This is a genomic window from Polynucleobacter sphagniphilus (assembly GCF_001953355.1).
GTDB classification, from domain to species: domain Bacteria; phylum Pseudomonadota; class Gammaproteobacteria; order Burkholderiales; family Burkholderiaceae; genus Polynucleobacter; species Polynucleobacter sphagniphilus.
The window spans coordinates 115344-170354 of sequence record NZ_MPIY01000007.1 but is presented as its reverse complement, the minus strand read 5'-3'; the positions used below and the strand labels follow the sequence as shown (position 1 = coordinate 170354).

General features: G+C 46.5%; 58 protein-coding genes and 2 tRNA genes (2 of these 60 running past the window's edge). 39 read left to right on the top strand and 21 right to left on the bottom strand.

What is annotated here, in order from left to right:
• Positions 1-1066: the 3' portion of a sialidase family protein gene (locus tag BOQ04_RS08040; RefSeq protein WP_076024231.1), read on the top strand. The gene continues 152 nt to the left of window position 1, outside the view; 1066 of the gene's 1218 nt are visible here — the last part of the coding sequence; its start codon lies beyond the left edge, outside the window; it ends in the stop codon at positions 1064-1066.
• On the top strand, positions 1063-1680 hold the full coding sequence (locus BOQ04_RS08035; RefSeq protein ID WP_076024230.1) for a hypothetical protein: 618 nt from the start codon (positions 1063-1065) through the stop codon (positions 1678-1680). The genes BOQ04_RS08040 and BOQ04_RS08035 overlap by 4 nt, the downstream gene beginning before the upstream one ends.
• A 3-nt stretch (positions 1681-1683) precedes the next feature.
• Here the strand turns inward: BOQ04_RS08035 and BOQ04_RS08030 are convergent, their stop codons facing one another.
• The 4 genes from BOQ04_RS08030 to fabI form a co-directional block, all read right to left on the bottom strand.
• Entirely contained in the window at positions 1684-2700 is a 1017-nt protein-coding gene (locus BOQ04_RS08030; protein WP_233126728.1) for a tripartite tricarboxylate transporter substrate-binding protein, read from the bottom strand.
• 63 nt (positions 2701-2763) lie between these two features.
• Positions 2764-3609 carry an HpcH/HpaI aldolase/citrate lyase family protein gene (locus BOQ04_RS08025; RefSeq protein ID WP_076024229.1) on the bottom strand — a complete coding sequence of 282 codons (846 nt, stop codon included), beginning with the start codon at positions 3607-3609 and terminating at the stop codon, positions 2764-2766.
• Positions 3610-3637: 28 nt separating this feature from the next.
• Complete coding sequence (gene chrA, locus BOQ04_RS08020; protein WP_076024228.1) at positions 3638-4969, bottom strand: chromate efflux transporter; 1332 nt, start codon at positions 4967-4969, stop codon at positions 3638-3640.
• Positions 4966-5751 carry an enoyl-ACP reductase FabI gene (gene fabI / locus BOQ04_RS08015; protein ID WP_076024227.1) on the bottom strand — a complete coding sequence of 262 codons (786 nt, stop codon included), beginning with the start codon at positions 5749-5751 and terminating at the stop codon, positions 4966-4968. Before fabI ends, chrA begins: the two co-directional genes overlap by 4 nt.
• 50 nt (positions 5752-5801) lie before the next feature.
• Between fabI and BOQ04_RS08010 the strand changes: the two genes are divergently transcribed.
• The 5 genes from BOQ04_RS08010 (at position 5802) to BOQ04_RS07990 (ending at position 12216) form a co-directional block, all read left to right on the top strand.
• The gene (locus BOQ04_RS08010; protein WP_076024226.1) at positions 5802-7670 is read left to right on the top strand and encodes an extracellular solute-binding protein; all 1869 of its coding nucleotides are present in this window, start codon (positions 5802-5804) and stop codon (positions 7668-7670) included.
• An 11-nt stretch (positions 7671-7681) separates the two neighbouring features.
• On the top strand, positions 7682-8746 hold the full coding sequence (locus BOQ04_RS08005; RefSeq protein WP_198929312.1) for a microcin C ABC transporter permease YejB: 1065 nt from the start codon (positions 7682-7684) through the stop codon (positions 8744-8746).
• Positions 8743-9768 carry an ABC transporter permease gene (locus BOQ04_RS08000; RefSeq protein ID WP_076024224.1) on the top strand — a complete coding sequence of 342 codons (1026 nt, stop codon included), beginning with the start codon at positions 8743-8745 and terminating at the stop codon, positions 9766-9768. Before BOQ04_RS08005 ends, BOQ04_RS08000 begins: the two co-directional genes overlap by 4 nt.
• A complete protein-coding gene (locus BOQ04_RS07995; RefSeq protein WP_076024223.1) occupies positions 9765-11420 on the top strand; it encodes an ABC transporter ATP-binding protein in 1656 nt (551 codons plus the stop codon). Before BOQ04_RS08000 ends, BOQ04_RS07995 begins: the two co-directional genes overlap by 4 nt.
• A 127-nt stretch (positions 11421-11547) precedes the next feature.
• Positions 11548-12216 (top strand): C40 family peptidase, encoded by a 669-nt coding sequence (locus tag BOQ04_RS07990; RefSeq protein ID WP_076024222.1) that lies wholly within the window; start codon positions 11548-11550, stop codon positions 12214-12216.
• Here BOQ04_RS07990 and BOQ04_RS07985 read toward each other — a convergent pair.
• On the bottom strand, positions 12213-13118 hold the full coding sequence (locus BOQ04_RS07985; protein WP_076024221.1) for a patatin-like phospholipase family protein: 906 nt from the start codon (positions 13116-13118) through the stop codon (positions 12213-12215). The genes BOQ04_RS07990 and BOQ04_RS07985 overlap by 4 nt on opposite strands.
• A 48-nt stretch (positions 13119-13166) precedes the next feature.
• Between BOQ04_RS07985 and BOQ04_RS11010 the strand changes: the two genes are divergently transcribed.
• The 9 genes from BOQ04_RS11010 (at position 13167) to typA (ending at position 23943) form a co-directional block, all read left to right on the top strand.
• Positions 13167-13292, top strand: a complete 126-nt coding sequence (locus tag BOQ04_RS11010; RefSeq protein ID WP_269844392.1) for a hypothetical protein — start codon at positions 13167-13169, stop codon at positions 13290-13292.
• Between the two features lie 12 nt (positions 13293-13304).
• Positions 13305-14051, top strand: coding sequence for an SMC-Scp complex subunit ScpB (gene scpB / locus BOQ04_RS07980; protein WP_076024220.1), 747 nt, complete (start codon positions 13305-13307; stop codon positions 14049-14051).
• A 16-nt stretch (positions 14052-14067) separates the two neighbouring features.
• Entirely contained in the window at positions 14068-15822 is a 1755-nt protein-coding gene (rluB, locus tag BOQ04_RS07975) for a 23S rRNA pseudouridine(2605) synthase RluB (RefSeq protein WP_076024219.1), read from the top strand.
• Positions 15823-15994: 172 nt separating this feature from the next.
• On the top strand, positions 15995-16486 hold the full coding sequence (gene rimP, locus BOQ04_RS07970; protein ID WP_076024218.1) for a ribosome maturation factor RimP: 492 nt from the start codon (positions 15995-15997) through the stop codon (positions 16484-16486).
• Positions 16483-17964 (top strand): transcription termination factor NusA, encoded by a 1482-nt coding sequence (gene nusA, locus BOQ04_RS07965; RefSeq protein WP_076024217.1) that lies wholly within the window; start codon positions 16483-16485, stop codon positions 17962-17964. The genes rimP and nusA overlap by 4 nt, the downstream gene beginning before the upstream one ends.
• Before the next feature lie 13 nt (positions 17965-17977).
• On the top strand, positions 17978-20761 hold the full coding sequence (infB, locus tag BOQ04_RS07960) for a translation initiation factor IF-2 (RefSeq protein WP_076024216.1): 2784 nt from the start codon (positions 17978-17980) through the stop codon (positions 20759-20761).
• Positions 20762-20775: 14 nt separating this feature from the next.
• The gene (rbfA, locus tag BOQ04_RS07955) at positions 20776-21144 is read left to right on the top strand and encodes a 30S ribosome-binding factor RbfA (protein ID WP_076024215.1); all 369 of its coding nucleotides are present in this window, start codon (positions 20776-20778) and stop codon (positions 21142-21144) included.
• A gap of 5 nt (positions 21145-21149) precedes the next feature.
• Complete coding sequence (truB, locus tag BOQ04_RS07950; protein WP_076024214.1) at positions 21150-22061, top strand: tRNA pseudouridine(55) synthase TruB; 912 nt, start codon at positions 21150-21152, stop codon at positions 22059-22061.
• A gap of 64 nt (positions 22062-22125) precedes the next feature.
• Positions 22126-23943 (top strand): translational GTPase TypA, encoded by a 1818-nt coding sequence (gene typA / locus BOQ04_RS07945; RefSeq protein WP_076024213.1) that lies wholly within the window; start codon positions 22126-22128, stop codon positions 23941-23943.
• A gap of 49 nt (positions 23944-23992) precedes the next feature.
• Here the strand turns inward: typA and BOQ04_RS07940 are convergent, their stop codons facing one another.
• The gene (locus BOQ04_RS07940) at positions 23993-25174 is read right to left on the bottom strand and encodes an MFS transporter (RefSeq protein WP_076024212.1); all 1182 of its coding nucleotides are present in this window, start codon (positions 25172-25174) and stop codon (positions 23993-23995) included.
• A 57-nt stretch (positions 25175-25231) separates the two neighbouring features.
• On the opposite strand from BOQ04_RS07940, the gene BOQ04_RS07935 reads away from it, so the two are divergent.
• A complete protein-coding gene (locus BOQ04_RS07935; RefSeq protein WP_076024211.1) occupies positions 25232-27592 on the top strand; it encodes a Tex family protein in 2361 nt (786 codons plus the stop codon).
• A gap of 5 nt (positions 27593-27597) precedes the next feature.
• Here BOQ04_RS07935 and BOQ04_RS07930 read toward each other — a convergent pair whose 3' ends face one another.
• Positions 27598-27828, bottom strand: coding sequence for a hypothetical protein (locus BOQ04_RS07930; protein WP_076024210.1), 231 nt, complete (start codon positions 27826-27828; stop codon positions 27598-27600).
• 3 nt (positions 27829-27831) lie between these two features.
• Complete coding sequence (locus BOQ04_RS07925; RefSeq protein WP_076024209.1) at positions 27832-28605, bottom strand: sulfite exporter TauE/SafE family protein; 774 nt, start codon at positions 28603-28605, stop codon at positions 27832-27834.
• A gap of 171 nt (positions 28606-28776) precedes the next feature.
• Here BOQ04_RS07925 and BOQ04_RS07920 point away from each other — a divergent pair, with 171 nt between their 5' ends.
• The 4 genes from BOQ04_RS07920 to BOQ04_RS07905 all read left to right on the top strand — a co-directional run bounded on the left by BOQ04_RS07920 (position 28777) and on the right by BOQ04_RS07905 (position 30077).
• Entirely contained in the window at positions 28777-29034 is a 258-nt protein-coding gene (locus BOQ04_RS07920) for a hypothetical protein (protein ID WP_076024208.1), read from the top strand.
• 102 nt (positions 29035-29136) lie between these two features.
• Complete coding sequence (locus BOQ04_RS07915) at positions 29137-29520, top strand: translational machinery protein (protein WP_076024207.1); 384 nt, start codon at positions 29137-29139, stop codon at positions 29518-29520.
• Positions 29517-29783, top strand: a complete 267-nt coding sequence (locus BOQ04_RS07910) for a DUF1488 family protein (RefSeq protein ID WP_076024206.1) — start codon at positions 29517-29519, stop codon at positions 29781-29783. The genes BOQ04_RS07915 and BOQ04_RS07910 overlap by 4 nt, the downstream gene beginning before the upstream one ends.
• Before the next feature lie 39 nt (positions 29784-29822).
• Positions 29823-30077, top strand: a complete 255-nt coding sequence (locus BOQ04_RS07905) for a hypothetical protein (RefSeq protein WP_076024205.1) — start codon at positions 29823-29825, stop codon at positions 30075-30077.
• 49 nt (positions 30078-30126) lie between these two features.
• Here BOQ04_RS07905 and BOQ04_RS07900 read toward each other — a convergent pair whose 3' ends face one another.
• Positions 30127-30312, bottom strand: coding sequence for a hypothetical protein (locus BOQ04_RS07900; RefSeq protein ID WP_076024204.1), 186 nt, complete (start codon positions 30310-30312; stop codon positions 30127-30129).
• A 162-nt stretch (positions 30313-30474) separates the two neighbouring features.
• On the opposite strand from BOQ04_RS07900, the gene BOQ04_RS07895 reads away from it, so the two are divergent.
• From BOQ04_RS07895 to BOQ04_RS07885, 3 genes are all read left to right on the top strand, one after another.
• Positions 30475-31968: an RNB domain-containing ribonuclease gene (locus BOQ04_RS07895; protein WP_233126726.1), complete on the top strand. Its 1494-nt coding sequence runs from the start codon at positions 30475-30477 to the stop codon at positions 31966-31968.
• Positions 31969-32095: 127 nt separating this feature from the next.
• On the top strand, positions 32096-32677 hold the full coding sequence (locus BOQ04_RS07890) for a chemotaxis protein CheB (RefSeq protein ID WP_083657559.1): 582 nt from the start codon (positions 32096-32098) through the stop codon (positions 32675-32677).
• Positions 32678-32738: 61 nt separating this feature from the next.
• Positions 32739-33632, top strand: coding sequence for a pseudouridine synthase (locus BOQ04_RS07885; protein WP_076024202.1), 894 nt, complete (start codon positions 32739-32741; stop codon positions 33630-33632).
• Between the two features lie 123 nt (positions 33633-33755).
• Here BOQ04_RS07885 and BOQ04_RS07880 read toward each other — a convergent pair whose 3' ends face one another.
• Positions 33756-34190 carry a hypothetical protein gene (locus BOQ04_RS07880; RefSeq protein WP_076024201.1) on the bottom strand — a complete coding sequence of 145 codons (435 nt, stop codon included), beginning with the start codon at positions 34188-34190 and terminating at the stop codon, positions 33756-33758.
• Positions 34191-34314: 124 nt separating this feature from the next.
• Between BOQ04_RS07880 and dusA the strand changes: the two genes are divergently transcribed.
• The 4 genes from dusA (at position 34315) to BOQ04_RS07860 (ending at position 37173) form a co-directional block, all read left to right on the top strand.
• A complete protein-coding gene (gene dusA / locus BOQ04_RS07875; RefSeq protein WP_076024200.1) occupies positions 34315-35385 on the top strand; it encodes a tRNA dihydrouridine(20/20a) synthase DusA in 1071 nt (356 codons plus the stop codon).
• Positions 35386-35440: 55 nt separating this feature from the next.
• A tRNA-His gene (locus BOQ04_RS07870) sits at positions 35441-35516 on the top strand.
• Between the two features lie 333 nt (positions 35517-35849).
• A complete protein-coding gene (locus tag BOQ04_RS07865; protein WP_076024199.1) occupies positions 35850-36062 on the top strand; it encodes a hypothetical protein in 213 nt (70 codons plus the stop codon).
• Positions 36049-37173 (top strand): hypothetical protein, encoded by a 1125-nt coding sequence (locus BOQ04_RS07860; RefSeq protein ID WP_076024198.1) that lies wholly within the window; start codon positions 36049-36051, stop codon positions 37171-37173. The genes BOQ04_RS07865 and BOQ04_RS07860 overlap by 14 nt, the downstream gene beginning before the upstream one ends.
• Here BOQ04_RS07860 and BOQ04_RS07855 read toward each other — a convergent pair.
• Complete coding sequence (locus BOQ04_RS07855) at positions 37089-37526, bottom strand: TadE/TadG family type IV pilus assembly protein (RefSeq protein ID WP_158025487.1); 438 nt, start codon at positions 37524-37526, stop codon at positions 37089-37091. The genes BOQ04_RS07860 and BOQ04_RS07855 overlap by 85 nt on opposite strands.
• Before the next feature lie 85 nt (positions 37527-37611).
• On the opposite strand from BOQ04_RS07855, the gene BOQ04_RS07850 reads away from it, so the two are divergent.
• From BOQ04_RS07850 to BOQ04_RS07840, 3 genes are all read left to right on the top strand, one after another.
• Positions 37612-38451, top strand: a complete 840-nt coding sequence (locus BOQ04_RS07850; protein ID WP_076024196.1) for an RMD1 family protein — start codon at positions 37612-37614, stop codon at positions 38449-38451.
• 44 nt (positions 38452-38495) lie between these two features.
• On the top strand, positions 38496-39842 hold the full coding sequence (locus tag BOQ04_RS07845; protein WP_076024195.1) for an ATP-dependent DNA helicase: 1347 nt from the start codon (positions 38496-38498) through the stop codon (positions 39840-39842).
• A gap of 93 nt (positions 39843-39935) precedes the next feature.
• Positions 39936-40760: a hypothetical protein gene (locus BOQ04_RS07840; RefSeq protein WP_076024194.1), complete on the top strand. Its 825-nt coding sequence runs from the start codon at positions 39936-39938 to the stop codon at positions 40758-40760.
• A gap of 58 nt (positions 40761-40818) precedes the next feature.
• On the opposite strand, the gene BOQ04_RS07835 is transcribed toward BOQ04_RS07840, so the two are convergent.
• Genes BOQ04_RS07835 through BOQ04_RS07820 form a run of 4 tightly spaced genes read right to left on the bottom strand, consistent with a single transcriptional unit; the run spans position 40819 to position 44481 of the window.
• Positions 40819-42408: a gamma-glutamyltransferase family protein gene (locus BOQ04_RS07835; RefSeq protein ID WP_076024193.1), complete on the bottom strand. Its 1590-nt coding sequence runs from the start codon at positions 42406-42408 to the stop codon at positions 40819-40821.
• An 18-nt stretch (positions 42409-42426) separates the two neighbouring features.
• Positions 42427-43404, bottom strand: a complete 978-nt coding sequence (locus BOQ04_RS07830; RefSeq protein ID WP_076024192.1) for a Bug family tripartite tricarboxylate transporter substrate binding protein — start codon at positions 43402-43404, stop codon at positions 42427-42429.
• Positions 43405-43409: 5 nt separating this feature from the next.
• Complete coding sequence (locus BOQ04_RS07825) at positions 43410-44156, bottom strand: LrgB family protein (protein ID WP_233126724.1); 747 nt, start codon at positions 44154-44156, stop codon at positions 43410-43412.
• Positions 44131-44481 carry a CidA/LrgA family protein gene (locus BOQ04_RS07820; protein ID WP_076024190.1) on the bottom strand — a complete coding sequence of 117 codons (351 nt, stop codon included), beginning with the start codon at positions 44479-44481 and terminating at the stop codon, positions 44131-44133. The genes BOQ04_RS07825 and BOQ04_RS07820 overlap by 26 nt, the downstream gene beginning before the upstream one ends.
• 136 nt (positions 44482-44617) lie before the next feature.
• On the opposite strand from BOQ04_RS07820, the gene BOQ04_RS07815 reads away from it, so the two are divergent.
• Genes BOQ04_RS07815 through soxA form a run of 6 tightly spaced genes read left to right on the top strand, consistent with a single transcriptional unit; the run spans position 44618 to position 49393 of the window.
• A complete protein-coding gene (locus tag BOQ04_RS07815) occupies positions 44618-45067 on the top strand; it encodes a (2Fe-2S)-binding protein (protein WP_076024189.1) in 450 nt (149 codons plus the stop codon).
• Positions 45068-45076: 9 nt separating this feature from the next.
• The gene (locus tag BOQ04_RS07810) at positions 45077-47317 is read left to right on the top strand and encodes a xanthine dehydrogenase family protein molybdopterin-binding subunit (protein WP_233126722.1); all 2241 of its coding nucleotides are present in this window, start codon (positions 45077-45079) and stop codon (positions 47315-47317) included.
• Positions 47318-47350: 33 nt separating this feature from the next.
• The gene (gene soxX, locus BOQ04_RS07805; protein ID WP_143742169.1) at positions 47351-47809 is read left to right on the top strand and encodes a sulfur oxidation c-type cytochrome SoxX; all 459 of its coding nucleotides are present in this window, start codon (positions 47351-47353) and stop codon (positions 47807-47809) included.
• Between the two features lie 19 nt (positions 47810-47828).
• On the top strand, positions 47829-48284 hold the full coding sequence (locus tag BOQ04_RS07800; RefSeq protein ID WP_076024187.1) for a SoxY-related AACIE arm protein: 456 nt from the start codon (positions 47829-47831) through the stop codon (positions 48282-48284).
• Positions 48281-48610, top strand: a complete 330-nt coding sequence (gene soxZ, locus BOQ04_RS07795; protein ID WP_076024186.1) for a thiosulfate oxidation carrier complex protein SoxZ — start codon at positions 48281-48283, stop codon at positions 48608-48610. Before BOQ04_RS07800 ends, soxZ begins: the two co-directional genes overlap by 4 nt.
• Positions 48611-49393, top strand: coding sequence for a sulfur oxidation c-type cytochrome SoxA (gene soxA, locus BOQ04_RS07790; protein ID WP_076024185.1), 783 nt, complete (start codon positions 48611-48613; stop codon positions 49391-49393).
• On the opposite strand, the gene purU is transcribed toward soxA, so the two are convergent.
• From purU to BOQ04_RS07770, 4 genes are all read right to left on the bottom strand, one after another.
• Complete coding sequence (purU, locus tag BOQ04_RS07785) at positions 49390-50244, bottom strand: formyltetrahydrofolate deformylase (protein ID WP_076024184.1); 855 nt, start codon at positions 50242-50244, stop codon at positions 49390-49392. The genes soxA and purU overlap by 4 nt on opposite strands.
• A 63-nt stretch (positions 50245-50307) precedes the next feature.
• Positions 50308-50754, bottom strand: a complete 447-nt coding sequence (locus BOQ04_RS07780; RefSeq protein ID WP_143742168.1) for a hypothetical protein — start codon at positions 50752-50754, stop codon at positions 50308-50310.
• Positions 50690-51100, bottom strand: a complete 411-nt coding sequence (locus BOQ04_RS07775; protein WP_076024182.1) for a surface-adhesin E family protein — start codon at positions 51098-51100, stop codon at positions 50690-50692. Before BOQ04_RS07775 ends, BOQ04_RS07780 begins: the two co-directional genes overlap by 65 nt.
• Positions 51101-51194: 94 nt before the next feature.
• Complete coding sequence (locus tag BOQ04_RS07770) at positions 51195-53657, bottom strand: penicillin acylase family protein (protein ID WP_076024255.1); 2463 nt, start codon at positions 53655-53657, stop codon at positions 51195-51197.
• Between the two features lie 107 nt (positions 53658-53764).
• Between BOQ04_RS07770 and BOQ04_RS07765 the strand changes: the two genes are divergently transcribed.
• Together BOQ04_RS07765 and BOQ04_RS07760 are read left to right on the top strand one after the other, a co-directional pair.
• Positions 53765-53853: transfer RNA gene (locus tag BOQ04_RS07765), tRNA-Leu, on the top strand.
• Between the two features lie 26 nt (positions 53854-53879).
• The gene (locus BOQ04_RS07760; RefSeq protein ID WP_198929311.1) at positions 53880-54266 is read left to right on the top strand and encodes a hypothetical protein; all 387 of its coding nucleotides are present in this window, start codon (positions 53880-53882) and stop codon (positions 54264-54266) included.
• A gap of 75 nt (positions 54267-54341) precedes the next feature.
• Here the strand turns inward: BOQ04_RS07760 and BOQ04_RS07755 are convergent, their stop codons facing one another.
• Both BOQ04_RS07755 and BOQ04_RS07750 read right to left on the bottom strand, forming a co-directional pair.
• Positions 54342-54755 (bottom strand): ExbD/TolR family protein, encoded by a 414-nt coding sequence (locus tag BOQ04_RS07755; protein WP_076024181.1) that lies wholly within the window; start codon positions 54753-54755, stop codon positions 54342-54344.
• A gap of 2 nt (positions 54756-54757) precedes the next feature.
• On the bottom strand, positions 54758-55011 hold the 3' portion of the coding sequence (locus BOQ04_RS07750; protein ID WP_076024180.1) for a MotA/TolQ/ExbB proton channel family protein. Its footprint extends 439 nt past the window's final position; the window shows 254 of its 693 coding nt (coding positions 440-693); the start codon falls outside the window, past its right edge; its stop codon occupies positions 54758-54760.

The window sequence follows — 55011 nt, the reverse complement described above, 5'->3', positions numbered from 1 at the left end:
TATTTCTGCCCCTGAAGCTGACTGGTTGCCTGATACTGGCGCTCCATCGGTGCATGCAGCCTCATTAATTGCATTAAATGATGGAACCATACGTGCATTTTGGTTTGCAGGCAGTCGAGAGGGGGCTCCCGATGTAGTGATTGCCAGCTCGGTCTTTGACTCAAAAGAGAGTGCATGGAGTGCACCTACTGTAGTGATGGATCGAGTGCGCGCTGAACGTGGGCTATCTCGTTATATTGCTAAATTGGGCAATCCTGTACCTGCTCGTATGGCTGATGGGCGATTGCAGTTATTTTTCGTCACCGTCTCTATTGGAGGCTGGGCAGGTAGCTCTATTTCTAGTGTGATATCCAATGATGAGGGCATCACTTGGAGCAAGCCTGAGCGATTAATCACCTCGCCTTTGGTGAACTTAAGCACCTTAGTGAAGTCGCCAGCTATTGCATTTGAGGATGGCCGCATTGGATTGCCGGCTTACCATGAATGGATTGGGCGATTTGGTGAATTACTGCGCATTGAAGATAACAGGGTGATTGATCTAAGACGAATGAGCTCAGGTAGGGGCGCTATTCAACCAGCTATTTTGATTGATGGTCAAGAGCAGGCAAGTGCTTATTTCCGTCAAACGCGCAGCAGTGACCAAGCAAAGGAGGTTCCGGTTAGCGTGACTAAAGACGCTGGGCGTCATTGGCAGATCGGCTCTGATCTTCCAATCGCAAATCCCAATTCAGCATTGGCTGTCATCAGCTTAGCCAATGGAACTCGCCTGATGGCCTTGAATAATTTAGAAACAGGACGCTACCGCTTAGTGTTGCTGATGAATAATGGCAGAGATAGTGATTGGTCAATCATTCAAACTGTTGAGGATGATGAAGCCTTGCCTGATTTGCAGCGTCGCGAATTTTCATATCCTTATTTGCTGACGGCAAATGGTCGAGATGCGCATTTGGTCTATACCTGGGATCGAAAAAGAATCCGACATATTTATTTTAGTGGCGCTTGGCTTGAGCATGCGCAGCATCAAACGGCTCTGCTTGAGGACAAAACCGAAGGGCTGAAGCAATGACAAATCATCTACAAACGATTGCGCTTCTAGAGATGTCCCTTACATGTGGAATCCTCATCTTGCTGCTTGCTCAAAAGGTTTTTCAAACTGAATTTCCTGTCTTTGTGCGCATCCTCCTGACTTTCTTGATTGGAAATGTATTTTTCTGGCCCTTAGGTTTATCGATGGAGTTGCCCTTAGCTGGATATGTGCGTGGTATGACGGGAGATCTGAGTGTTGTGACGATGTTGTTGCTATGGTCTAGCGTTCTACCATCCAAGCCAATTCCGCTCGGATTTAAAATCACTGCTCTCATCGCAGCATGCGCTTTCTATCCATTTGCCTTGGGGTTTGGTATGACTGACCCCTATGTATGGGGTTATAGCTCAATCGCCTTATTGGCAGGAGTACTCATTTTTGCTATTTTTTGTGGCCTTGCTGGCTGGGTAAAGGGCACATGGATCTTCGCACTAGCGCTCCTTGCTTGGTCAGTGCATTGGCATGAGTCAATGAATCTATGGGACTACGTGCTTGATCCATTTTTAGCGCTTTGGTCGATGATTTCTATATTGCTTGCCTGGAATCAGAGGCGTCGCGAAAAAGCCAGATCAGGTTTTCTGTTTAGGGCGGGGTAGAGCTTACTCAGCGTAAGCGCCGGCATTACGAATAATCGGACCCCACCTATTAATCTCGGATTCAAGGTGTTGTTTTAAGCTTGCCGGCGTGACCTTACTCATCGGAGCAATTTCAATATTGGATTCTGCTAAACGCGTTTTGACAGCGGGATTATTTAGCGCTGACCTAAGTGCCTTATTGAGTTTGGCAATCACTGCAGTAGGCGTACCCTTGGGTGCGTATAACCCAATCCATGCTTCTATTTCAAACCCCTTTAGACCTTGTTCTTGTAGGGTTGGGATGTTTGGTAGGGAGCTTAAGCGCGCTGGCGTTGTTACGCCGTAAGCCTTGACTAAATTCTTTTGAATATAGGGACCAACCTGCGTGGTTTGATCACATAGCAAGTCCACTTGGCCGCCCAATAGATCCGTCAATGCTGGGGCAGTTCCATGATAGGGGATGCTAGTTAACTCAACTCCTTCGCGAGACATAAACAAAAGCCCGCACAACTGCGAAACGGCTCCTTGACCAGCATTGGCGATAGTCACATGCGTTTTGTTGGACTTGATGTAGGACTCTAATTCTTTAAGATTATTCGGTGGTAAGTTTTTACGTCCCAGCAAGACCATCGGCACATCGACCGCTTGTCCAATGTATTCAAAGTCCTTCAGTGGATCGTAAGGGAGTTTTTTGTAAAGAGCAGGTGCAGTTGCCATGCCAATGTGGTTGATCAGAATGACATAACCGTCTGGTGCAGCGCGTGCTACCCGTAATGTGCCAATGGTGCCGCCATCTCCCGCTATATTTTCAATATGAATTTCTTGGCCCAAGTCTTTGCCCATAGGGCCTGCAATGAGGTGGGCAACAGTATCCGTTGGACCGCTTGCAGAAAAAGGAACCACTAAGGTAATGGGTTTAATGGGGTATGTTTGAGCGAATGCATTCTCCCCGAGCGGGCAGATTGTCAGCACAAGCGCTCCGAGGACCGCAAAAAAATTGCGCAATAATCCCATTCCCATCAAAAAGCCTTCATTCTTCATTAGACAGCCCAAGATATTGCTTGAGCTAAGCCTTAATTTTGCCAGCTTTAAGGATGAAAAAGATCAGTATTTACCAGCAATAGCGAGCGTTCTTTGTGCAAGCAGTACAACGGGTCGATCAATCATGCGGCCATCCAACTTCACTGCACCACCCTGAGAGACTTGATCCGCTGCGATTACTTTACGAGCCCACTCAATTTCCTCGCTAGTGGGCATAAAAGCCGCCTTTACTGCGGGAATTTGTTTGGGATGAATGCACAGTTTGCCGCCAAAGCCCATGCGCTTAGCCCGCTGCGAATCTCCCTCAATCTGTGCAAGATCATCCGTGGAAGGCGTGACTCCATCAATTGGAGGGGTAATACGCGCAAGCCGGGAAGCTAAGACCATTTGATAGCGGGCGGTTTGTAATTCTGTTTCTTGCGCATCACACACCATGCCTAAGTCAGCCTGTAAATCTAGATTTCCAAGCGCTAGGCGCAGTACTTGATTGGAGCTCGCAATCTCTTTTAGGCGATCTAATCCAAGCGCTGTTTCAATCATTGGAATCAGTGCTGTATTGGGCAGGATTTGAGCGGCTCCATTGATTTGATCCAGTGATTCGGTTTTTGGAATGAGTAGACAAACTACTGAAAGTTCTTGCGCCAGAATGAGGTCGGCAGAATAAAACCGGGTGCCAGGAGCATTGGTGCGAATAATGAGACGTTTTTTTTCATCACCGGTAAATGTTGGCCAGGCGGTGCGAATGGCGTTGCGGGCGCTATCTTTATCTTGTGCAGCTACTGCATCTTCTAGATCAATAATGACGGCGTCAGCCCCGCTATTGAGTGCTTTAGTAAAACGCTCTGGGCGTGTGCCAGGCACAAAGAGAAAGTTGGTGCAAATACTGATGCTGGTATCAAGTGGATTCATAAAGATTGATATTTTTTTGAAGGTTTGATTAAACAGCCATTAGGCTTGATGCAAAATAACTCAGTAAACCCGCGAATGCACAAGCCAATAAAACACTCATGACATCTCTTTTGAATTTAAAGAGGGCTAATCCAGCCAAGATACAAATCGCAAGCGAGAGCCAGGAGATTGACCCCGAAATACCGTGGGGCAAAAAGACATGATAGGCAAAAAATAAACCTAGATTGAGGATGACGCCAACCACTGCAGCACTGATTGCAGTCAATGGTGCAGTAAAGCTGAGTTTGCCGTGGGTTGACTCGATGAGCGGGCCGCCAACCAGAATAAAAAAGAAGGAGGGTAAAAAGGTAAACCAAGTTGCAATGGTTGCGCCGAGCACTCCGTACCAAAATGGATTGCTGTATCCAAGCAAATGCCCAATATGTCCAGCTAAGTAGCCAACATAAGTGACCACCATGATGAGTGGCCCAGGTGTAGTTTCTCCAAGAGCTAATCCATCCATCATCTGCCCTGCACTCAACCAATGAAAGTGATCTACTGCACCTTGATAGACATAAGGCAAAACTGCATAAGCTCCACCAAAAGTGAGGAGGGCGGCTTTGGTAAAGAACCAGGCCAGTTCTGGGTAAAGGGTTTTCCAGCCAAATACTATAGTTAACCCAATGATTGGGATGAGGAAAAAGCCGGCGGCAAGCGCAGATTGAACAGCCATTTTTCTTGGGCTAAAGCGGGCATGGTCGGGAATCGGGGTGTCATCATCAATCAGCGCATCAGCAGAATCTCTAGCGTGATCTTGAGAGGGGGTGTTATTTTGAGAAAAATATTCAGGGCGATATTTACTACCCCAAATACCGGTTGCAGCGGCAATCAGCACAATCAGCGGAAAGGCCAAATTGAGGATAAAAATAGCTAAGAAGGAGGCTAGTGCAATCCACTTCAAAGCTTGGTTATAGATTGTGCGTTTGCCAATGCGTACGCCCGCATGAAGGACGATTGCAGTGACTGCCGGTTTAATTCCAAAAAAGATCGCAGCGATCCAGGGTATCTGACCAAAACTCAGGTAAATCCACGAGAGTGCAATGAGGATAAAAAAGGACGGCAGTATAAAAAGCGATCCAGCTAATACGCCGCCGATACCGCGATGCATTAACCAGCCCATATAGGTTACTAGTTGCTGTGCTTCTGGTCCTGGCAACAGCATGCAATAGTTGAGCGCATGTAAAAAGCGCCGCTCAGAAATCCAGCGACGCTTTTCGACTAGCTCTTGGTGAAGGACGGCGATTTGTCCGGCAGGCCCACCAAAGCTAATAAAACCTAGTTTAGCCCAAAATTTAAGGGCCTCACCCAATGGAACGCTCAAGCTTCTTCCATTCCGCCAACCACCTGACTAAAGCCGTTATCCACATAAATGATTTCAGCGGTAATGCCATTGGCCAGGTCTGATAACAAGAAAGAGGCGGTATTGCCAACATCATCAATGGTGACATTGCGACGTAGTGGTGCTGTTGTAGCTACTGCGTCTAAGATCTTGCCAAAACCCTTGATACCCGAAGCTGCCAGAGTTTTGATCGGACCAGCAGAGATGCCATTGACGCGAATGCCCTTTGGTCCGACTGAACCTGCTAAGTAGCGTACAGATGCCTCTAGGGATGCTTTAGCCAAGCCCATGGTGTTGTAGTTCGGGACATTACGTAGGGAACCCAAGTAAGAAAGGGTTAGCAAGGAGGATTTATCACGCAACATCGGTAGGGCTTCTTTAGCCATTGCTGGAAAGCTGTACGCTGAAATATCGTGGGCAATGCGGAAGGCTTCGCGGCTCAGGCCTTCTAAAAAGTCACCAGCTATTGCCTCCCGGGGGGCAAAGCCAATGGCATGAACAAAACCATCAAATTGTGGCCAGGTTTTGGCAAGATCTTTAAAAAGGGCGCTGATTTGCTCGTCGCTGCCCACATCGCAGTCAAAAATCAGCTCGGAATTGAATTCTTTAGCGAAATCGACAATTCTGTCTTTAAAACGCTCGCCCACGTAGGTAAAGGCCAATTCAGCGCCTTCACGGTGACATGCTTTAGCGATGCCATAGGCAATCGAGCGGTTGGAGAGGAGGCCGGTAATCAGAATTTTTTTGCCAGCGAGAAAGCCCATGATGTGTCCTTTGCTTCAAATTAGGTTTGCTATCTACAATTGTTGCATATATGTTGATATTGACCCCCATTCGCCGCGCTACCCAGATCGTACTTTTAGGCCTATTGCTTGGGCTAGGAGTACTGTCGGCTCAGGCCTCCCAAGGAATTTCCCAGTACGGTAAGCCCAAATACCCTGATGGTTTTAGTCATTTTGACTATGTCAATCCCAATGCCCCACGTGGTGGAACCCTCACCTTGCCTAATCCTGGGTCGAGAAGTAGCTTTGATAAATTCAACCCCTTTACTTTGCGTGGAGTCACCGCTCCTGGTATCGAGTTAATGTTTGAGTCCTTGGCGGAGGGCAGTGCAGACGAGGTTTCTAGTATTTATGGTTTATTGGCTGATGATATTCAAGTCGCAGCAGATCATAAGTCAGTCATTTTTCATATTCGACCTGAGGCTAAGTTCTCGGATGGTTCTCCTGTACTCGCTGCGGATGTCAAATATAGTTTTGATACCTTGATGAGCGGGCTTGCGCATCCTCGCTATAAGACTACTTTTGCTGATGTGAAGTCAGCGGTAGTGCTCTCTCCGAGAGAGGTGCGATTTGATTTTAAAAATAATAATTCTGAATTACCAATTATGGTGGGCACACTCCCCATTTTTTCACGCAACTGGGGAAAGCGTCCTGATGGTTCAATGATTCCATTTGATCAGTTGGCCTTTGAAATGCCGATTGGTAGTGGACCTTATTTAATTGAATCTTTTAAGGCCGGTAAATCGATTCTCTTCAAGCGTAATCCGAATTATTGGGTAGATCAATTGAGTAAACCCCTCAATGTGAGGGTGGGGTTTTATAACTTTGATCGAGTGCTCTATAAGTTATACAGTGATGATGCTGTGCGCCTAGAGGCTTTTAAAGCCGGGGAGTTTGATGCTTTAGTCGAGTATCGCGCCAAGATTTGGGCAAAAGGCTATGTTGGTTCCAAGTTTAATGATGGCTCATTATTAAAGAAGGCCTTCACCAATCACAATGGTGCTGGCATGCAGGGTTTTGCAATGAACCAACGCCGTCCAATTTTTCAAGACCCACGGGTGCGCGAAGCTTTGGGTTATGCCTTAGATTTTGAGTGGCTCAATCGCCAACTCTTTTTTGATCAGTACAGTCGCATCAATAGCTACTTTACGAACAGCGATTTGAGTGCGAACTTCAATGGCCCTAGTAAGCCGACTGAAGCCGAACTGAAGATATTGAAGCCGCTTAAAGAAAAGTATCCCAAGTGGGTACCTGATGCAGTGTTTGGTCCAATGCCTGCTGCGCCCTCAACCGCGCCTCCTTCTAGTCTGCGAAATAATTTACGCAAAGCAAGAGAATTATTGGCCCAGGCAGGCTGGCAATATCGTGATGGGGCCTTGCGCAATATGCAGGGCGAACCATTTCGGTTTGAAATGGTTGAGGATGGACCTTTCTTTCTGAGGGTGATTTCAGCTTATACCCGCAATCTGGAGAAGTTAGGTATCCAGGTTGATGTACGCACGAGTGACTTTGCCTTGCATCAGAAGCGGATGGATGAATATGATTTTGATATGACCACCGTGCGCTTTCCGGATTCACAAAATCCAGGAAATGAATTGTGGGATCGTTTTGGTAGTGCAGCGGCCAAAGAGAAGGGGTCTGATAATGTCATTGGAGTGCAGTCTCCGGTGGTCGATGCCTTGGTAAATGAAATTACTAAGGCGCAAAACCGTGAGGAGCTTCGTGCAGCAGCACGCTCGCTGGACCGCGTACTATGGAATAGTTATTACGTCATCCCGCAGTGGTACAACCCCACCCATCGGATCGCATTCCGTAAAGAGATGCGCTATCCAGAGCCGCCTCTCTATTACTCAGCCGAGCCATGGGTAATGCAAAATTGGTGGAAAGAGGAGTCTAAATAATGCAGGGACAAATGCGTACTTATATTCTTAAGCGCTTGCTGTTGATGATTCCAACATTGTTAGGGGTGCTCACCTTAACGTTTGCAGTGGTGCAATTTGTTCCTGGTGGACCGGTGGAGCAGATGGTGCTTGAACTCAAAGGAAAGGGTGCAGGGGCAGTTGGTGGCTCAGAGTCCTCTGGTGCTGGTGCAACGTATCGCGGTCGCCAAGGGGTTGATGCGCAGCGTTTAGAAGAGGTGAAGGCGCTTTACGGCTTTGATAAGCCGCCAGTTGAGCGTTATTTCATGATGCTTGGACGATTTGCTCGTTTTGATTTGGGGCAAAGCTATTACCAGCATGAAAGTGTGTGGCACTTAGTGATCTCCAAGCTACCCGTCTCAATCAGTATTGGCTTGTGGACTTTCTTTTTGACTTATCTCATCTCGATTCCATTAGGTATAGCCAAAGCTGTGCGCGATGGTTCACGTTTTGACGCTATTACCAGCACGATGATCCTGGTTGGCTATGCCATTCCGGGGTTTGTTTTGGGTGTCCTCTTATTGGTGATTTTCGGCGGTGGAAGCTTCTTGCAAATATTTCCTTTGCGCGGTTTAACTTCAGATAATTGGAATGATCTTAGTGTCATGGGCAAGATCATGGATTACTTATGGCATCTGGTTCTCCCAATCACAGCTTCTGCCTTAGGTAGCTTTGCAGTAGTCACGATGCTGACCAAAAACGCTTTCTTGGAAGAAATTCGTAAGCAATATGTGCTCACAGCCAGGGCTAAGGGCCTTACTGAAAACCAAGTGCTATGGAAGCATGTCTTTCGTAATGCATTGTTACCACTAGTGACCGGATTCCCAGCCGCTTTTATTGGGGCATTTTTTACAGGCTCCTTATTAATTGAAACTTTATTCTCCTTAGATGGTTTGGGACTACTCTCCTTTGAATCGGTTATGCGTCGTGACTACCCGGTAGTCTTGGGCACACTGTATTTATTTACCTTGATCGGTTTGGTCACACGTTTGATTTCTGATCTTTGTTACGTCTATGTGGATCCTCGTATTCAGTTTGGTGCGGGAGGTGGTTCATGAGTCGTTGGCAGCGTTTTAAAAAAAGTCGCATAGGCTACGCGAGTCTATGGATCTTTATGATCCTTTTTGGTCTGAGCATGTGCGCTGAATTGATTGCCAATGACAAGCCTTTGATCGTGCGCTATCAGGGGCATCTCTACTTTCCGATTGTGCAAAATCAACCCGAGACTGTATTTGGTGGAGACTTTGCCACACCTACGGATTTTTTAGATCCTGATATTCGCCACAATATTACGAGCGCAGGTAATTGGGCGATTTATCCGATTATTCCGTATAGCTACGAAACCTTAAATTATTTTTCCCAGGTACCCAATCCTGCACCCCCTTCGGCAGAGAACTGGTTCGGAACAGACGATCGTGGGCGCGATGTCTTGGCGCGTTTGATTTATGGTTTCAGGCTTTCTATTTTGTTTGGGCTCGCCTTAACAATTGTGGGTGTCAGTATTGGCATTCTCACGGGCTCTTTGATGGGTTATTTTGGCGGTAAATTTGATTTGATCTCGCAGCGTTTTATTGAAATCTGGGCATCAATGCCAGAGCTATATCTGCTGATCATTTTTGCCTCTATATTTAATCCTAGTGTGTCGCTGTTAATTATTTTGTTAGCAGCTTTTGGTTGGATGGGATTATCTGATTATGTGCGTGCAGAATTTTTTCGCAATCGCGCTTTGGAATATGTGCGTGCGGCAAAAGCCTTAGGTTTGACTAATTTCCAAATCATGCGCAGGCACATTCTTCCCAATAGTCTGACACCGGTGATCACTTTCTTGCCGTTTCGTATGAGTGCTGCCATCCTATCGTTAACCAGCTTGGATTTTTTGGGATTGGGTGTTCCTCCCGGAACGCCTAGTCTTGGTGAGTTGCTTGCTCAGGGCAAAGGCAATTTAGAGGCATGGTGGATTTCTTTATCCACCTTTGTTGTATTAGTAGCGACCTTATTGTTATTAACCTTTATGGGTGAGGCATTACGTGATGCATTTGATTCTCGTAAGGTGGGTCTGTTATCGAAAGGTCGCGGATGAGCAAGCAAAATTCTGCCTTACTGCGTTATGAGAATTTTTCAATTTCGTTTGGTTCAGGCCGCCGAGAAAAATGGGCTGTCAGTAATTTAGATCTTGAAGTGGGCATCGGGGAGCGGGTCGCGCTCGTTGGAGAATCTGGCTCTGGTAAGACGCTCACGGCACTTGCCCCTTTGAGGTTAGAACCCGAGGGCGCCAAAGTATCAGGTCGTATTTGGTGGGGTGGCAAGGAAGAGGGCGTCCAGCCAGTAGATTTACTGGCTTTGCCGATTGAACAAATCCGGAAAATTCGTGGTCGCGAAATTGCCATGGTGTTTCAGGAGCCGATGACTGCCTTGAATCCACTCTTTACTGTGGGCAATCAAATCGTAGAGGCCGTACAGATTTACCAGCCTTTGATTTCTAAAGCAGAGTGCGTATCTGCGGCAATCAATTTGCTCAAGAAAACCGGTATTCCAGAGCCAGATAGACGCTTTCACTCCTACCCACATCAACTATCAGGCGGGCAAAGACAGCGCGCCATGATTGCCATGGCTTTGGCCTGTAAACCGCGCCTATTAATTGCTGATGAACCAACCACTGCACTGGATGTGAGCTTGCGGATGCAAATTTTAGATTTGCTTAAAGAGCTCCAGGCAGAAGCAACGGGGGATGGTGGGATGGGGATCTTATTAATTACCCATGATCTCAATTTAGTAAAGCACTTTGCCAACCGCGTTGCTGTCCTCAATCAGGGCAAGATGATGGAGGTGGGTTCCACGGATCAGATTTTTCATCATCCGGATAATTCTTATACTGAAATGCTGGTCAATAGCGAGCCCGCACGAGAGATTGCTCCTGTAATGCCTTTGGCACCAGTTCTTTTAAAAACAAATGCCCTTTCAGTAGCGTATCCGAGTTCTGAGTCAATCTCATGGTTAAAAAAAGCACCGCCTCATAAAGTGCTGCGTAAAGTCAGCTTTGAATTAAAGCAGGGGCAAACGATTGGAGTAATCGGGGAGTCTGGTTCCGGCAAGACCACTCTTGGCATGGCTGTATTGGGATTGCTGGGTGATGGTAATGCCCAGGTTTCGGGTGAGGTGGAAGTGCTGGGTGAAGATTGGCAAGATCTGAAGCCCGCGCAAAGGCGTGCAATGCGTTCGAGTTTGCAGGTGATCTTTCAGGATCCATTTGGTTCTCTATCTCCGCGAATGACGGTTAAACAAATCATTGCAGAAGGCCTGGATGTACATTTCCCCAAACTGACTTCTGCAGAACGCGAGTCCCGCATCTTAGATATCGTACGCGAAGTGGGATTGGAGCGGGGTGTCCTGGAGCGCTATCCCCATGAGTTTTCTGGTGGTCAACGCCAACGGATTGCGATTGCCAGAGCCTTGATCTTGCGCCCGCAGATCTTGGTGCTTGATGAGCCCACTTCAGCCTTGGACGTTTCGATTCAAAAGCAAGTTTTGGCTTTACTCAGCGAATTGCAGAAAAAATACAATCTCGCGTATCTGATGATTAGTCACGATTTAGCTGTCATTCGAGCTATGTCTCATGAGTTAATGGTTCTGAAGGAGGGTAAGGTAGTTGAGTTTGGTGATACCGAGACCCTGATCAAGCATCCGCGTCAGGCATATACAAAAGAACTATTTACCGCAGCTGAGCTTACTTAATGTAATGGCTTAAGAGGGCTATTTTGGTGCATATCTACCAGCAATAAATAATTATTCCTTTTTAAACAATCACTTAAGCAATTAAAGAGATCTTGGTTAAATCATTCTTCTTTGTTAAACTGCACGAATGTCATTAAAAAACTTGCTACCAGCTACCGCTCTCAGCGCACTAAGAGCGATTCTGGCTACTTGCGTTCTTGCCCTGCTGGCCTCAAATTCTTACGCCTTAGATAATCCAAGTGATTCCGTTGCAGATACCCCTGCGCCTAAGGAAAGTATGTTTCAAGCTGGTAAGTCTTACTTTGCACGGGTATCCGATCGCCTAATGGATTCTGTAGCGGGGAAGCCTGATGAGTTGATCAATCGCGCCATGGAGGCGATTGGCGTGCGTTATCGATGGGATGCTGAATTACCTCAGACTGGTTTAGATGGCAGCAGTTTTGTTGGTTACGTATTTAAAGATAAATTGGGTTTCTTATTGCCACGCAAGTCTACGGAGATGAGTCGTGTGGGCAAGCCAATTGGCCGAGAAGAACTGCAGCCAGGAGACTTAGTATTTTTTAACACTATGCGCCTCACTTTTTCTCATGTGGGCATTTATGTTGGCGATAACAAATTCATTCACTCACCATCCAAGGGTACGAGTGTGCGGATTGATGATTTAGGTAGTCTCTACTGGGATAAGCGATTTGACGGTGCCCGGCGTTTAGATGGTAGCGACGGCTTAGACGATGCTCGCAGGCAAGAATTACTAAACGAAGCTAAAAATATTAAACGCGGCGCTAACAATCTTTAGTCCCTGAGCTTTTCTTTAATCAGTGCCATTTGTTCTTGGGCAGCGATTTCTCCCGCTAATACAGCTGCATTCCTGGATTTGAAATCAGCGCTACTCATTTGTTTGAGTTGTGGTGTGATCACAATATCGGCGGCTTTCAATTCGTACTGATTGATACTTCTTTGCATGATTGAAATCGTTTGCTGGAGGATGCCAAGGGTGCCTGATGCATCTTGATGCACCGGTTCGGAAGAAATATTCACCGCAATCACCAGGGTTGCACCCATTTGTCTGGCATAACTGACCGGTACGGGTGCCACCAGACCGCCATCTATGTACTCTTTACCGCTGATCACTGCGGGTTGAAAAACGCCAGGTACGCTACAAGATGCACGCACTGCTAGGCCAGTATTGCCAGATCGAAATAGGATGCCTTTGCCCGACTGCAGGTCAGTTGCAACCACCCCCAGAGGGATGTTCATTTGTTCAATTGTCTTGTTGTGAACCTCGCGATTGAGCATCGCTTGTAGGGCATCGCCCTTTATCAAGCCACCAAAACGTCCGGCAAATGGCAGGCCCCAATCGGCAATCGTAGCCTCATCTAAATTGAGGGCGAGGCGGTTCAATTCGTTGCCTGAGGCGCCCGAGGCATACAGTGCGGCAATGACACTTCCTGCACTACTACCAACGACCATATCGGGTCTAATTCCTTGTGCTTCAAGCACCTTAATGACGCCAATATGAGCAAATCCTCTGGCTGCGCCGGCACCCAATACCAGTGCCACAACTGGCTTACGGGTGGGTGTGCTTGTGCAACCTGGAACTATGCCGATTGCTCCAACACCCAGGCTAATACCTAGAAAGCGACGTCGAGAATTCGGTATTGGTTCGGAAAGTGGCGTTTTGCTATCAAATGAGTTCATATAGCTATTGTATTGAGCCTTACCTTATAATGGGGGAGCGGTGGACGAATGAACTTCGTTTTAGCACCGGCAGCCCTCCAAATTGAAAATCAGAGACAAATGCTGCCAGTGGCTAGAGAGCACCCCAAACCCATTACTGAATACCTTTTTAAAGTCTACCCAGGTACTGCCTGATAGCCGAACTTTATGGACGATCACAACAAGCGCGTAATTGAAACTGCACTCCTGTGCGCACAGGAGCCACTCACTGTTGCGGATCTGACTCGATTATTTGCAGACGATGTCACGTCCAATGACATCGATGAAATGTTGCAAGTTATCCAGCACGAGTGGGATGACAAAGGCATGGAGTTAGTACATATCGCTACGGGTTGGCGTTTTCAGAGTCGTTTGTCAATGCGTGAGTATCTCGATCGCCTCACTCCAGAAAAGCCACCGCGTTATTCTCGTGCTGTCATGGAGACTTTGGCGATTATTGCTTATCGTCAACCGGTCACACGCGGTGAGATTGAAGAGATTCGCGGTGTTGCTGTAAGCAGCAATGTGATGAAGCAACTAGAAGATCGTGGTTGGGTAGAAGTTATTGGACATAAAGAAACAGTTGGACGTCCCGGGCTCTATGCGACCACCAAACAATTTTTAGATGATTTGAGTCTGACGAATTTACAAAGCCTGCCGATGTTGGAAGACGCGGCCCCAATGGCGGCTGCTGAGCAACTTGGTCAGGCAGTCATTCAATTTGACCCGGAGACGGCAACCGTTGAATCTGTAGTCACGCTGGATGAGCAGGTGCTTGTCGAAGAAACTACTGAAGAGGTTTCTATCGAATTTGCAGAAGGCGATGCGGATGAGGTAACTATTGAAGTTACCGAAGAAATAAGTGAAGCAGTAATTGAAATATCTACTCCAGAATCTGATGAGTCATCAGAATAAAAAAAATTAATAATTAATGACAAGCTCTAACGAAAACGAATCATCTCCAGTAGCAAATCCATCGACCACTGAGTCTACCCCTGCAGGGGCGCAAGACCTCAAGGCGGAAGGTCGTGAAGGTGGCGAGCGTCGCCCGCGTCGCACTGGTAAGCACCCATTTAATAAGAAGCGTCCGTTTAACAAAGACAAACCACGCCGTGAAGGTGGTGAGCATGCTCCACGTGAAGGCGGAGCAAATACAGCCTCTAAATTAGCGCCTAATCCCGCTGAGAGTGAAGCCTTATTTGCTGCGGTTGTATCAGGAGAATTTGATGCAGCATTAGATGCACCTGAAGTCATTGATGCACCCAATCCCGATGGCCCTAATGAGAGTGAAATTTCTCATCAGACTGGCGCTGAGCGCCGCGCACAACGCGTGCGCCATGACGAAGATGCAGATGTGCCCAGTGAAGATGAGATGAGTAGTTTGCAGTTCGCCAATGTGGATGATTTGCCTTTAAGCTTGCGCGATGAAGTGTGGTCCGATCTCGATGGCCTGGATGATGATGCTGATGATGAGGATACCGTCAAGCTGCATAAAGTCTTGGCTGATGTCGGTATGGGTTCGCGCCGCGACATGGAGGACTTGATTATCCAAGGCCGTGTTTCAGTAAATGGCCTGCCAGCGCATATTGGCCAACGTATTGGGCCAACCGATCAAGTTCGCATCAATGGCAAACAGGTCTATCGTAAGATTCAGACAAAACCACCACGCGTTATTCTTTATCACAAGCCCTCGGGCGAGATTGTGAGTCAGTCCGATCCTGAGGGTCGTCCAACTGTTTTTGATCGCCTGCCAAAGCCGCGCCAGGGTCGTTGGATTGCTGTAGGTCGCTTGGACTTTAATACCGAAGGTCTTTTGTTGTTCACCACCTCTGGGGAATTAGCCAATCGCCTGATGCACCCTCGTTATGGTGTTGAACGCGAATACGCAGTGCGTATTTTGGGTGAGCTCAGTCAAGAAAATATCGCCCAGTTGAAGTCAGGTATTCAATTGGATGATGGACAAGCCCGGTTTTTGCGTTTGGCAATGGGTGGCGGTGACGGAGCAAACCGTTGGTACCACGTTGCTTTGACTGAAGGTCGTAACCGGGAGGTGCGCCGCATGTTTGAGGCGGTTGGTCACACGGTATCCCGTTTGTTGCGAACACGCTATGGCATGTTCTTGCTGCCGCCGCGCTTACGTCGTGGCAAGTGGGAGGAAGTTACGCCTGGTGGCGTTGCCAGTCTGATGAAACAAGCTGGACTTAAAGTTCCACAACCTCAAGATAACAAAGGGCGCGGTCCCGGCACAGGGCATCATGGTCGAGATCGTCAATCTGGAGTGGGTGGGGATGATTTCCAGCCAGACCCAATGCAAACTTCGGTTTCTTATTGGGGTTCTAAAGATGCATTAACTATGGCTAGCAGCCATCATGGGTTGACTCACCAAGGTCGTGGCGGCAAGCCTGGCCAAGGTAACGGCGGATCAGGCGAGGGTCGCGGTCCTTTCAGGGGGCGCACCCAAGGCGGTAGACCTGGTCAAGGCGGGGGGCAGGGCGCAGGTCAAGGTGCTCAAGGCAGAGGTGGTCAAAACCGCAGTAAAGGCGCCAAAGTACATCATGGGCAGTCTGCATTTGTCACAGCCAGTCCGCAAACCCCAGGAAATGGCCCCAAACGTAACGCACCAAAAGGGCGCAAACCCTTTAATAAGGGTCCACGTAAGCCGAGAAATCCGAGTGAAAGCTTCTGATTTGTATTGGTTTTCTTGTAAATCGGCTATAATTTCGGTCTTACAGCAGAATTCTGCTGTTTTTGGTTGTCACCGACTGATGTTGCGATCAACGTAAGTCGGCCTGTTCTGAATTTAAGAATATGGGCTTTGAAGCCCATTTTTTTTTGCCAATTCGGCATGAGGGAGTGTTGTGAAAGATCAGCGGGTTATTGCTGCAGAGCTGGAAAACTTAGGTTACGTACTCGTAGATATCGAGCGCGAAGCCGGTGGTTTGCTGCGCGTCACAATTGAAAATCCGGATTACGAACGATTGATTACGGTGGTTGACTGTGAAAAAGTAAGCCACCAACTAAGTTATACCTTACCGGTAGAAAACATCCCTTACGAGCGTTTGGAGATTTCATCGCCAGGCCTGGATCGTCCAGTGAAGTCGGCTGCTGATTTTGAACGTTTTGCTGGCATGGAAGTCGATATGAAATTGCGCGTTGCCGTGGGCAATCGCAAAAATTTTCGTGGTGTGTTGCAAGGTTTGCTGAGCGGTGAATTAGATTCTCCGGATGCGAAATTTGGTTTGTTGTTTGAGGGCACTGATGGTGCGCAGTCTCAATTGGAGTTTTCTTTAGCCGAGGTCGATAAGACTCGGTTGGTCCCTGTTATTGATTTCAAAGGAAGAAAGTCATGAGTCGAGAAGTTCTCATGTTGGCAGACGCCCTAGCGCGTGAAAAAAACGTTGATCAAGCAATCGTGTTTGAGGCACTAGAAATGGCCTTAGCCTCTGCGACCAAGAAGCGTTATGCAACTGAAGATGTTGACATTCGCGTGTCGATCGATCGCGATAGCGGTGAATACGAGACATTCCGTCGTTGGTTGGTTGTCCCTGACGAGGCTGGACTGCAAGAGCCTGATAAAGAGATCTTACACTTTGAGGCCATTGAGCAATTTCCGGATATGGAAGTTGGTGAGTACATCGAAGAGCAAATTGAATCTTTAGCATTTGGCCGTATTGGAGCTCAAGCAGCTAAGCAAGTGATTTTGCAGCGTATTCGCGATGCAGAACGCGAGCAAATCTTGAATGACTATCTTGAGCGTGGCGAAAAAGTCATGACTGGTACTGTCAAGCGGGCTGATAAAAATGGTTTGATCATTGAATCTGGTCGTGTAGAGGCATTGTTGCGCCGTGATCAAATGATTCCAAAAGAGAACTTACGTTCAGGCGATCGTGTACGTGCATACATTCTTAAAGTTGATCGCGAGGCACGCGGTCCACAGATTGAGTTGTCCCGCACTTGTCCAGAGTTTTTGATTAAATTATTTGAGAACGAAGTTCCTGAAATGGAGCAAGGATTATTGGAGATCAAGGGCGCCGCTCGTGATCCTGGTATCCGCGCAAAAATTGCTGTTATCACTTATGACAAGCGTATTGATCCAATCGGAACTTGCGTTGGTGTCCGTGGTACGCGCGTTACTGCAGTGCGTAATGAAGTGGCTGGTGAGGCAGTTGATATTGTGTTGTGGTCAGAAGACCCAGCGCAATTTGTGATTGGTGCCTTGGCACCGGCTCAAGTTTCTTCGATTGTGGTTGATGAAGAGCGTCATGCGATGGATGTGGTGGTTGATGAAGAGAACTTGGCAATTGCTATTGGCCGCAGCGGACAAAACGTGCGCTTGGCTAGTGATTTGACGGGTTGGCAGATCAATATCATGACTCCTGAAGAGTCTGCTGAGAAAACAGAAAAAGAAGCGCAATCTGTACGTCAGCTATTCATGGATAAGTTGGACGTGGATCAGGAAGTAGCTGACATTTTGATTGAAGAGGGTTTCAATACATTGGAAGAGGTTGCCTATGTACCCTTATCGGAGATGTTGGAAATCGACTCATTCGATGAAGATACTGTCAATGAACTTCGTACACGTGCACGCGACTCATTATTAACAATGGAGTTGGCAAAAGAAGAGCGCGTTGGCGAAGTTTCGCAAGATTTGCGTTCCCTTGAAGGAATGACAACCGAATTGATTGCCAAGCTTGCTGACAATCAAGTTCACACCCGTGACGACCTGGCTGAACTGGCTGTTGATGAGCTGGTTGAGGCGACACAAATTGACGAAGAAACTGCGAAAACGCTCATCATGAAAGCGCGCGAACATTGGTTTACTTCATGAGAGGAAGTAGTGCATGGCAACAACAGTAAAAGTACTCGCTACAGAACTTAAACGAACCTCGGTTGACCTCTTGGAGCAATTAAAGGCGGCTGGGATTAATAAGGCTTCTGAAGACGAGAGCATTACCGAGAAGGACAAAACAGTCCTGCTTGAACATTTGCAAAAAGAGCATGGTAGCGCCGATACTGGTAATCGTAAAAAAATTACTCTCATCAAGCGCGAAAGCTCCGAGATTCGTCAGGCTGATTCCACTGGCCGAACTCGTACTGTTCAGGTAGAGGTGCGCAAGAAGCGCGTATTGGTTAAGGCTGGTGAAACCGCGCCTGCCCCAGTAGTTGAAGATGCACCAGCAAAAGTTGCTGCACCAGCAGCACCTGCCAAATCGATTTTGTCAGAAGAAGAGCTTGAGAAACGTGCTGCAGAAGCAACGCGTCAAGCTCAGCTATTGGCTCGTCAAGAAGCGGAAATGAAGGCAGCAGAAGAGGCTCGCGTCAAAGAAGTCGCTGCTGCGGCAGTGCCAGCCCCGGTAGAAAAAGAAGTGAAGGCTGTTGATGAGGTGCCTGCTGCTGCCGCTGCAGAAGCAGAGGCAGCCGAGAAGAAGGTAAAGGCAGATAAAGCAGCCAAAGATTTGGCTGATGCCAATAAAGCGCAATTAGCTGATATTACCAAGCGTCGCGCAGCTGCTGAGGCTGAGGCTTTAGCGATTCGCGACATGATGAGTGCGCCAGCTCGTGTTCTCAAAGCACCAAGCGAAGTTGCTGCTGAAGAAGCAAAAAAAGGAACCTTGCATAAACCTGCTAAGGCAGAGGGTGCGGACGATAAGAAGAAAGCCCCAGCTAAAGTTGGCGGTAAAACGATTAAGTCGGCTGAAACATCTTCCACTTGGCAAGAAGAAGGCGCAAAAAAACCCGGCGGTCTGAAGACACGCGGCGATAGTTCCGGTGGTGCAAGTGGATGGCGTTCTGGCGGTGGCAGAAAAAAACAACGTCAAATTGCAGAGGCAAACGTTGACACGAACTTCCAGGTTCCAACAGAGCCTGTAGTGCGTGATGTGCATGTACCTGAAACCATTACGGTTGCTGATTTAGCGCATGCAATGGCGGTCAAGAGTGCTGAAGTCATTAAGCTGCTGATGGGTATGGGGCAGATGGTTACGATTAACCAGGTGCTCGATCAAGATACTGCAATGATCATTGTTGAAGAGATGGGTCATACTGCACATGCTGCGAAGTTGGATGATCCTGATTTGGACTTAGGTACTGCTGGACATGACGCTGAGTTATTGTCACGTCCTCCGGTGGTAACAGTCATGGGTCACGTTGACCACGGTAAAACCTCTTTATTAGATAAGATTCGTACCGCCAAAGTGGCTACTTGCGAAGCCGGCGGCATCACTCAGCATATTGGTGCTTATCACGTTGAAACACCGCGTGGCATGATTACCTTCTTGGATACCCCGGGCCATGAAGCCTTTACGGCAATGCGTGCTCGTGGTGCTAAGGCGACTGATATTGTGATCTTGGTGGTTGCGGCTGATGATGGAGTGATGCCGCAAACTAAAGAGGCGATTCACCACGCATTGGCAGCTGGCGTTCCTCTGGTGGTTGCTATTAATAAGATTGATAAGCCTGATGCCAATCCAGAGCGTGTCAAAACCGAATTGGTGGCAGAGCAGGTCGTTCCAGAAGAATACGGTGGAGACGTTCCCTTCATCGAAGTTTCTGCAAAAACTGGCTTAGGTATTGATGCTTTACTTGAGAACGTTTTATTGCAAGCTGAAATTCTGGAACTGAAGGCTCCTAAAGATGCTCCAGCACAAGGTCTGGTTATCGAGGCACGTTTAGATAAAGGCCGTGGTCCTGTTGCAACTGTATTGGTTCAATCAGGCACTTTGAAGCGTGGCGATATGTTGTTGGCAGGCTCTGCCTTTGGTCGCGTGCGTGCAATGCTTGATGAGAATGGCAAGCCATGTAATGAAGCTGGTCCTTCTATTCCGGTGGAAATTCAAGGTCTATCTGAGGTTCCTGCTGCTGGTGAGGCAGTTCAAGTGGTTCCTGACGAGCGTAAAGCCCGTGAAATCGCACTCTTCCGTCAAGGTAAGTTCCGTGACGTGAAGTTGGCTAAACAACAGGCAGTCAAGCTTGAAACCATGATGGAAAACATGGGCGAAGGCGCGATCGAAGCTAAGCTCTTGCCATTAATCATCAAGGCAGACGTACAGGGCTCACAAGAAGCCTTGTCACAATCCTTGCAAAAACTTTCCACACCAGAGGTTAAGGTGCAAATCGTTCACGCCGGTGTTGGTGGCATCACTGAAACTGATGTGAATTTGGCGGTTGCTTCTAAGGCGGTGATTATTGGCTTTAACTCCCGTGCCGATGCGGCAGCCCGTAAGCTTGCAGAAAATAATGGCGTTGATATTCGTTATCACAACATTATTTATGACGCGGTTGATGAAGTAAAAGCAGCGTTGAGCGGCATGTTGACACCAGATAAGAAAGAAGAAATCACCGGTATGGTGGAGATTCGTCAAGTCTTCTTGGTTTCTAAGGTTGGCGCGATTGCTGGTTGCTTGGTAACTGATGGTGTCGTGAAGAGAACTTCAAGCGTTCGACTGCTGCGTGATAACGTGGTTGTCTGGACTGGCGAGTTGGACTCTCTTAAACGCTTCAAAGATGACGCAAAAGAAGTGCGCGCCGGTGTTGAGTGCGGCCTCTCATTGAAGGGTTATAACGACATCAAGGAGGGTGATCAACTCGAAGTGTATGAAGTAACTGAAGTTGCTAGAACACTTTAAGCGACCGCAATTGCATGCATAAAACCAGTCCGCATCGTAACCAACGTCTCGCCGATCAAATTCAGCGAGACTTGGCTGAGTTGATTCCTCGTGAATTGCGCAGCCCGACATTGGGTTTGATTACATTGCAAAGTGTAGAGTTAACACCTGACTTAGCCCATGCCAAGGTGTTCTTCACCGTCTTGGGTGCAGAGCCTGAGCATGCTGCAAAGGCTCTGCAAGAAAAGGCGGGTTATTTGCATTCTTTGTTATTTAAACGTTTGCATATTCATACTGTTCCTACTTTGCATTTTCACTATGACAGCTCTGTTGAGCACGGCATTGAAATGTCGCGCTTAATTGATCAGGCAGTTGATAGTGATCGTAAAGATGAGGCTCAGTAAAAGTCATGTCAGTTCGCATTGATGGCGTAATCTTGCTTGATAAACCTGTGGGCATGAGTTCGCAGGGTGCGGTTACGGCCGTTAAGCGTGCATTCAATGCTGATAAGGCAGGCCATACGGGCACCCTAGATCCGATGGCTACCGGTTTACTGCCTATCTGCTTGGGTGAGGCTACCAAGTATTCACAGGATTTATTGGACGCAGATAAAACCTATATCGCTCAAGTGAGGTTTGGTTCAAGGACCGATACGGGTGATGCTGAAGGTCTCGTTATTGAAGAATTACCATTACCTACTTTTGCTGACGAAGCTTCCTTGATGGCTGCACTGAATAGCTTGTTACCCCAATTTACTGGTGCGATCTCACAGACACCGCCTATGTATTCTGCTCTCAAGCGCGATGGCAAACCCCTTTATGAATACGCTAGAGCAGGTGTTGAGCTCGAACGAACGCCCCGCAATATTACGATTCACTCGATTCGTTGGACTGCTATCAACTGGCCTGAAGCCACATTAGAGGTTTCATGCAGCAAAGGAACCTATATTCGGGTATTGGCCGAAGATATTGGTAATGCGCTAGCTTGTGGCGCCCATTTGGTTGGTTTGCGCCGAACCGAGGTAGGGCATCTCACCTTAGAACAATCGTTTGACTTGGAGTTGATTCGCAGTGGTTTGCAAAATCACTCATCCTACATCCTTCCGGTTGATGCCTTGTTGCAAACCTTGCCGCATTTAACTGTTGATGAGCAACAAGCTAAGCGCCTAGAAATGGGGCAACGCGTGCCACTCAATATTCCTTCGATTGAGGCTCTAGTGCGTATTTATCGTGCTACAGCTGCCTCGCACAATTTTATTGGCACTGCGGATTGGCGTTCTGGAGTGCTACATCCCAAACGTTTGATTTCCACAGCCCATTAAACCGAACTGACTTATTTATTCACTAATCTTTATCCAACTTTTATTCTAACTACAGAAGCTTCACATGACTAAACGCGCACTTCGTAATATCGCTATCATCGCCCACGTTGACCACGGTAAAACTACCTTGGTTGATCAACTCTTGCGCCAATCCGGCACATTTCGTTCCAATGAAAAAATGACCGAACGCGTCATGGACTCGAACGACTTGGAAAAAGAGCGTGGCATTACTATTTTGTCCAAGAACTGTGCGGTTGAATATGACGGCACTCATATTAATATCGTTGACACACCGGGACACGCCGACTTTGGTGGCGAGGTAGAGCGTGTGCTTTCTATGGTTGATGGGGTATTGTTATTGGTGGATGCAGTTGAAGGTCCAATGCCACAAACCCGTTTCGTGACTAAGAAAGCCTTGGCGCTTGGCTTGAAGCCAATCGTAGTGATCAATAAAGTTGATCGTCCAGGTGCACGTACGGATTACGTCATTAATGCAACATTTGAGTTGTTTGATAAGCTGGGTGCCACTGAAGAACAGTTGGATTTCCCAGTGGTGTATGCCTCTGGTTTGAATGGCTATGCTGGCTTGACTGATGATGTGCGTGAAGGTGATATGCGCCCATTGTTCGACACAGTGTTAAAGCACGTGCCGGTGCGTGATGACAATCCTGATGGTCCTTTGCAGCTACAAATTACCTCGATTGAGTACAGCACCTACGTTGGCAAGATCGGTGTAGGCCGTGTTAACCGCGGAACAGTTAAGCCTTTGATGGATGTCGTATTTATGGATGGTCCTGACGGCGCTGTTCGTAAAGGTCGTATTAATCAGGTATTGAAATTCCGTGGACTTGAGCGTGAATTAGTGGATGAAGCACAAGCAGGCGACATCGTATTGGTAAATGGTATTGAAGACCTCGCGATTGGTACAACGATTTGCGCAGTTGACGTGCCAGAAGCTTTGCCTATGCTCAAGATTGATGAGCCCACCTTGACCATGAACTTTATGGTGAACACCAGCCCATTGGCTGGACGTGAAGGCAAGTTTGTGACTAGCCGTCAAATTCGTGAGCGTTTAGACCGCGAATTGAAATCCAATATGGCTCTGCGTGTTAAAGAAACTGATGACGATACTGTATTTGAAGTGTCTGGTCGTGGTGAATTGCACCTCACTATTTTGGTTGAAACAATGCGTCGTGAAGGTTATGAGTTGGCTGTTTCACGTCCTCGCGTGGTATTCCACGAAGTTGATGGCGTGAAGATGGAGCCATATGAGAACTTAACCGTGGACGTTGAAGATACAACTCAAGGCTCCGTAATGGAAGACTTGGGTAAGCGTAAAGGTGAATTGCTCGACATGGTAAGCGATGGTAAAGGCCGCACCCGTTTGGAATACCGTATTCCTGCGCGTGGCTTGATCGGTTTCCAGGGTGATTTCATGACAATGACTCGCGGTAATGGCTTAATGAGTCATACCTTTGATTCTTATGCTCCTGCTAAAGACGGTATTTTGGGTGAGCGTCATAACGGCGTACTGATTAGCCAAGACGATGGTGAAGCAGTAGCTTACGCGCTCTGGAAATTACAGGATCGCGGCCGTATGTTTGTAAGCCCTGGCGATCCTTTATATGAAGGAATGGTCATTGGTATCCATAGCCGTGATAACGACTTGGTTGTGAACCCTATTAAAGGCAAGCAATTAACTAACGTTCGTGCCTCTGGTACAGACGAAGCGGTTCGCTTGGTTACGCCTATTGCTATGAACTTGGAGTATGCGGTTGAATTTATTGACGATGATGAATTGGTAGAAGTAACGCCTAAGAGCATTCGTATTCGTAAGCGCTACTTGAAAGAGCATGAGCGCAAGAAAGCATCGCGTGACTAAGTCATGCGTTAATAAAGAAGCCGCCCGAGATGTTGTAGGGCGGTTTTTTTTATTCCGTTAAATAAAACAGAAAAGCGGCAGCTGGAAAGCCAAAGCCAATAGATGCCACTAGCGTCCAACCACCATATAGATAGGCTACACTGGCAATGCCAGAGCCGATAGCGCCACCAATAAAAAAGATGGCCATATACAAAGCATTCAAGCGACTGCGTACTTCTGCACCCAAAAGGTAGATTGTCCGCTGGCCTAAAACCACATTGCATTGCACGCCCATATCTAGCAAGATGCCAGCGAGCACTAGGCAAAATAGTGAGGCCGATGTTCCCCCAAAGAGAGACAGCAAAAATGCAAAAGCCCCAGTTGCCAAGGCAAATCCTGTGGCTGGTTTGGCATAACCTTTATCGGCAATTCGCCCAGCGATCGGTGCAGCAATGGCGCCCATAGCACCAGCTAGCGCAAACAGGGCAATACCTTGCTGAGAAAGCTTAAATAGTGGTCCAGATAGCAGTAGGGGTATCGCAGTCCAAAACAAGCTAAATGAGGCAAAAAGCGCTGCCTGATAGAGCGCTCGGCGGCGTAGGATTGGGGTATCTCTTAATAAAGACCATAGGGACTTAATCAGGCGGAAGTAATGGTGGTTTAGGGTAGGTTGGCGCTCTGGTAGCAAATTCCACAAAATAACTGCCAAGATGATTAATAGGACCGCAGACATTCCAAATACGGTGCGCCAACCAAAGTGGTGAGCAATGAAACCCGAAATCGGACGCGCTAACATCACACCCAATAGAAGGCCGCTCATGATGTTTCCTACGGTACGACCTCGACGCTCTTCAGGAGAAATGTGCGCCGCAATTGGGATTAGCATCTGTACGGCCACTGAGCCGATGCCTACTAAAAGGGAGGCAAATAAAAACCAGAGGGCATTGGGCGCTAGCATGGCCATCACCAAGGCTAGGATTGCCCCTGAGATTGTCAATAAAATCAATTTACGGTTTTCTACAAGATCACCCAGTGGCACAAGTAAGATTAGGCCGATGCAATACCCTATCTGTGTGAGGGTAACTATCAGGCTAGCAGCGGATTCTGAGAGGCCGATTTCTGGGGCAATTAAGCTAATTAAAGGCTGCGCATAGTAGAGGTTCGCAATCAAAATGCCGCAAGCCAGGGCGAAGACAAAAACAAGCCCTCGGGGCATATGAATTGAGGCTTTAGAGTTTGCTGTAAGGGTCATGTTCGATAGTTTATTCTCTATCCTTCAATCCTGTTTAGAACCTTTTTATAAGTATTTATGCTGCCTTCAATCGAACAAAGACTTGCCCTAGAACTCTCCGCTAAACCTGCTCAAGTAGCAGCAGCCATCGCACTCATGGATGAAGGTGCTACTGTGCCTTTTATTGCCCGTTACCGTAAAGAAGCTACTGGCGGATTAGATGATGCGCAACTGCGTTTGCTCGAAGAGCGCTTAAGTTATTTGAGGGAGCTGGAAGAGCGTCGTAAGGCGATCGTAGCTGCTATTGAGGAGCAGGGCAAGATGACCCCTGAGTTGCTCAAGAGCATTATGTTGGCGGAGGATAAGACTCGGCTAGAAGATTTATACCTGCCATATAAATTGAAGCGTCGTACTAAGGCACAAATTGCCTTAGAGGCAGGTTTGGAGCCGCTAGCAAACGACTTATTGCAAGATCCTAATCTCACCCTAGATACTGAGGCAGCAAAATACATTAAAGAGGCCTTTCAATCTGACCAAGGTGATAACCCGGGTGTTCCAGATATCAAAGCAGCGCTTGAGGGTGCTCGCCAAATCTTGATGGAGCGTTTTGCTGAAGATGCTGCGCTAGTGCAGTCATTGCGTACTTACTTACAAGACCATGGTGTGGTTGAATCAAAGGTGATTGCAGGCAAAGAGCAAGAGGGTGAGAAGTTTGCGGATTACTTTGATTATTCTGAACCTATTAAAGCAATTCCATCGCATCGTGCTCTGGCTTTATTTAGAGGGCGTCGCGAACAAATACTGATGGTTAATTTGCGCCTGGATACCGAAGAAGAAAAGCCAAGATGGGATGCGCCTCACAACCCTTGCGAATCTCGTATTGCTAATCACTTTAAGATTAAAAATGAAGGGCGACCAGCTGATCAATGGTTGGCTGATACAGTGCGTTGGACGTGGCGGATTAAATGCTCCTTGCATCTTGAGTCTGAGCTGATGAGTGCTTTGCGTGAGCGCTCAGAAACTGAAGCCATTCATGTATTCGCACGTAACTTAAAAGATTTACTACTAGCAGCACCTGCTGGGCCACGAGTCACGATTGGTTTAGATCCTGGCATGCGTACCGGCGTGAAGGTGGCTGTGGTCGATGCCACTGGCAAGGTGGTCGATACAGATGTCATTTACCCACATCAACCCAAAAATGATTGGGCGGGTTCCCTGCACACACTGGCAAAATTGGCGGAGAAGCACCAAGCCACCTTAATCTCGATTGGTAACGGCACTGCATCGCGTGAGACCGATAAGTTGGCGCAAGACTTAATCAAGGCCAAGCCTGAATTAAGGCTCACCAAAATTGTTGTATCGGAAGCGGGGGCATCGGTGTATTCGGCTTCTGAATATGCCTCTAAAGAGTTACCCGGAATGGATGTTTCTCTACGTGGCGCAGTATCCATTGCCCGTCGTTTGCAAGATCCCTTGGCTGAACTTGTGAAGATTGATCCTAAATCAATTGGCGTAGGCCAATATCAGCACGATGTGATGCAAACTCAATTAGCGAAATCATTGGTAGCGGTAGTGGAGGATTGTGTAAACGCAGTGGGTGTGGACGTGAATACTGCTTCCGCACCTTTGCTCGCAAGAGTCTCGGGGTTGAGCGCCACAGTGGCCGAGGGTATTGTGGCCTACAGAGACAGCAATGGGGCGTTTCAGAGTAGGGCTGATTTACGCAGTGTTCCACGCTTAGGCGATAAAACCTTCGAGCAAGCTGCAGGGTTTCTGCGCATTATGAATGGTAGCAATCCATTGGATGCCTCCGCTGTTCACCCTGAGTCTTATCCTTTAGTTGAAAAAATTCTGAGTGATATTAAAAAAGGTGTCAAAGAGGTGATTGGGGATGCTTCGATCCTCAAAAACTTAGCCCCTGAAAAATACGCTGATGAGAAATTCGGCATTCCAACGGTAAGCGATATCCTCAAAGAATTGGAAAAGCCAGGAAGAGATCCGCGTCCAGAATTTACTACCGCCACTTTCAAGGACGGTATCGAGAAAGTGAGTGACCTCAAGCCAGAGATGATTTTGGAAGGTGTGGTTACGAACGTAGCTGCTTTTGGTGCCTTTGTTGATATTGGCGTGCATCAAGATGGATTGGTGCATATTTCTGCATTAGCCAATACTTTTGTGAAAGATCCTCACTCGGTAGTTAAGGCGGGGCAGGTTGTGAAAGTAAAGGTGCTTGAGGTTGATGAGAAACGCAAGCGTATTGCATTAACTATGCGCTTAAGCGATGAGGCACCCAAAGCTGGCACACCGAAGCCACCACAAAAAAACTTTGATAGGTCTACCCCAAGGAATAATGAGCAAGGACAGTCGAATGCCGATAGACGTAGTTTGCCGCCAATAAATAATGCGATGGCCGCTGCTTTTGGAAAGCTCAAGAAATAGTCTGATTAGGGTCGATAGCGCCTGAGTAATTCCTCCAGCCCAAACGCATCATTCTGCTTGTGGAGCTGGCTAATGGATGCTCTTAGAGCGCGAATATCTTGTTTGCTTAGGGATTCTAATTTTTTGGAGTCCAATCCATAACTATCGATAAGATAGCGCTGGCCAGACTTGCTCAGCAAATGCTTGATGATCGTATAGATCAACACCAGGAAGATAGTTGCAATTGAAATAAGCATGACTTATTGGATATAGGCGTCGTAAAAAGTTTTTAGTATCAAGGCGCTCACAGTAATAAAAAAGGCTTTACGAATAAATACATTACCGTGTTTTATGGCCATTTTGCTTCCAATTTGGCCGCCAATTAAATTGGCAATCGCCATTAAAAAAGCGAGTTTTAAATTCATATAGCCCAGTGATAAAAAAACGCATAGCGCTCCAAGATTCGAGGCAACGTTTAGAAATTTAGATGGGGCGGCAGAGCGTAAAAAATCAAAACCCAGAACGCGGGCATACCAAAGCTTATAGAAGGCTCCAGCACCAGGCCCTAGAAAGCCATCATAAAAGCCAATTAACGCACCCCCCAAGGATGCAAGGCCAGTTTGCTTGTGATGTTGGTGACGAGGAGCATGCACTAAACCGGCGGTTGAGCGAATATTAAAAATTAATAAGGCCAGCAGGAAAAATGGTAAAGCCCCCCTTAACCATTGATTAGGAACTTGAGTTAGTAAATAAGCGCCTCCAACAGAGGCTAAAAATGCTGCTGAGCAGGAAATGAGCACCAGCTTCCAAGGGGTTTTATTAGCTTTGGCGTATTGAAACGCTGATCCACTAGTGCCCACCAAAGAGGCAATTTTATTTACTGACATCAGCGTCGCTGGTGGATATCCGGGAAGAAAAGAGAATAGTGCAGGCACTTGAATCATGCCGCCCCCGCCCATAATGGAATCAATTAGCCCAGCCATCAAGGCACATAAAAGCAGCAAGCAAATATCAAGCAAAGAAAGATCAAACATGGTCTTTTAAAATCATAGGGTAAATGCGAATTACGCTCATTATTGGGGTTCTTTATTCAGCAAAGATAAGTATAGTGACCTTATCCTGATCTGGAATATAGGTATGATTTACTGATGAAGAGGTTCAACAAGTCTATTTGTATGGGGTTAATATGGGTTGCGAGCATCCAAATGCCCCTTTTGGCCTTCGCCGATGAGGGGTCGCCACCGATTGATACTGCCAGACTATTCCAACCCCAGCGTAATCCTTATGCGCCGCGCCCCAAAGCACCGGTGTCGACTGATGAAGAGGGCGTCCAGGCTGGCAGCAACCCTAGCAAACCAACCCCAAAAGATACGAACATTACGGTGAATGGCCATGGCAATAGCAGCAATGGAACTTCTGGCGGAAATAACGCCACCATGCGCCATCGCTTCACCTTTGATTGATCTAAATCAAAAGAAATGTTCAAAATCTTTATTTGTCACTAATTATTCATCTGAATGCAGGCATACTAAAGCTGTTATTGAATTTAATTAATAAGGAATCACATGTCATTTAATCATTCGGTAGTTTGGATTGACCATAAAGAAGCGCATGTCATGTTTCTAAGCGAAACCGCTGATGAAGCCGAGGTAATTAAAACCAAATCAACTCATCCACATTTGCACCATAAGGGTGGTGAGATTGGTAGCGGTAGAGTTGCCTTGGATGATAAGTACCTGCATTCTGTTCTGCAGGCTGTTAAAGAATCAAAAGAGATTTTGATTATTGGCCCAGGTTCTGCAAAGTTAGAATTAATTAAGCATGCGCATCAACACGACCAAGATATTGCGAATCGCATTGTTGGTGTAGAAACAGTCGATCATCCAACGGATAGAGAAATTTTTGCTTACGCCAATAAGTTCTTTTATAAAGCGGATCAACTTCGATGAAAATTCACTTCATAGGCCCCGTTAGCTTTGGTAAAGACAAGTCCATTCACTTTCCGGCATCATTGGACGGTCATCCCTTGGATTGCGTTTTTAGTTATGAGGCCCTAGAGGATATTGATCCAGATAGTGTGTTGGGCGACCCTCTAGAGCATTTTGCAAAGCATCAGCTCAAGCTACTCTCAATAGCAGAGCAGAAGATTTTGAATGGGCACGCGCATAACGGTAAGATTGAAATCTACAGCAGCGATTTGGCAGCCGATTAGTTTGCTTGCTGAAGCATATTAGCCATTAGGAGGTAGCACATGGGTACTCAGCCATTAGGTCCGGATGGACTTCCGGGACATGATTATTTCTTAGATGCGGTAAATCATATCGACGCTGCGTTAGAGCAGAATTCGATTGCAGCAGGCGCAGCCAAGGGTCTGGTGTACAGCTTAGTTGAAACCTTGGGCGCAATGATTGGAGATCCCGATCTACCTGCTCATCTCCGCTCGGGTTATCAGGGCGCCCTGGATCTAGCCAAGGAGCTTCAAGTAAAAATTGATGGCTCTCTATAGATATTGACGAGCATTGAAATATAAAAGGGTGGCATAGAGTCACTCTTGTTTATTCACGAGCCTTGGCAAACATAAACTCAGGGTTTCCCCGATTTTCTTCAACCGCTAAGCGTAAAGCTTCATTTTCAAATGCTTCGATCTCAAGTGGCACAAGACCATCCCCTAATTCAATTACATAAGTCCAAACAATCTCATGTGACCAATCTTTAGTAAATACATCGACAATGCGTTTCATATTGCTGCCTTCTTTTAATTCATACAGTACAAGCGATAAGACACCTTCTATGTATACGCTTAAAGATAAATCATTGCAAGAATCTAGGCAAATTTGAGGCGCAGGTATAAGATGAAAGCAAGATTCTCGCGATTAAAGGCCTAGACTAGCTTGATCAATTCTGTGAAGTACCCATTTCGTACTCGTGAAATTAGCAATCATATCGAAGTGCTCTCACGTATCGCTGAGGGCGTGATGCTTGTGCGGGGCTTAGAACCCGAATTCTCTCCCGCGGTGCATGAACAGTTAGAGAAAATTCAGAATCCCGCTAGAGAAAATGATTCCTCGATAGTGGACTTAAGGAATTTGCCTTGGTGCTCGATAGATAACGATGACTCAAGAGATTTAGATCAGCTCACTGTAATGCGTAAAGATAGTGGTCATGACTATCACTTACTGGTTGCCATTGCTGATGTGGATGCACTCATTAAAAAAGGAACACCGATTGATGAGCATGCCTTTATTAATACGCGTTCTGTCTACACTTCTGCACGCATCTTTCCGATGCTACCCTTAAAGCTATCGACCAATCTGAGCTCTTTAAATCCTGGTGAGGATCGTTTAGCCATCGTTTGTGAAATGCATTTTTCAAAAGAGGCTGATCTCAAAAAATCCACTATTTACAGGGCTTTGGTACGTAACCAGATTCAGTTGGCCTATGATGCCAGCTCAGAATGGCTGGAGGGACGCGGGCAGTTACCTGAAAAAGCAGCAGCAGTTCCAGATTTGAAATGGCAATTAAAGATTCAAGATGAGTTAGCTCAAAAACTGCGGGTCAAGCGCCATGAAAACGGCTCATTAGAGTTTGATATTTTTCAGCCAAGAGCGAACTTTGTTGGCAACACTATTACTGAGATTAAGCAGCAAGATCATAATCGCGCTCGTCAGCTTATTGAAGAGTTCATGATTGCCACCAATGGATGTACTTCGCGCTTCCTAGGTCGCGCCGGAATTTACTCTATGCGAAGGGTGGTGCGCTCACCGGAGCGCTGGTTGCGGATCGTCAAAGTAGCATTGGAACATGGATATACATTGCCTAATGATCCAGATGCACAAGCACTAGAAGCATTTTTGGCAAAGCAGCATAGAGAGGACCCAATACGCTTTCCAGATCTATCGCTGCTGATTGTCAAGTTGATGGGCTCTGGCGAATATATTGTTGAGAAGCCCACCAATCATCCAATTGGTCACTTTGGTTTAGCCGTTAGTGACTATATGCACTCGACTGCCCCAAATCGCCGTTACCCAGACATCGTTACCTTGCGCCTGATTAAGTCTGTTCTAGCAGGGCAGGAGCCGCCGTACTCTGTCGGAGAACTCAAGGCCATGGCCCTGCATTGCACTATTCAGGAAGACGTTACTAAGAAAGTGGAGCGCCAATTACGTAAATCTGAAGCGGCACTTCTATTGCATGACCGCATAGGTCAATATTTCAATGGCATTGTGTCTGGTGTAAACGAGAAAGGTACCTGGGTGCGAATCTTTAATCCACCTGTAGAAGGGCGCTTAATCAACGCAAAGGATGATTTTCCGGTTGGACACCTGCTCAGGGTTAAGCTAATTTCAACCCATGTAGAGCGTGGTTTTATTGACTTTGTTACAGGCGTAGAGAATTAGCGATTGATTAGTGAGGAGAGTAAAAATGGCGTTAAGTACATTAAAAAGAATGGAATAAGATTGCCAAACCCAAAACCACTCCAATGTGAGCTCAGCCGATTGGTTATACCTAGGATAGTAGTGATCGGTGCCTCTACTGGTGGGCCTCAAGCTTTGGAGGCATTATTTTTTAAATTTAAATGCCGACTTCTCTATTCCAATTATTTGTGTCCAGCATATCAGCAATGGTTTTTTAGTCAGGATGCTTGACTGGCTGCAAAGTATGACGAATTTAAAAGTAGAAATCGCTCAAGAAAAGGGAGTTCCAATGGCGGGACATTTGTATTTCCCGCCCGAAGGAAAGCATCTTGAGATAGGTGTTGATGGTGGATTTAGAATCAGTTCGCCTTCCCCAGGTGAAATTTATTGCCCAAATATCGACAAGCTCTTTGCATCCGTTGCCGAGTCTTGCCCTTCAAGTTCGGTCGGAGTAATTTTGAGTGGTATGGGTAGGGATGGGGCCATTGGTTTGAAAAAGATCTTTGATTCAGGTGGGGATACGATTGCGCAGGATGAAACTAGCAGCATCATTTTTGGTATGCCCGCTGCAGCGATTGAGCTGGGAGGGGTATGTCATGTTATGTCTGTAGTACAAATTGCGGACTATCTGAATGGACTCCAACCCTATTCCCGAGCTAAATATAATACAAATTCATTGCAGCCCTATTGATGAACATATAGGTGGTTTCGGGTAGATTCGATCCTAACATTAAGAGTAAATCACACCTTGCATGAAAATTAATTCCGAAGGGGTTTCGTCCTCAAGGGTATATTTACCTGTTACCTCAATTTACTCAGTTCTGATTGATTTTTTCGTTAATACTTTTTCCCATATTGATCAAGCGGAGTGGGTGGCTAGATTTAACGAAGGTTTAGTAATGACTATGGATGGTCATCCGGTTGCGGCAAATGACCCCTACATTCCCAATACCCACTTAATGTATTTCCGACGCTTGGATAGGGAACCTCAAATCCCCTTCGAGGAGGCGATTCTCTATCAAGATGAACATATTGTGGTGGCTGATAAACCCCATTTTTTACCTGTCACGCCAAGTGGCTTGTATCTTCATCAAACCTTGCTCAATCGTTTGAAAAAAAGAACTGGTATCCAGGCATTAAGTCCAATTCATCGGATAGATCGGGATACTGCAGGTTTAGTCATTTTTTCAATCAAACCCAATAATAGAGCGCAATATCAAAATCTATTTAGGGATAGGGCTGTAAAAAAGATTTATGAAGCGATTGCCCCTTACTCAGATGAGCTAGATCTGAAATTGCCTCTAACGTATCGTAGCCGCATAGAGGAGTCAAACCATTTTTTACAAATGAGAGAGGTGGACGGCCCCACAAATACCGATACTCATATCGAATTAATAGAACGTAATGGCTCATGGGCTCGCTATAGATTAAGTCCGGGTAGCGGAAAGAAGCATCAATTACGCTGTCATTTGAACGCCTTGGGAATCCCTATCAAAAATGATCAGATTTACCCTATTCTGACGCCATATCAAAAATTCGATCTGGACTTTACGCGGCCCCTGAAATTATTGGCTAAAGAAATTTGGTTTAGAGATCCAATTACCCATCAAGAGCGATCATTTATCAGCAATAGAGAGCTCGATTAATGGATCATAAAATTTAAATAAATTGCGCATGACGCTCATTAGGGCTAAAGCTGCTTGATCTTTCCCGAGTACTTCACTAAAAAATGCTTTTGAATTGATTGATATATCCGTCATAAGGCGGGATTACCCAGGGAGGGTTTTGATGGCACCAGATTTAAGGGTTCGCTTCTTTTCTTGTCGCCGCTCTTGGCCGTGCTTTACCAGGCCCCTTGCAGTTAAGCTATCTATTCGCTTTTTACCTAGCCCGGACTGGGATATGAGTTTTAGGGTTCCCAACTTTGACCTAGCAATTTCTTCGCCCATGTCCTTTACGCCCTCTATATATAGAGAGATAAGTTCGGAGAGGGATATATCGCCATTTGTATTGGTTTTGGCAGTTCCCTGTAAAATTTTGGCAAGTTCAATAGTTTTGTATATTTTTGCTTCTTTAAGAGTTTTAAATGACTCTGAAGCTTCTACCGGTAATTTGGTAATAGGGCAACGTTGACGTATCCGTACTTTGTAAGTAGTCCCTTTTAAACCGACATATGACCTGATGAATTTTTCTATTTTTTCCATGATTAATCGTAGCAATTTGTGTCAAATTTGTGGCAGATTGATTGCGTTTTAGGGCAAGTTACTACGATTTATTGCGATTATCATATTCAAATACCTATATAGATAAAGGCTTACAGGTCGATTTATGAAAAAGAGATTAGCTGTAGCTCCGATGATGGAGTGGACTGACCGTCACTGCCGGTCATTTCATCGCACTCTCACAAAAGAGGCAATCTTATATACCGAAATGGTTACCACTGGTGCGCTGATTCATGGTGATGTACCGCGTCATTTGGATTATTCGCAAGATCAGCATCCAGTTGTTTTGCAATTAGGGGGTAGTGAGCCATCTGATTTAGCAAGAGCCGCTCAATTAGCGCAGCAGTGGGGCTACGACGAAATTGATCTGAATTGCGGTTGTCCATCTGAGCGTGTTCAACGTGGCGCCTTCGGGGCTTGCCTGATGTCTGAACCACAGATTGTTGCGGATTGCGTGCGAGCCATGAAGTCTGCTGTAGATATTCCAATTACTGTAAAGCATCGTTTAGGTCTAGACAGCATGGATGCTGCCAATTCAGAGGAGGATTACCAGTTTGCTTTGAACTTTATCCTCGCGGTAGCTGATGCTGGCGCAAGCCAAGTCACTATTCATGCTCGTAATGCAGTGCTTAAAGGTTTGTCACCAAAAGAGAATCGTAGCAAGCCGCCATTGCGCTACGAAGTTGCTGCAAGCTTGCGTCTGGATGCTAAAAAGGAATTCCCGAATTTGCAGGTACTGCTAAATGGGGGCTTAGAGGGCAATGAACAAATTGCAGGCCATTGGGATGATTTCGACGGCTTCATGGTGGGTAGGGCGGCATATCATTTTCCCGCCATGCTTCTAGGTTGGGATGACCTAATTCATAGCAACGGGGAAGCTGCTGGTTATCTCTTTAGCGAAACCGAGTGGCACCGCATTCAAATTGCTTTAATTAAACAGGTCCAAGCGTGGTTTGATGAATGTAATGCCAAAGGCAAGCCTTTCTATATTGGTGCATTTTCAAGACATATTCTAGGTTTGGCTCATGGCAGGGCGGGATCCCGCTACTGGCGTCAACGCCTCTCAGACCACCATGCCCTAGCTAAAGTGCAGAGCAAAGCGGCTATTGCCGATTTTTTCCTTGATGCCAGCTTATGCCTAGGTGATTGGGCTGCTTTTGAGTTTGAGTCGGCCTAGATAGGTCTTTTTGACAGGTTTTTGCGACAAAAGCTATAATATTGGATCTTCAGTGGCGGACGTAGCTCAGTTGGTAGAGTCCCAGATTGTGATTCTGGTTGTCGCGGGTTCGAGCCCCGTCGTTCGCCCCATTGAATATTAAAAGGCTCCTATTAAGGGGCCTTTTTCTATTTCTGGTGATTATCTTGCGTGGTTTTATTGAAAATTGACGCCACGAGTCAATTGGCTCTGATAGCATGGCTTTGATGAGCCAACTTGATCTGATACCCCGTTAATAGCCTCAATATGTCCTATCTTTCAATCTGGCAGATGAAGAGGTATTGCCTAGGATTTACTTTGGCAGGAACTCTTTTAGTGTTAAGCGCCTGCGACTCCGCTGATTTTACCAGTTCTATCAACCCACCTTAAGCAGTAGTTACCAGGTATGCAATGCTACTCATAAGGTAGGAGAATTTGATGGGCTGATGCATTTTGCTTATCCGAATTGCAACTTAGATCCACATCCAACATTGGGCATGATTTATGCGGATGGTGTTCTGAACCCAGCGTCTGGCTTGCTGGTCATTCATGAGAGGAAACGCATGAATGAGCACTTGATTCGAAATGAAGGTCGCTATCAGTGTCAGAACTTAGGCCATCGCTTTAGTTTTAATGAAATCAACTATGTCAAGCCGTAAATATGCGCTCCTGAAATTTACATTTCTTGCCTTTATATTGGAGGCGCCTTTACTCATTGCCTATTTATGGATGATGGGAAATGTTTCCCAAGCTCGTTTTAATCCACGTCAGATGTCTGAATGGTTGATTAACTATCAAGGTGGTTTTGTAAGGCGGGGCTTAGTGGGCGAAATCATTCTAAAAATAAGTTCGGTTTTTCCAATCACTACCTCAATCTATGCCATTGTTTTTTGGGCATTTGCAGCCTATGTGGCCCTGTTTCTAGTCATCTATCTAAAGGCAAGAATCCAAGATTGGAGCGTACTGGCCGTAGCAATATTATTGCAGGGCGGTATCTTCCACATGGGCAGCGGCGGTATTTTTTATATACGTAAAGAAGGCATTTTCTTGGTCTTTTTTTCAATCCTATGCCTCATATACTTAAACATTCAAGCCAGCTCCTTAAGGCGGCGATCGATATGGATTGGTTTATTGACCTTCCTCCTGTTAACGATTTCACCCTTAATGGTCTTGATGCATGAGGCTTATCTCTTTATGGGCTTTCCTGCTGCTTTCTTATTGCTATGGATTGTTCAAAAGGAAAATCCAGATCTTGGTTATTTAAAGAAGGCCTTAATTTTTCTCGCTCTAGAAGTCGTGGGGCTTTTTGTGTTGTGCTCTATGTTCCATGGAGATGCGTTGCAAAGCCAGGCGATCTGGGATGCCTTGCCATTTCAAGATCGCCTTTTTCTGTCACCCACAGCGCCATACACCCCTCTTGGGCCGATTGATTCGGTGGCATGGTCCTTGGGGCAACATTTAGCTACCATCTACGGCATTTTTAGTACTGGGGGTATTTTTGTTTGGATTTTATTTATCCCAGCAAATGGCTTGGCTTTAATGTATGTCTTGTCGCGCCTTGAGACTGCCAAGACCTCAACGGCTTATGTTCAATTCACCCGTTTAGCGCTGATTGGCTTACTAAGTTCTTCGGCCATGTTTTTCATTGCCAGCGATTGGGGTAGATGGTTAGCTTATCTATCGAATCAAACGGTGCTATTAATGTTCATCCTAGATGTGAGGTTATTCACTGCGCTACCAACAATCCAACCAATTTCGGAAAATTTATAAGTAACGGTTACGGTGACAGTAGTGCCTGAGGTCCCAGTGCCTGTTGCGGATGCAGAAGAGTTTGCATTACCACCAAAAGTAATTAGATTGGCATGTGTGTAATTGTTGGCAATCTGACAGGGATTGCCAGTACCGGTAGCCGTGCCTGAGCAGCTAATGGCCGCTGATGTATTAATAGCCCCCCAGCGAGCTCCCTCGCGGGCAGCATTGGTGATAACTGCCTGGTCATATAGCAGAATGCCATAGTTAATGATGCCAAAAACCAGCACTAAGAGCACTGGCAGAATAAGCGCAAATTCGACTGCCGCAACGCCGTCTTCATTTTGCTTAAAGCAAATCATGGGTTTTTTCATGTCCACCTCTTCATCCATCTAATAGTAGCCTATTTAAGCGCTAGTTCATGAGATGATATTAATTAAATCTTAATAGAGTTCCATTATGAATAAGCCCTTAGGCCTCAATTTACCGACTAACCAAAGTCCTTTAATGAAAGGCATGGATACTACGCACCAGTTGAATGCTTTGGTGCTCAATATCGCCAATCATATTGAAACCAAACAGCTTAAGTCATTACCGTTAATTTCATTGGCGCCTCTGACAGTGCGTTTGCCGTCATCAGGCGCTGCAGTTATTTTCCGTTTTGGCTGTGTAGTGCTTTTTGCCTCCACCGAGGATGATAGGAAGTGGTTACTAGAATTATTAACACCCGCCTGCTCCGGAATGATTGAGGGCTTTGCAGAAGAGTCTTTGCTGATTGTTATTGATCCTGAACATGAAGAGGGTCCGGATGGAGATGACATCTATCTCCATGCTCCGGATCTAGATCGCATTAAGATCGTTGCAGAAATTTTGGCTAAGTCTAATCAGATTGATTTTTTAGAGAGTCGTATCAGTAGTGAGTTCGATAAGATTGAACCGCTTGCGCTCGATTTAGCGGATGATGGCGCTTTCTCAATCAATACGCGCAATCTCATGAAAACCGTTGGTACCATGCTTCTAGCAGAGCAGCGCATGGCCAATCGAGGTGATGTGACCGATCGCTTTAATTCTCTTCTAACTAATCCAGAGTTGCAATTACTGCATGCACGTTTAGAGGATGAATACGAGTTAACTGAGCGATCTTTGCAGATTGAAGCAAAGCTAGCAGCAATTGGCAGAACCGCCAGCACACTGCTAGAAACGATTCGTTACACTAGTTCTCATAAAGTAGAGATCTATATTTTGGTACTGATTTTTATTGAGCTCTTACTCTCGGTCTATGGCTACTTCTTTCACTAGTAATAGTCATGCCAAGTATCTTACTTTCATGAAACAATAGGGCTATGAGCAGTCCTGCAGCCCTCGATTCTTCCGAAATAGAAATTACCCCCGACTATCAGGCGGTGATTGATGCAATTGAGAGGGGCGACCCCTATATCTTTGTGAGTGGCAAAGCGGGAACTGGTAAAACCACCTTAATTGGCTATCTTCGGGAAAATATTCCAGGTAATGTGGTTGTAGTTGCGCCTACTGGGGTGGCTGCTTTGCAGGTTAAGGGGGTAACTATTCATTCCTTCTTTCGCCTGCCGCCGCGCCTCATTTTCCCGGAAGAGGATATTAAGCCCCTCAAAGACAGGCGACTATATAAAGATATCCGCTTATTGATCATCGATGAAGTATCGATGGTCCGCACGGATGTAGTCGATGCGATTGATTTATTTTTACGTGCTAATGGACCCCACAAAAACCAAGCCTTTGGCGGCATTCAGGTCATGTTTGTGGGTGACCTTTTTCAGTTGCCCCCAGTTGTATCGGGCGCCGATATGGAGGTGCTAGCAGGTCGAGGTTACGAGGGGCCTTATTTTTTCTGTTCCATGGCTTTGCATCGTAAGGATGTGACCATGGTGGAGCTCTCAAAAATATTCCGTCAAAAAGACGAGCACTTTGCTGGATTGCTTAATCGCATTCGGATTAATCATGATATTGATGGGGCGCTTGAGACCCTCAATACCCAATGCTTTCGACCGGATCAAGAACAAGATGAGCAAACGATTACCCTAACAACAACCAATGCAAGGGCTGATCAAATTAATGGTGCAGGACTCCGCGCTTTAGCGGTGGACGCCAAATTCTATATTGGTAAGACGACAGGGAAGTTCAATATTGATGAACGCAATTTGCCATCTCCAAACAACCTCGCCCTGAAGGTTGGGGCACGTGTCATGTTCACTGCAACGGATAGTGGTTTTCCAAAGCGCTGGGTCAATGGCACCATTGGTATTGTGCGCGAGTTATTGCCCGATACTGTTAAGGTGACTGTCCAAAATGGACCTTACTCCAATACGGTAGAGGTAAAAGGCCATCAGTGGGAATCCTATCGCTACGACCATGACATGATGAGCGGCAAGATATCCCCACAAATTATTGGTACGTATGTGCAGATTCCTTTGATGTTGGCTTGGGCTGTCACTATTCATAAGAGTCAGGGCAAAACACTTAATAAGGTCAGGGTAGATCTTTCGTCGGGTGCTTTTGCATCTGGGCAGGTTTATGTGGCTTTGAGCCGTTGTACCTCGATTGAGGGAATCAGCTTGCAAAGGCCGATAGAAGCAAAAGATATTAGCTGCGATCTCGAAATTAAGCGCTTCTACCTCAATTGCTTGCCCTCAAATAGTGCAAATAAGCTATAAATACAGTATTGTGCCTATTCAAGTTCGGGTTAGTACAATTTAATTGGTCAAACTTTTTTTATTTCGAATTACTAAACTGCATTTAAGCCAATCATGAAAATTCAATTATCTAAAGCTTTATTCTCCATTCTTGCCCTTGCTGGGCTTGCAAGCGCTCAGGCGCAGTCTGTCACTGTCAACCCTATACCAGTTGTGAATGACGACTGGCGTGTTTCTGCATCAATTAATGGATGGGGTAGTGCTTCTTCAGCAACGCTCACCGAAGGTCGTCGCTCAGTAACTAGCACAAACTCAATCAGTCAAAATCTGAGTGATGCCACTGCTGGTGCGCTCTTTAGTGCTGAAGCTCACAAGGGAGATTGGGGCATGATGGCTGACTTGGTGTATTGGTCGCTTAAGGACGGCAGCTCTAGCCGCACCGCCTATACACCAAATGGTGATGGCACAATCTCGGTTGGTGATAATGCGGCTACTACTCAAACTGCTTTAACCGGTGCTGCCACATACACCGCATATAAATCCGCCAGCCTCTATCTAGATGGCTTGCTTGGTTTGCGCTACATCAGCTCTACTACCGTGATCAATAGCCAAGCTATTGTCAATATTGATGGCACTACTACTGCAGATCGCAATAGAAGTCGCAGTTCCGATCTTCATACAACTGACGCCATTGTGGGTTTCAAAGGCCGTTACCGCATCGCCGATACATCCTGGTTTATCCCTTTCTATGCTGATGGCGGTAAGGGCCCTGGCTCTAATGACACAACCTGGCAATTGCAGGCCGGTGTTGGTGATGCATTCTCGTGGGGTGATGTGACTTTGACCTATCGTGCGTTGGGTTTTGTATTGCCTGATAACCATGGTGGAACCAATTACACTAGCTCGGGCCCTCAGTTGGCGGCTACCATCAATTTCTAATACTGTCGTTGGATTAAGATAAATAAAGCCACCTAGGTGGCTTTATTATTTTCTGGTTTCAGAAACCAGCAGCGAGACCATCGCGACGGTGATCACTTCCGGCGATATAGCCATCAGCGGGATCATCACCTAAGCAAGCAATAGCCTGCGCGCTACCAAAATCCAAGCTATTGGCTGGCATCACTAAAACATCATGACCCATTTGGCGCAATCCCTCAACCACTGCATTGGGCATCGACGTCTCAACGGTCAGTTCGCCAGCATCATCAATCCGCCAACGGGGTGCATCTGAGCAAGCTTGCGGGTTGAGGTATTCATCCACAAAGCGCATCACAAATTGTAGATGTCCTTGCGGTTGCATATTGCCACCCATCACGCCAAATGCCATGCTGGGTTTACTGTCCTTAGTGAGAAACGCCGGCAAGATGGTATGAAAAGGGCGCTTACCAGGGGCAACTTGATTAGGGTGGCCATCCATCAAACTAAAGCTCATGCCGCGATTATGAAACGCTATGCCGCCAGGAGCGACAACTCCCGAGCCAAAGCCCTTGAAATTCGATTGAATATAAGAAATCATCATGCCCGCTTCATCAGCGGCGCACAGATATACGGTGCCACCAGTGTGTGGGTCACCTGCAGCATAGTCACCCGCTTGCTCGTGATTGATTAAGGCAGCGCGACTGGCTAGGTAATCTGGGTTAAGCAATTGAGAAGGGGAAAGACCCATTGTTGCTGGCTCAGAGATAAACGCATATGCATCAGCAAAGGCCATTCTCATTGCTTCAACTTGTAAATGAATACGCTTGGCAGAGTTTGCGGGGTATTGCTTTACATTGGCCGCCTGCAAAATACCCAAGGCCATTTGCGCAACAATGCCAGAGCCATTGGGTGGAATTTCATGTAAGGTGTATTCACCATAATCAAATGCGAGTGGTTCAACCCACTGCGCTTGGTAATTAGCAAAGTCTTCCAGAGTAAATACGCCACCCGTTTTTTGGGCAAAATCGACCATGCTTTTAGCAAGAGAGCCTCTATAGAATGCTTCACCTTCAGTGTTAGCAATCTCTTTTAGGGTTCTAGCTTGTTCTGGATAGCGCCAAATTTGCCCGGCAGCGGGTGCCTTGCCATCAATTAAAAATGATTCGGTAAATCCGGGCTGATTTTTTAATATCGGAATTGCCTCGCGCCATTGACGTGCAATGACAGGCGAAACCGGAAAACCACTTTCTGCATAAGCAATAGCGCGCTTAAATAATTGCGCAAATGGCAACTTGCCAAATTTGCGCGAAAGTTCAATCCATCCAGCGATCATGCCGGGGACTGTGACTGTATTCCAGCCAATCAATGGCATAGCAGATTGACCGGCAAAATACTCTGGGGTCCAAGCTGCAGGAGCACAACCAGAAGCATTGAGGCCGTGTAACTTTTTGCCATCCCAAATAATGGCAAAGCCATCACCACCGAGGCCATTCATGGTGGGTTCAACTACGGTGAGTGTGATGGCCGTTGCTAGAGCAGCATCAACCGCATTACCACCATTTTGCAAAGCTTCTATGCCTGCCTGGGTTGCTAGTGGTTGTGAGCTGGCTACAGTATTGCGAGCCAAAACTGGGGCGCGACCACCACCAAAGGGAGGAGAAATAATCATCAAGGCTTTCGTTACTTTTTAATCGATCTTCAAATTAGCTAACTTCACTATCTTGGCCCATTTTTCGAATTCAGTATTTGTAATCACCGCTAAGTGCTCGGCATTTTCATAGTGCACACGAATACCTTGGGAAGCGAGGCGAGCCTGATTGTTCTTGTTGGCTGCAATCTTTGCAAGTGCATTGTCTAAACGGTCAACGATTGCTGGTGGAGTGCCCTTGGGTACATACACGGCATAGAGGTTTTCAACATCAAAGTTTTTCATGCCCTCTTGACTTAGTGTGGGCACATTAGGTAACAATGGTGAACGCTCAGCCGATGCCATTGCAATCGCCCTCAGTTTGCCGCTTTGGATGTGTGGCAGTGAAGCAGTCACGCTATCAAACATCATGAGGGTATTGCCGGCAATCAGATCAGGTAAAGCAAAGCTACTGCCTTTATAGGGAACATGCGTGCCGGTTGCGCCAATGCGCTGCATAAATAGAGTGGCCTCTATATGGGATAGGCTGCCATTGCCTTGTGATGCGTAATTGAAATTACCGTTTTTTGATTTTATAAAGGCAATTAATTCAGTTAAATTTTTGGCGGGAACAGAAGGGTTCACCACCAGTAAATGAGGGATAGTTCCCATCAGCGCTACCGGTGTTAAATCCTTGCGCATATCTACTGTTGCATTGGCAAAAAGACTATGTGAGATTGCTTGATTGGTTAGTGCTCCAAAAAAGATCGTATAACCATCTGGGGCAGCTTTTGCAGCAGCCTGCAAGCCGATCATGCCACCAGCACCGGGCCTATTGTCAACCATGACTGATTGCCCAAGTGCTTCACCTAAGTTGGAGGCAATATTTCGAGCAAAACTATCGGTAGAGCCCCCGGCTGGAAAAGCAACAATTGCCACGATGGGTTTTTTGGGCCAGTCAGCATCAGCTCCAATAGCAATGCGATAAAAACTAAAGAGTAGGGCGCAGCCTATGAGGGCTGATTTGAGGATTTTCATAGGGATTATTGATTAAATAGGTGATATAGGATGGGAATTGCAACCGCACTCAAGATACCATTCATGCCCATCGCCAGACTGGCATAGGTACCAGCTTCAGGGTGAATGCTAAACGCCCTAGAGGTGCCGATACCATGTGCACCAATGCCGATGGCAAAGCCACGCTGCCACCAGGCTTTCATGCCTAGGGCATTGAGCACAAAGGGCGCCAAGATGGCTCCGAGAATTCCGGTAGCCACAGCAAAGATCGCCGTTAAAGTAGGTGATACGCCAATCCGCTCTGCAATGCCCATGGCAATAGGCGCAGTAACTGATTTAGGGTACATGCCACCAATAATGCTGTTATCAGCACCTAATAATTTGGCGATATTAACTGCGCTAAAAATGGACATCAGTCCGCCAGTGACCAGAGCAGCGAGCAATGGCAAAGACCTGCCTTTTAAACTGCTCAAACCTCGATAGATTGGAATGGCTAAAGAAACTGTGGCAGAGCCTAATAGAAAGTGAATAAATTGCGCGCCTTCAAAATAGGTTGAATACGGCATATCAATTAATTGAATGGTGCATGCAACCAAAATGATAGCGATGGCTACTGGGTTGGCTAATGGATTTTGTTTGAAGTGACGATAGATGGTTAAGCCGATTTGGTAGGCGGTCAAGGTTAGGAAGAGTGCAAAGAGTGGGCTACCGGATAGATAAACCCAGATCTCGAAGATGGTGTGTTCTTTACTCATCTCGATCCAATTTCGCATGGAGAAAACGAACCACTACTGCGCTGGAACCAATCGTCAATATGACACTACCAACTAGGGCGCATATGATGGCCAGGGCATTTTCTCGAAGCTGAGGCAGGTACAGCACCACACCTACTGCCGCCGGAACAAATAAGAGGCCAAGATATTGGCTAAACCCATCAGCGACGATTGCTAAGTCAGAGTTAATGCCCTTACGCAAGACCAGCCAGCCCAACAGAAGAATCAAGCCAATCACTGGGCCTGGGAGGGTGGGGAGAACCGACTTTGAAACGAGCTCCCCCAGGCTTTGAAAGAAGAGTATTTGTACAAGTCCGAAGATCATGTATGGATCTTACTTCGGGTCATAATTTGTTGCAACGCAATAAACTAATTCTTAGTTAAGATAAGCACATGAAATACAGGGTTTTTCGGTTCCTTGACCATAAAACTCAAATTATTAAACCTTCAGGAGATCACTCATGACCGAATTAAATGTCAATGGCAAAAAATACAAGGTAGATGTCGACCCGGACACCCCATTGTTATGGGCTATTCGCGAGCAAGTTGGCTTGACCGGGACCAAATATGGTTGCGGCGTCGGTCAATGTGGTGCTTGTACAGTCTTGTTTGAAGGCGTTGCCATGCGCAGTTGCTCTTTGCCGGTATCGGCCGCCGAGGGCAAGAAAATTGAAACCATTGAGAGCTTGGAAAAAAATGGTCAATTGTCTAAGATTCAAAAGGCGTGGGTAGATAACCAAGTTCCGCAGTGCGGCTACTGCCAATCCGGCATTGTGATGGCTACAACAGCTCTATTGCGTACCAACCCAAAACCAACCGATGCTCAGATCGATGAGGCTATTACGAATATCTGTCGTTGCGGTACTTTCCAGCAAGTGCGTCAAGCGATCCATGCTGTCACCAAGGCTTAAGGAAAAATCATGACAACATCAATCAAGAATATTGAAAAAAACGCTATGACAAATACCTCACGTAGAAGTTTTATTGTTGGAAGTACTGCTATTGCAACCGGTCTTGCCATTGGATTTGATTTCTCCATCATGTCTGAAGCCCATGCAGCGATGGGGACTGGGACAACTTCTATGGCACCCCTCTCAACACCAGAGATTGGTGTGTGGGTTGTGGTCAAGCCAAATGATGATGTAGTAGTGCGCATCGTGCGCTCTGAGATGGGTCAGGGAACGATTACTGGTTTAGCGCAAATGGTTGCTGAAGAGCTGGAGTGCGATTGGAGCAAAGTCAGTTATGAGTATCCAAGCCCAGAAGAGAGTCTCAAGCGCAAGCAAGTTTGGGGTAGTTTCTCAACAGGTGGTAGTCGTGGTATTCGTACGTCAGAGCAGTATGTGCGCAAAGGCGGTGCTGCTGCACGCATAATGCTCATTCAGGCAGCTGCAAATGCTTGGGGTGTGCCTGTTTCTGAGTGTGTAGTACTAAAGGGCGTCATTACGCACACTCCTACTGGACGCAAAACCACATTTGGTAAGGTGTCTGTTGCAGCCTCTCAGTTGCCTGTGCCAACCGAGGTGCCATTGAAGGATCCGAAGCAGTGGAAATTAATTGGTAAACCAGTAGATCGAATTGATGGTGTCGCTGATAAGGTGACGGGCCGCCAAATCTACGCCATCGATTTGAAATTCCCTGGCATGCTAGTGGCCAATATTCGTCAATGCCCAGTATTTGGTGGCAAAGTCAAAAGCTACGATGCCACTGCAGCATTAGGTATGAAGGGCGTTAAAAAGGTTGTTCCGGTTGGGGCTGATGCTGTTGCTGTGGTAGCTGATACCTTTTGGCATGCCAAGACAGCCATGGATGCAGTCAAGATTGAGTGGGATGACGGTGGTAATGGTGCCGTCTCAAGTGCCAGCATTCTGAAAAGCCTACAAGAAGGTTTGGTCGCCAATGATACTTTCGTTGGTAACTCTTATGGAGATGTAAAAGCAGCTATTGCTAGCTCCAATAAAAAGGTTGAATCAAGTTACTTCTTTCCATTCTTATCTCATGCCACTCTTGAGCCTCAAACTGCTACTGCCAAGTGGACTCCTGAGCTCTGCGAAGTGTGGGCGCCAACTCAAGACGGTGAGGCAACCTTTGCAGCAGTGATTGCTGCCTCTGGTTTGGCTGCAGAAAATTGCAATGTTTATAAAGTCAATTTAGGTGGTGGTTTTGGGCGTCGTGGCGCGTTTCAGGATTATGCTACCCAAGCCGTGTTGATTGCCAAACAAATCCCTAGTACTCATATCAAGTTGATCTGGACGCGTGAAGAGGATATGACTCATGATCATTATCACCCTGTGATGATGTGTAAATTGACTGGATCCTTTGACGATAAGAAAAATCTAACTGGCCTTGATATGCGCCTATCCGGCCAGTCGATTTTATCGGCTGTACGCCCTTGGATCGTGGATCAAAATAAAGGTAAAGATCCGGCTGTATTTCAGGGTTTAGATGCGAGTGGTGAAGCGGCCATCAATTACACCTTCCCTAATTTGATGGTTGATCATGCCATGCGCAATACGTCGGTTCCTCCGGGTTTTTGGCGTGGCGTGAATGCCAACCAGAATGCTTTGTTCTTAGAGGCATTTATGGATGAGTTGGCAGAAGCGGCTGGCGCTGACCCACTCGATTTCCGCCGTAAATATCTCACTAATCCGCGCGCATTGGCTGTATTAAATGCTGTCGCTGATGGTATTGGCTGGTCTAAACCAGCAGCGCCTGGTATTTTCCGTGGATTAGCGCAAGTAAAGGCCTATGGTAGTTATGTTGCTGCCGCATGCGAAATTTCAGTAAAGAATGGTACTGATGTCAAAATTCATCGTATGGTTGCTGCAACTGATCCTGGATTTGTTGTTAATCCAGCGCAAGTGGAAAGACAGATTGCAGGTTCATTTGTGTATGGTTTATCTGCTCTTTTTGAGGAAGAGATCACTATTGAAAATGGCGCTGTAGTACAAAAGAATTTCGATACCTTTAATTCGATTCGTTTGTCACAAATGCCTAAGGTAGAGACTATTTTGATTCAGGGTGGAGGACCAGAGTGGGGCGGCGTTGGAGAGCCAACCATTTGCGTGGCTGCGCCTGCTGTTCTTAATGCAATTGCTAAAGCAACTGGCAAGCGCTACCGTACAGTGCCATTGAAAAACAGTGGTGTCAAATTGGTTTAACCTCTATATATTCAGTATCTCGAAATAGTTGTGATGAGAATGAGGCGTGTATTGGCAATTGGTTTGCTAATCGCGCCTTATTTTTTTCAAGTAGTCGCAGCTCAAGAGGTCAATACCCAGATCGTGGGAGATTCGATCTCCCATCCCCTCACTAGCGCACCTGCAGATGTTGAGCGGGGGCGAGCCATTGTGACCAGTAGGCATGTGGGATTATGTCTTTTATGCCATAACGGCCCATTTCCAGAAGAGCCTTTTCAGGGAAACCTAGCGCCTGACTTAGGCTTAAGCGTTGCCACAATGAATGCAGGTCAATTGCGGGCGCGTTTGGTGAACCCTGCCCACTTTAACCCCAATACGATCATGCCTGCGTATTACCAAACCGCTGGACTGACTCAAGTTGCACCGAAATTTGTTGGGCAGACTATTTTGAGTGCCCAAGAAATAGAAGATGTCATTGCTTTTTTAGTTACCCTGAACAATCAAACCAAATGAAAATAAAAGGATTACTCTCATGAAGATCAGTCGACGAGGCTGGTTACAAAAAGTAAGCTTACTAGCCTCGAGCTTGCTATTTAATCCAAGTCTAGTGTTTGCCAAAAAACAGGATGCGGAAAAAGCCATTGATTTAATTGTAGGATCTAATTCAGTGCAAGAAGGGCGAGTACAACTGACTATTCCCCCGCTGGTAGAGAATGGCAACCTGGTTCCTCTGAAGGTGAGCGTACAAAGCCCAATGACGCAAGATGATTATGTAAAGGCAATCTACGTGATTGCAGAAGGTAATCCCTTGCCCAATATCTTTAGTGCTTATTTATCACCACGTTCAGGCCGTGCCACCGTTTCAACTCGCGTTCGCTTGTCAGATAGTCAGCGGGTCTGGGCAATTGCGCAGATGAGTGATGGTAGTTTTTGGCGCGCTTATGCCGATACACGAGTCACTCTATCGGCTTGTACGGAGAACTTATGAGTAAAACTTCGCGTACCTCCATAACGATGCCTACTGAGGCAAAAAAAGGTGCCATCATTGAAATTCGGGCGATTGTTCAACATGACATGGAAACGGGATTTAGATACAACGAGGCTGGTAAATTAATTCCTAGGGATATCATCCGTAACTTTACGTGTACCTATAACGGGGTTGAAGTATTTAAGGCTGATCTTTACCCTGGAGTGGGTGCCAATCCATTAATTACCTTTACAACCATTGCCACTGAAACTGGTACGCTTGAATTTAAATGGACTGGCGATGATGGCTATGAAGCGCTTAATCAGACGCATCTGCAAGTGAGCTAATTGAAGCTTAAAACATTAGCCTCTCTATCTTGGATTTTGCTTTGTAGTGGCCCACTTGCAAGCTGGGCAGCTAAGAATATTCCTGGGCCTGATAGGCAATCTGGCTACAGCATGATGTCTGCGGAAATACAGGCAATGCAGGATGATCCGAGCTTGAATCCAGCTACGTTCTCGGTTGAAGATGGTCGGAGTATTTGGAGCGAGAAGGTGGGGCCTCACGATAAAGCGTGCGCCGCTTGTCATGGTCAGTCTGGAAAATCAATGCAGGGCGTAGCCACCCAATTTCCTAAAGTGATGCATGGAAAATTGCAGACATTAGAGGGTCAAATCAACCAATGCCGCATATCGCATCAAGACTTACCGCCCTTTGAGTATGAGAGCAAAGAGTTGCTTGCCCTGACCGCTTTTGTGGCTACCCAATCCAAAGGTATGCCAATTCGCATTCAGTTGAATAAATCAAATCAGGCCGATTTTGATGCTGGCAAGCTTTGGTTTTATCAGCGCATGGGGCAGCTCAATTTATCGTGCGCGCAGTGTCATGAAGACAGGGCTGGATTAAAGCTGGGGGGTAGCGTGATTCCCCAGGCCCATCCAACGGCTTATCCAATCTATCGTTTGGAGTGGCAGAGTCTGGGTTCTTTAGAGAGACGATTGCGGAACTGCATGAGTGGCGTACGGGCAAAACCATTTGAATATGGCTCGCAAGAAATGGCGCAGCTTGAACTTTATTTAATGTGGCGCGCTAGAGGGATGCCCCTGGAGACTCCAGGGGTGAGGCCTTAATCCGAGAAAACGACTGAAGTAGCGCCATTAATCAATACACGATCATGTAGGTAATAACGCAAGGCGCGCGACAGAACAGTGCGCTCTAAATCACGACCTTTGCGCACCAAATCATCCGGTGTATCACCATGGGTAACGCGAGTGACATCTTGTTCGATAATCGGACCCTCATCTAGATCGCTCGTAACAAAATGAGCAGTGGCACCGATAAGCTTAATCCCGCGAGCATGTGCCTGATGATATGGTTTAGCGCCCTTAAAGCTAGGCAAGAAGGAGTGATGGACATTGATGCAGCGTCCCGATAGCTTGGTAGATAGATCATCAGACAGAATCTGCATGTAGCGAGCCAAAATCACCATATCTGCTTTCGATTGAGCAATGATCTCGAGCAACTTCGCTTCTTGAGCAGGTTTGGTTTCTGGAGTTACGGGCAAATGATAAAAGGGGATATCAGCAAAATCGATGCTCGCGTATACCTCGCGTGGGTGATTGGACACAATGCCACAAATAATCATAGGCAACTCACCAATGCGCCAACGATAAAGTAGATCAACCAAGCAGTGATCCAGTTTGGAGGCCATAATGACAACGCGCTTGAGATCCTTAACGGCACGTAATTGCCAGGTTAACTCGAAGCGTTTAGCGATTTCTACAAAACCCTCCCGTAAGGTTTGTGCGCTCACGCCGCAGCTAAAGCTAACCCGCATAAAAAAGCGTTTAGACGCTTTATCGTCAAATTGCTGAGCCTCTTCAATATCGCCGCCCGCTTGATAAATATAAGTGGATACCGCAGCCACTATTCCAGGGCGGTTAGGGCAGGTTAGCGTGAGGTAGTAATTTTCGATAGTCATAGGATAAAAGCTCAGTTTTACTAATAAGGTTCAATTTTAGACTGTCGTGGGCGGACCTTGCCTTTACTTAGGCTCAATCTTGTAATCAGGGGCATCTGCAGGTCCCAAATAGAGCTCGCTCTTGTCGGTAATCGAAGGCATCAAGATGTCCTGACAAATTGGCTGAGAGCTTAGGACGTTAAAAAAACTGCAATCCTTTTTAGTGGCTGCTGAGGTGGCATGCTCCAGGGGGGATTTTCCGGTTGCAGCAGTTGTCGCCAGGCTAGCTGCTGTAGCGGGGTATGCGGCTGCAGCCGAGCCTACGGCAGTACCGGCTGAACTGACGGCAGCAGTTCCGCTGGTCCCCAGGGCTGCAATCGGTGCAAAACAGCCATTTAAAAAGAAACTGCCAGAGAAAAGCAAAAGCCAAGCCCGTAAGCTTGGCTTTTCTATTGAAAGGGGGCTGTTATTTCTTGGGGCAGACAACGTTAAATACTCCAGCCGTCCAGGAACCGTTGGGGACTGGTTCAAAAGGACTGTCCGGTATTTTGTTATCACTTACAACCTTGCCTTTGCCTTTATTGCCAGCAAATTCTTTAAATTCGATTGGGCGATATGTGGCATTGCTGCAGTCATATTGGTTCAGGCCGACTAAGGAATTAACTGCCTCTTTAGTTTCGGGATTCTTGCCTGGTGTTTTTAAATCCAACATCGACATGACCTGTGCCTTATTTCCTTCTGCGGTTGCTGTATCCATATCAACATAGACTGTCATCGCATCATTAGTGCCAAGTTCTTGCCACTTAGCAAAACTATTAGCTGTAGGGATGAGGCAAAGTGAACTGGTAATGAGGGAAATTGTGAGAAATTTTTTCATGGGGCTTCTTATCAATCTAAATAAATGTTGTGTCACTTAAATGCATCCGAAAGCAAAGGCTTCTAGTGTCTATTCTAAACGCCATTTTTGGACCTCACTTGGGGTTAAGCTCCAATTTGCGGCTGATGGTTTCAGGCTTCATTTGTAAGGGTAGGTATTCATTATTGGCCCAAAGTGGGCTCATATTTCGGTAAAGCTTACTTTGCACCCAGCCGGACTGTCCAGATTGATAAATGAAAACGGAGTTTTCTAGATTGGATAAGTCGTAGATGGTTCGCAGGCTTGGCGCTTGTTTTGTCTCATAGGGATTTTCCGCCTTTAAATGCTCAAGGCGTCCAACATTAATCGTAAAACCATCCCCGGGAAAGGGTTGGTAAAGGTTAAAGAAAGCTCCCAGAAAAGGTATTTTGCTAAATGGCCGATGCTCTGATAAGGCAATATGGGCTTTGCCCCACTCCCAATTTTTAGGCTTATCGCCAAACTGCTCACTTAATTGGGCAAGTGCTAGGTCATATGCTTGATTGGAGGCGTCTAGGCAGCTCTCAATTTTTTCTGTGTTTGGGTTGTCGCACCAGGGACTATTTGGGTTTTGAATTAATCTAGTCAAAGGGATAGTGAAATTACGAGGCCCGTAGTTTTCTGTAAACAGATAACCCAAGCGCGAGAAAAGTAATTGAGTTAGTTGATCTTCCCAGGCATTAAAGATTAAGGCTGCCTGGCTATCCATCTTCATATTGCCATCAAAATTGGCAGTGATCTCCCTTACTTGAGGCCCGAGTTGATGAGTCGGCGTACTGGCTTTAAATAGATCCATCAAAGGCATCACCCCTAGAGATAGGGTGTCGGCTTGCATCTTTTTCATGAATGCAAAATCATGTACTGATTTTGATTTAATCAGCTGCACAATCCGATCATAACGAGCGGGAGATTCCCAGTCTCCAGTCAGTGGATTGGGGTCGTTATCAGCAACGATCTTTTGGTTGGCCGTAGCCAGCCACCCTTGTTCGGGATTGGTGCTTGATGGTAGCTGCTCAAAGGGGATATAGGCAGTCCAGTCATATTGCTTGTCCCAGCCTGGGGCAGGGGCCACACCATAAAGACCTTGATGTAAAACTCGTTTAGGCGCAACACCTGCAGCCTGATAAAGAATATTACCTTCGCTATCAGCCATGACTACGTTTTGCATGGGGGCATAGTTTTTGCGTAAAGCTTTCTTAAAAGATTCCGTATCGTTGGCTTGATTCATTTCAAGCAAACCCACAATCGATTGATTCTGAACATCCACTGCCGTCCAGCGTAAGGCTAGAGCAAAATGTTCGGTATCAATTGCTCGATGGGCTCGTGCATAAGCATCTGAGATCACTGGGCCATGACGGGTTTCTTTAACCAAAAAACGTAAGGATGGAGCCCCTTTAATATCAATGGTCTCTTGACGAACTTGAAATGGGAGGGGACCATCTGGGCCGCGATACATTCCTGGGTGTTTCGGATCAAGCTGCTCAATATATAAATCCTGAACATCTGGTCCTGTATTGGTAAAGCTCCAAGCCAGCTTATCTGTATGACCAAGAATGATTGCCGGAACTCCAGGCAAGCTTGCCCCAATCACATTGAGGCCAGGTGCCTCCAAGTGGGCCATATACCATGCGGCTGGAACAGAGAGTCCTAGATGAGGGTCGTTGGCCAATAGGGGTTTTCCGCTCTCAGTTAGCTTTCCTGCAATCGCCCAATTGTTTGAGCCAAGGCCGTCCTTGCCACCGGGGGCGTCAAAGTTGGCCAACTCAGTGGAGGGGAGCTTCTTTTTAAAGCTACTTTCTGTTGGACCAGGATTGGGGTTAAAGACGCCCAGATCGCGATACATTTTTGAAAAATCGACATTGCTGACGGGATCGTCTTGGGTGTATGGCTCAACTACTTCCCAAACTTGTTTAGTGCTTAGAAATTGCGAAAGCTCGAGGCGTTGCAATTCTTTATGCCAATTGCCCCCTAAGTCGAAGGCCATCATCAACATCCAGGCAACACTATCGCTAGCGGACCAATACCCTGGTTTTGAACCCGTCAGCAGATATTCCACTGGAAGCGCCCAACCCAATTGCGCATTACCGGCATTGACGCCATCTGCATATGCTTGTAATAAGCGCTTTGTTCTAACAGGGTAGCGATCAAACTGTTTTTCGGCTGCGTGCTTGATGCCAAGGGTGCGAATAAAGCGATCAATGGGAACGGTATCTTTACCAAGAATTTCGGAGAGACGGCCGCTTGCTAGGCGTCGATTGATCTCCATTTGCCATGAGCGTTCGGTTGCATGTACATAGCCCAAGGCAAAAATAGCATCTGTAGCAGAATTTGCTTTGATATGAGGCACATCGCTGGCATCAAAGCTAATAACAACTGAGTCTCCCAAGGTTTTAATCGTGCGCTTGCCTGATGCGTTTGATTGGGCTGAATATAGGTAAAAAAGAGCTCCAGCAATGGCAATACCTAGTCCACCCAAACAAATCCAAAGAATAGCCGGCAGGACTTTCTTCATGAAGGGCAGGCGTATTGGAAATTTCATGGAGGCTAGTTTAGCGGTTTTGGAGCTGTTCAAGGCCATCATGCAGCTTGCGTGCTAAAATTTTGCTTGTCTTGATTTAAATAGCGCGGCAGTTACTGTTTGTGCGGGCCCGAGTGGTGAAATCGGTAGACACAGCAGATTTAAAATCTGCCGACTCAAAAAAGTCGTGCCGGTTCGATTCCGGCCTCGGGCACCAATCGATTGTTTTTATTCACCATCAAGATGTTGATAAAACGCTCATACCTCCCTCTTTGTTTATTTTTCGCTCTGCCGCCTTTGCTGGCTCAGGGTGCTGAACCGCTTCAGTTTGATTGCCATCGTACTGAGCGTGGCTATTCTGAAGATTACGTTCTAGTCGTTGTGCCAGCGTCCAAGACGCAGTTAAAGCCTAAAGTGTATGTAGATGGTCGCGACTTAGATCAATCCGATGCTGGGGGTCATCAAGAGGTCAAAAGTGTAGTAGTTACTTCGCCTTCGATTCTCATCGCAATTGATGCGAAATTTGATCCAGAAACAGTGGAAGGAGTGTTTTATTCCGCTGGAACTGCAGCGACTCAAATCACCCTTAATCGCACTAATGGAGTGCTTAAAAAAAATAGAGACGATTAAAGGCGGAATATTGGGTGCCACGGTAGGTGAGGGCACCAAGACTTACGAAGAAAAGTGCTCACCTAGCAAGCTCAATTAATCCGGTTCAGTTACAAACCCCAGTTTGGTTAATCCGGCTCTGCGTGATGCTGCTAGTACTTTGGCAACATATTCATACTTGACGGATTTATCAGCGCGTAGATTGATTTCTGGTTGCGGATCCTTTTTGGCAGCCTCTTCTGCATCTTTATCAAAGGTGGCTAAATCAATCGCGGTGCTATTCCAGTAAATCTGCCCCTTGGCATCAATCGATAGCTGTACTGACTCCGGTTTGACCTCATTGCGCACACTATTGGCTTTGGGTAACTCCACCTTCACAGCCTGTTGAATGACGGGCAGGGTAATCATGAAAATGATTAGGAGAACCAACATGACGTCGACCATCGGCGTCATGTTGATTTCAGCCATGATGCTGTCTTGGGTCGAATCGTCTTGAATATGAAATGACATATTTATTCTCCGGACTGAACGCGGGCACCAGTTACAAAGTAGGCTAATAAATCATTGCCAAAGCGATTAAGATCAGCAACCAATAATTTATTGGCACGGTTTAGGGCGTTAAAGCCGAGTACTGCAGGAATAGCTACTGCTAAGCCTAACGCAGTCATGATGAGTGCTTCACCAATCGGACCGGCAACTTGATCAATCTGGGCGCTGCCTGAGCTGCTGATAGAGATCAGCGCATGGTAGATACCCCATACGGTTC

What these genes read in the sequence shown, in the direction of transcription:
- BOQ04_RS08035 (WP_076024230.1), top strand. Translation starts at nt 1,063, where the DNA reads ATGACAAATCATCTACAAACGATTGCGCTTCTAGAGATGTCCCTTACA.
- BOQ04_RS08030 (WP_233126728.1), bottom strand. Translation starts at nt 2,700, where the DNA reads ATGAAGAATGAAGGCTTTTTGATGGGAATGGGATTATTGCGCAATTTT.
- BOQ04_RS08025 (WP_076024229.1), bottom strand. Translation starts at nt 3,609, where the DNA reads ATGAATCCACTTGATACCAGCATCAGTATTTGCACCAACTTTCTCTTT.
- fabI (WP_076024227.1), bottom strand. Translation starts at nt 5,751, where the DNA reads ATGGGCTTTCTCGCTGGCAAAAAAATTCTGATTACCGGCCTCCTCTCC.
- BOQ04_RS08010 (WP_076024226.1), top strand. Translation starts at nt 5,802, where the DNA reads ATGTTGATATTGACCCCCATTCGCCGCGCTACCCAGATCGTACTTTTA.
- BOQ04_RS08005 (WP_198929312.1), top strand. Translation starts at nt 7,682, where the DNA reads ATGCGTACTTATATTCTTAAGCGCTTGCTGTTGATGATTCCAACATTG.
- BOQ04_RS08000 (WP_076024224.1), top strand. Translation starts at nt 8,743, where the DNA reads ATGAGTCGTTGGCAGCGTTTTAAAAAAAGTCGCATAGGCTACGCGAGT.
- BOQ04_RS07995 (WP_076024223.1), top strand. Translation starts at nt 9,765, where the DNA reads ATGAGCAAGCAAAATTCTGCCTTACTGCGTTATGAGAATTTTTCAATT.
- BOQ04_RS07990 (WP_076024222.1), top strand. Translation starts at nt 11,548, where the DNA reads ATGTCATTAAAAAACTTGCTACCAGCTACCGCTCTCAGCGCACTAAGA.
- BOQ04_RS07985 (WP_076024221.1), bottom strand. Translation starts at nt 13,118, where the DNA reads ATGAACTCATTTGATAGCAAAACGCCACTTTCCGAACCAATACCGAAT.
- BOQ04_RS11010 (WP_269844392.1), top strand. Translation starts at nt 13,167, where the DNA reads ATGAACTTCGTTTTAGCACCGGCAGCCCTCCAAATTGAAAATCAGAGA.
- scpB (WP_076024220.1), top strand. Translation starts at nt 13,305, where the DNA reads ATGGACGATCACAACAAGCGCGTAATTGAAACTGCACTCCTGTGCGCA.
- rluB (WP_076024219.1), top strand. Translation starts at nt 14,068, where the DNA reads ATGACAAGCTCTAACGAAAACGAATCATCTCCAGTAGCAAATCCATCG.
- nusA (WP_076024217.1), top strand. Translation starts at nt 16,483, where the DNA reads ATGAGTCGAGAAGTTCTCATGTTGGCAGACGCCCTAGCGCGTGAAAAA.
- infB (WP_076024216.1), top strand. Translation starts at nt 17,978, where the DNA reads ATGGCAACAACAGTAAAAGTACTCGCTACAGAACTTAAACGAACCTCG.
- rbfA (WP_076024215.1), top strand. Translation starts at nt 20,776, where the DNA reads ATGCATAAAACCAGTCCGCATCGTAACCAACGTCTCGCCGATCAAATT.
- truB (WP_076024214.1), top strand. Translation starts at nt 21,150, where the DNA reads ATGTCAGTTCGCATTGATGGCGTAATCTTGCTTGATAAACCTGTGGGC.
- typA (WP_076024213.1), top strand. Translation starts at nt 22,126, where the DNA reads ATGACTAAACGCGCACTTCGTAATATCGCTATCATCGCCCACGTTGAC.
- BOQ04_RS07940 (WP_076024212.1), bottom strand. Translation starts at nt 25,174, where the DNA reads ATGACCCTTACAGCAAACTCTAAAGCCTCAATTCATATGCCCCGAGGG.
- BOQ04_RS07935 (WP_076024211.1), top strand. Translation starts at nt 25,232, where the DNA reads ATGCTGCCTTCAATCGAACAAAGACTTGCCCTAGAACTCTCCGCTAAA.
- BOQ04_RS07930 (WP_076024210.1), bottom strand. Translation starts at nt 27,828, where the DNA reads ATGCTTATTTCAATTGCAACTATCTTCCTGGTGTTGATCTATACGATC.
- BOQ04_RS07925 (WP_076024209.1), bottom strand. Translation starts at nt 28,605, where the DNA reads ATGTTTGATCTTTCTTTGCTTGATATTTGCTTGCTGCTTTTATGTGCC.
- BOQ04_RS07920 (WP_076024208.1), top strand. Translation starts at nt 28,777, where the DNA reads ATGCCCCTTTTGGCCTTCGCCGATGAGGGGTCGCCACCGATTGATACT.
- BOQ04_RS07915 (WP_076024207.1), top strand. Translation starts at nt 29,137, where the DNA reads ATGTCATTTAATCATTCGGTAGTTTGGATTGACCATAAAGAAGCGCAT.
- BOQ04_RS07910 (WP_076024206.1), top strand. Translation starts at nt 29,517, where the DNA reads ATGAAAATTCACTTCATAGGCCCCGTTAGCTTTGGTAAAGACAAGTCC.
- BOQ04_RS07905 (WP_076024205.1), top strand. Translation starts at nt 29,823, where the DNA reads ATGGGTACTCAGCCATTAGGTCCGGATGGACTTCCGGGACATGATTAT.
- BOQ04_RS07900 (WP_076024204.1), bottom strand. Translation starts at nt 30,312, where the DNA reads ATGAAACGCATTGTCGATGTATTTACTAAAGATTGGTCACATGAGATT.
- BOQ04_RS07885 (WP_076024202.1), top strand. Translation starts at nt 32,739, where the DNA reads ATGAAAATTAATTCCGAAGGGGTTTCGTCCTCAAGGGTATATTTACCT.
- BOQ04_RS07880 (WP_076024201.1), bottom strand. Translation starts at nt 34,190, where the DNA reads ATGGAAAAAATAGAAAAATTCATCAGGTCATATGTCGGTTTAAAAGGG.
- dusA (WP_076024200.1), top strand. Translation starts at nt 34,315, where the DNA reads ATGAAAAAGAGATTAGCTGTAGCTCCGATGATGGAGTGGACTGACCGT.
- BOQ04_RS07865 (WP_076024199.1), top strand. Translation starts at nt 35,850, where the DNA reads ATGCATTTTGCTTATCCGAATTGCAACTTAGATCCACATCCAACATTG.
- BOQ04_RS07860 (WP_076024198.1), top strand. Translation starts at nt 36,049, where the DNA reads ATGTCAAGCCGTAAATATGCGCTCCTGAAATTTACATTTCTTGCCTTT.
- BOQ04_RS07855 (WP_158025487.1), bottom strand. Translation starts at nt 37,526, where the DNA reads ATGAAAAAACCCATGATTTGCTTTAAGCAAAATGAAGACGGCGTTGCG.
- BOQ04_RS07850 (WP_076024196.1), top strand. Translation starts at nt 37,612, where the DNA reads ATGAATAAGCCCTTAGGCCTCAATTTACCGACTAACCAAAGTCCTTTA.
- BOQ04_RS07845 (WP_076024195.1), top strand. Translation starts at nt 38,496, where the DNA reads ATGAGCAGTCCTGCAGCCCTCGATTCTTCCGAAATAGAAATTACCCCC.
- BOQ04_RS07840 (WP_076024194.1), top strand. Translation starts at nt 39,936, where the DNA reads ATGAAAATTCAATTATCTAAAGCTTTATTCTCCATTCTTGCCCTTGCT.
- BOQ04_RS07835 (WP_076024193.1), bottom strand. Translation starts at nt 42,408, where the DNA reads ATGATTATTTCTCCTCCCTTTGGTGGTGGTCGCGCCCCAGTTTTGGCT.
- BOQ04_RS07830 (WP_076024192.1), bottom strand. Translation starts at nt 43,404, where the DNA reads ATGAAAATCCTCAAATCAGCCCTCATAGGCTGCGCCCTACTCTTTAGT.
- BOQ04_RS07825 (WP_233126724.1), bottom strand. Translation starts at nt 44,156, where the DNA reads ATGCGAAATTGGATCGAGATGAGTAAAGAACACACCATCTTCGAGATC.
- BOQ04_RS07820 (WP_076024190.1), bottom strand. Translation starts at nt 44,481, where the DNA reads ATGATCTTCGGACTTGTACAAATACTCTTCTTTCAAAGCCTGGGGGAG.
- BOQ04_RS07815 (WP_076024189.1), top strand. Translation starts at nt 44,618, where the DNA reads ATGACCGAATTAAATGTCAATGGCAAAAAATACAAGGTAGATGTCGAC.
- BOQ04_RS07810 (WP_233126722.1), top strand. Translation starts at nt 45,077, where the DNA reads ATGACAACATCAATCAAGAATATTGAAAAAAACGCTATGACAAATACC.
- soxX (WP_143742169.1), top strand. Translation starts at nt 47,351, where the DNA reads ATGAGAATGAGGCGTGTATTGGCAATTGGTTTGCTAATCGCGCCTTAT.
- BOQ04_RS07800 (WP_076024187.1), top strand. Translation starts at nt 47,829, where the DNA reads ATGAAGATCAGTCGACGAGGCTGGTTACAAAAAGTAAGCTTACTAGCC.
- soxZ (WP_076024186.1), top strand. Translation starts at nt 48,281, where the DNA reads ATGAGTAAAACTTCGCGTACCTCCATAACGATGCCTACTGAGGCAAAA.
- purU (WP_076024184.1), bottom strand. Translation starts at nt 50,244, where the DNA reads ATGACTATCGAAAATTACTACCTCACGCTAACCTGCCCTAACCGCCCT.
- BOQ04_RS07775 (WP_076024182.1), bottom strand. Translation starts at nt 51,100, where the DNA reads ATGAAAAAATTTCTCACAATTTCCCTCATTACCAGTTCACTTTGCCTC.
- BOQ04_RS07770 (WP_076024255.1), bottom strand. Translation starts at nt 53,657, where the DNA reads ATGAAATTTCCAATACGCCTGCCCTTCATGAAGAAAGTCCTGCCGGCT.
- BOQ04_RS07760 (WP_198929311.1), top strand. Translation starts at nt 53,880, where the DNA reads ATGTTGATAAAACGCTCATACCTCCCTCTTTGTTTATTTTTCGCTCTG.
- BOQ04_RS07755 (WP_076024181.1), bottom strand. Translation starts at nt 54,755, where the DNA reads ATGTCATTTCATATTCAAGACGATTCGACCCAAGACAGCATCATGGCT.